This is a genomic window from Streptomyces sp. NPDC037273 (assembly GCF_055603625.1).
The window spans coordinates 1-57,671 of record NZ_JBVJVO010000018.1 but is presented as its reverse complement, the minus strand read 5'-3'; the positions used below and the strand labels follow the sequence as shown (position 1 = coordinate 57,671).

The window sequence follows — 57,671 nt, the reverse complement described above, 5'->3', positions numbered from 1 at the left end:
TCCGGGGGCGCACACCCCTGACCCACGCGCTCCCGGGAGCCCCGCTCCCGAGCAGCGGGCCGCTGGGGGGCGCGCTGCCGAGCCGCGTGCGGCTGGGGGCAGTGCTGCCGAGCCGCGCGCTGCCGGGGCTCGCGCTCCTGAGCCGCGGGCTACTGGGGCTCGCGCTCCTGAGCCGCGGCCTGCTGGGGCTCGCGCCCCTGAGCAGCGGGCTGCCGGGGGCCGTGCTCCCGGGCCCCGGGCCTCGGGAGGCCGTACCGCGGGACCGCGTGTCTCGGTCCCCGAGGCGAGGGGGCCGTCGGGCGGGGCGGCCGGGGCCCGGGGCCAGGCCGGGGCCGGGGCCGGGGGAGGGGACGGGGCCGGGCGGCCCGCCGCCCGGCCCGCCGTCACCGAGCTGAGGCTCTCGGCGTTCGCGGGTCACCGCCGGGCCGTCCACGCGCTCGGTCCCGTCACCCTCTTCGCGGGGCCCAGCGGCAGTGGGAAGTCCACCCTCCTGCGGGCGTACGAGGCACTGGCCAGGCTCGGGGCGGGCGACACCCTCGACGAGGTGTTCCCGGACGCCGCCGACTGCGTGCCCGAGCGGGCCAGGCCCGACGCCCAGGGCAGGAGGGGCTTCCGGATCGGGTGCACGGTCGACGGACCGGCCGGGCCCGTCCACCTGGACCTCGCCGTCCAGGCCGAACCCCGGCTGCGGATCGTCGGCGAACGCCTCACCGGCCAGGGCCGCACCCTCCTCGCCACCGCCCTGCGCGACCCGGGCCGCAGCACCGTCCACGCCGAATGGCACACGGCGGGCGCCACCCCCGTCACCCGCGCCCCGCTGCCCGACGACCTCCTCGGCACGGCCCTGCTGCCGCTGCGCGTGGCGGGCAAGACCGCCGGGCAGCTGGACGTCCTGGCCGCCGCCGAGCAGGTCGTCATCGGTCTGAGGTCCGCCTTCGCCTGCGACCCACGGCCCGAGCGGATGCGGGCACCCGTGCCCCCGGGCGAGGGCCGGCTCCGGCGCGGCTGCGGCAACCTCGCCGAGGTCCTGCACCGCACCCACACCGACTGCCCGCGCCGCCACCTCCGCCTCGCCGCCGTCGCGGGAGCGGGCTGCTCGGGGCCCGTCACCGGCCTCGGCGTCCAGGAGCTCCCGGAGGGCACGGTACGGGCGTTCCTCGAACGCGGCGGCCGGCCCCCGACCCCGCTCGGCCGGCTCGGCGAGGGCGAACTGCGCTATCTGGCCCTCGCCCTCACCCTGCTCACCGGGCCGGGAGTGCTCGCCATGGACCGGCTCGCCGAGGTACCGGAGGCCATGCAGAGCCTCACCCTGCTCGCCGACGGCATCGACCGCGGCCTCGACGCCCGCCAGCTGGACGAGCTGCTCCGGCTCGCCGTCGGCATCGCCGCCGACGGACACATCCGCGTCGCCGGCTCGGTCGGGGAGCGGGCCGCGGGGGAGGCCCGGCGGACGCCCGGGGTGACAGTGGTAGACCTGACCGGATGACGAACGATCCTGACGTGGCGGCACTCCAGCACCGGCTCGCCGCATTCGCGGCCGCCCGCGACTGGCAGCCGTACCACACGCCCAAGAACCTGGCGGCCGCCCTCAGCGTGGAGGCGGCCGAACTCCTGGAGATCTTCCAGTGGTTGACGCCCGAGCAGGCCGAGCGGGTGATGGACGAGCCCGATTCCGCGCACCGCGTCGCCGACGAGGTCGCGGACGTGCTCGCCTACCTCCTCCAGTTCTGCGAGGTGCTCGGCGTCGACCCCCTCGCCGCCCTCGCCGCCAAGATCGACCGCAACGAGGTGCGCTTCCCGATCCGGCGCCGCGGCGGCGCCAAGGACGGGGATACGGAGGGTGATACGGACACGGATCGTCACTCTTCGGAGTGATCGAGTTTTCCCCGTCGAGCTTCCTGTCCACAGATTTCCGAATTCCTCTGGTGCGGGGGCTCAGGCGGCCTCACTCTGGGTAGTGGAATGAGTGGGCAGTAAGTCGTACGAACGGGGGCTGCGTTGATGGACGCGGAGCGACTGATCACACTCGGCCGGCGCGCGCTGGCGGAGAGCGGGACGGCACAGCACATCGTGGCGGAGGCCTGGCAGGCCCAGGCCCTCGCCCAGGCCATAGGGAGTCATCTGGCGCTCTGCGGCCCACAGGAACTGCGCGGCGACGCGCGGGGACTGAGCGAGATCGGGGAGTACCCGGTATGGGGCGCCGGCGGGCCGCGGGCGGCCCAGCTGACCGAAGTCGGCGATCCGCGCGGGGCGTTGACCGCGCTGGGGGCGCTGCTCGGCGAAGTGGGCATCGCGCTCGTCGGCGTCGCCTGCGCCACCGACGAGGAGGGGCTCTACTGGCAGTGCATCGAGGCCATCGACGCCGCCGACGAGTCGAGCGACCGGGTGCGCGGGATGCTCCGGCGCCTCGCCGTACGGGACGGGGAGCGGGCCCGCCCGCCCGACCCCGCCCGCGGTCGCGCGGGCCCCGGGCGGGGCCCGACATGAACGGCACCCGGCGCACGTCCGGGAGCGCGGCGGGCGGTCAGAGCTGAGCTACAGCTACAGCAAGAGCGGGGCCCAGAGCTGGAGCTGGAGGCAGGGCCAAAGCCAGAGCCAGAGCCACAGCCAGGGCCAGGTCCAGGTCCAGGTCCAGGGCCAGAGCCAGGGCTAGAGCTCAGGCTCGGCTTCGTGCCGGTCGGCCGAGGACTGGAGGTCCGCGTCCAGCTGGGAGAGATCGGCGGAGAGGGCCGCCATCAGCTCCTCCATCTGCTGGAGCAGGCCCTTCGGGGCGCCGGCGGTCTGCTGCTCGGGCACGGACTGCGATACCGGCTGCTCGGGTACGGCCCGCTCCGGCGCGGCTTCCTGGGACATGGCGGCCTCCTCGACCGGGACCCCACCGCCGAGGACGGGGCCACGAGAGAGAGCGACGCACCGGCAGCGGCCGCCGGCACGAGGGCCGGGCGGTCCGGCTCCGCCCGAGCCAACGACGAGCGCCCGGCCACGGTCACTGGGCAGGGCCGACGGCGCCCGCCTGGGGGCCGGATATTCACCCGACCGTGCCGGTGCGTACGGCGGGCTGACGGACAGGTTGACACGCACCGGACGGTGCAGGATGGAGGTATGGATCTTCGCATCTTCACGGAACCCCAGCAGGGCGCCGACTACGACACGCTCCTCCGGGTGGCCCGGGCCACCGAGGACCTCGGCTTCGACGCCTTCTTCCGCTCCGACCACTACCTCAGCATGGGGTCGGGCGACGGCCTGCCCGGTCCTACGGACGCCTGGATCACCCTGGTCGGCCTGGCCCGGGAGACGAAGCGGATCCGGCTCGGCACCCTGATGACGGCCGGCACCTTCCGGCTCCCCGGCGTCCTCGCCATCCAGGTCGCCCAGGTCGACCGGATGTCCGGCGGAAGGATCGAACTGGGCCTCGGCGCGGGCTGGTTCGAGGAGGAGCACACGGCGTACGGGATCCCGTTCCCGAAGGAGAAGTTCGGCCGTCTCGAAGAGCAGCTGGCGATCGTCACCGGGCTGTGGGCGACCGAGGTCGGGAAGACCTTCAGCCACGAGGGGGAGTTCTACCGGCTCGTCGACTCTCCGGCGCTGCCCAAGCCTGCGCAGCACCGGATTCCGGTGCTGATCGGCGGGCACGGGGCCAGCCGCACGCCGCGGCTCGCCGCGCGGTACGCGGACGAGTTCAACATCCCGTTCGCCTCGCTTGAGGAGAGCGAGTTGCAGTTCGGCCGGGTCAGGGCCGCCGCGGAGGCGGCCGGGCGGGCGGCGGACGACCTGGTGTACTCCAACGCGCTGGTCGTCTGCGTCGGCAAGGACGATGCCGAGGTGGCCCGGCGCGCCGCGGCCATCGGGCGGGACGTCGACGAGCTCAGGGCGAACGGCCTCGCGGGCTCGCCCGCCGAGGTCGTCGACAAGCTCGGGCGGTACGCGGCGATCGGCTCCTCCCGGGTCTACCTCCAGGTCCTCGACCTGGACGACCTGGACCACCTGGAGCTGATCTCCGCGCAGGTCCAGACCCAGCTGGCCTGAGGAGGCGGGCGATCCCATGAAGCCGGTCCGCACGCTCGCCGAGGCACTCGGCACGGGAGTGGTCGTCCTCGACGGCGGCCTCTCCAACCAACTGGAGGCGCAGGGCTGCGACCTCTCGGACGCGCTCTGGTCCGCGCGGCTCCTCGCCGACGGGCCCGAGCAGATCGAGGCGGCCCACGCGGCCTACGTACGGGCGGGCGCCCGGGTGCTCATCACCTCCAGCTACCAGGCCACCTTCGAGGGCTTCGCCCGTCGGGGCGTGGACCGCGGCGCGGCGGCCGGCCTGATGGCCCGCAGCGTCGAGCTCGCCCGGGCGGCGGCGGAGCGGGTCGGGGACGAGGTCTGGGTCGCCGCGTCCGTCGGGCCCTACGGCGCGATGCTCGCGGACGGAAGCGAGTACCGGGGACGGTACGGGCTGTCCGTGCGGGAGCTGGAGGCCTTCCACCGGCCGCGGATCGAGGCGCTCGCCGCGGCCGGCCCGGACGTCCTCGCTTTGGAGACCGTCCCCGACACGGACGAAGCCGAGGCGCTGCTCCGGGCGGCCGAGGGGAGCGGGCTGCCCGTGTGGCTCTCGTACACGGTCGAGCGCGGCCGGACCCGGGCCGGGCAGGACCTGGCGGAGGCCTTCGCGGTCGCCGCGGGCAGCGACCGGGTCGTCGCCGTCGGGGTCAACTGCTGCGACCCGGCCGATGTGGCGGACGCCGTGGAGCTCGCCGTGGCCGTGACCGGGAAGCCCGCCGTGGTCTACCCGAACAGCGGCGAGCTCTGGGACGCCCACGCGCGCGGCTGGCGCGGCGACCTCGCCTTCGACCCGGCCGCCGCACGGCCCTGGGCCGAGGCCGGCGCCCGGCTGCTCGGCGGCTGCTGCCGGGTCGGCCCGGCCACGATCGCGGCGCTCGCGGCGCACCTGTCCGGGGACGACGGGGGCGGGACGGGCTGAAGGGGGGTGCGGAAAATGCCTGGTCGGCGCGGGGGCGGGCGAACATACTCGGAAGTGTGTTCCTGACGATCAGTACGACCGGCAACCCGGAGCGACCCGCGACCGATCTCGGCTTTCTGCTGCACAAGCATCCCGAGCGGGCGCAGGCGTTCTCGACCTCGCACGGCACCGCGCACGTCCTCTACCCCGAGGCGAGCCCCGAGCGGTGCACGGCAGCACTCCTCCTGGAGGTGGACCCCGTGGCGCTGGTGCGCCGCGGCAAGGGCAAGGGCCGGGGCGGCGCCCCGGACGCCGCGCTCGCCCAGTACGTGAACGACCGGCCCTACGCGGCGTCCTCCCTGCTGGCCGTCGCGCTCGCCAAGGTCTTCAAGACGGCGCTGCACGGCGTCTGCACGGCGATGCCCGAGCGGGCCGCCGAGCCGCTGCCGCTGCGCATCGAGGTGCCCGCGCTCCCCGCGCGGGGCGGTGCCGGTCTCGTCCGGGCGCTGTTCGAGCCGCTGGGCTGGACGACGGTGGAGGCCGAGCCGGTCGCCCTGGACACGGAGTTCCCCGAGTGGGGCGACTCCCGGTACGTGCGGCTCGTCCTGGAGGGCGAGCTGCGGCTCGCGGACGCCCTCAACCACCTGTACGTGCTGCTGCCCGTCCTGGACGACGCCAAGCACTACTGGGTCGCGCCCGACGAGGTCGACAAGCTGCTGCGCGCCGGTGACGGCTGGCTGGCCGGACACCCCGAGCGCCGGCTGATCACCGCCCGCTACCTCTCCCGCCGCTGGGGCCTGGCCCGCGAGGCGACGGAGCGGCTCGAACTGGTCCGGCTCGCCGAGGCCGAGGGCATCGACGTCGAGGACGTCGACAACGCCGTCGACGAGACCACCGACACGGAGGAGCGGCCCGTGCCGCTCGCCGAGCGGCGCCGCGAGGCGATCCTCGCCGCGCTCGACGCCGCCGGAGCGGCCCGCGTGCTCGATCTCGGCTGCGGACAGGGCCAGTTGGTGCAGGCCCTGCTCAAGGACGTCCGCTACACCGAGATCGTCGGTGTCGACGTGTCCGTCCGGGCGCTGACCGTCGCCGCGCGCCGGCTGCGGCTCGACCGGATGGGGGAGCGGCAGGCCGCCCGGGTCACGCTGCTCCAGGGCTCGCTCGCGTACACCGACAAGCGGCTGACCGGCTACGACGCGGCCGTGCTCAGCGAGGTGATCGAGCACCTCGATCTGCCGAGGCTGCCGGCCCTTGAGTACGCGGTGTTCGGCTCGGCACGGCCGCGCACGGTCCTGGTGACCACGCCGAACGTCGAGTACAACGTCCGCTGGGAATCCCTCCCGGCCGGGCACGTCCGGCACGGCGACCACCGCTTCGAATGGACCCGCGCGGAGTTCCGCGCCTGGGCGGCCACGGTCGCCGGACGGTACGGGTACGAGGTGACCTTCACCCCCGTCGGCCCCGACGACCCCGAGGTCGGCCCGCCCACCCAGATGGCCGTCTTCACCCGCACCGACGAACCCGCGCCCGACCGCACCCCGCCCGGCCGCACCCGGGCCCACGACACCACGGCCGACGAGACCTTGAAGGAGGTCACCGCATGACGCGCGCGCTGCCCGTCACCGATCTGTCCCTCGTCGTGCTGGTCGGCGCGACGGGGTCCGGCAAGTCCACCTTCGCCCGGCGGCACTTCAAGGCGACCGAGGTCGTGTCCTCTGACTTCTGCCGGGGGCTCGTCGCCGACGACGAGAACGACCAGTCGGCGAGCAAGGACGCCTTCGACGTCCTCCACTACATCGTGGGCAAGCGGCTGGCCGCCGGGCGGCTCGCCGTCGTCGACGCGACCAACGTGCAGCAGGAGGCCCGGCGTCAGCTGGTCCAGCTGGCCAGGTCCCACGACGTGCTGCCGATCGCGATCGTCCTCGACCTGCCCGAGGAGGTGTGCCGGGAGCGGAACGCCGCACGGCCCGACCGCGCCGACATGCCCGCGCACGTCATCCAGCGGCACCGCCGCGAACTGCGCCGCTCGCTGCGCGGTCTGGAGCGCGAGGGCTTCCGCAAGGTGCACGTCCTGCGGTCCGTCGAGGAGGTCGAGACGGCCGAGGTCGTCCTGGAGCGCCGGTTCAACGACCTGCGCCACCTCACCGGACCCTTCGACATCATCGGGGACATCCACGGCTGCCGCTCCGAGCTGGACACCCTGCTCGCGAAGCTCGGCTACGCCGACGGCCGGCACCCCGAGGGACGCACGGCGGTCTTCGTCGGCGACCTCGTCGACCGGGGACCCGACTCGCCGGGCGTCCTGCGCCGGGTCATGGGCATGGTCGCCGCCGGGGACGCCCTGTGCGTGCCCGGGAACCACGAGAACAAGCTGGGCCGCTGGCTCAAGGGCCGGAAGGTCCAGGAGACGCACGGCCTCGCCGAGACGATCGAGCAGCTGGGGCGGGAGAGCGAGGAGTTCCGGGCCGAGGTCGCCGAGTTCATCGACGGACTCGTCAGCCACTACGTCCTGGACGGCGGGAACCTCGTCGTCTGCCACGCCGGCCTGCCGGAGAAGTACCACGGCCGCACCTCGGGCCGGGTCCGTTCGCACGCGCTGTACGGCGACACCACCGGCGAGACCGACGAGTTCGGGCTGCCGGTGCGCTACCCGTGGGCCGAGGAGTACCGGGGCCGCGCCGCCGTCGTGTACGGACACACGCCCGTGCCGAACACCTCCTGGGTCAACAACACCATCTGCCTCGACACCGGAGCCGTCTTCGGCGGGAAGATGACCGCGCTGCGCTGGCCGGAGCGCGAGCTCGTCGACGTACCGGCCGAGCGGGTCTGGTACGAGCCGGCCCGGCCGCTCGCCACCGACGCGCCCGGCGGCCACCAGGGACGCCCCCTGGACCTGGCCGACGTGCACGGACGCCGCATCGTGGAGACGCGCCACCTCGGCAACGTCGCCGTGCGGGAGGAGAACGCGGCGGCGGCCCTGGAGGTCATGAGCCGCTTCGCGGTCGACCCCCGGCTGCTCGCCTACCTGCCGCCGACGATGGCGCCCACCGCCACCTCGCGCACCGAGGGATACCTGGAGCACCCGGCCGAGGCCTTCGCCCAGTACCGGGCGGACGGCGTCGAGCGGGTCGTGTGCGAGGAGAAGCACATGGGCTCCCGCGCCGTGGCCCTGGTCTGCCGCGACGAGGAGACGGCCGGCGAGCGCTTCGGCGTCACCGGGGTCACCGGCGCGCTGCACACCCGCACCGGACGGCCCTTCTTCGACGACGAGAGCGTCACCGAGGAGGTGCTCGGCCGGCTGCGGACCGCGATCGGCGCCGCCGGGCTCTGGGAGGAGCTCGACACGGACTGGCTGCTGCTCGACGGCGAACTGATGCCGTGGTCGCTGAAGTCGGCCGGCCTGCTGCGCGCGCAGTACGCGGCGGTCGGCGCGGCCTCCGGCGCCGTCCTCCCCGGGGCCGTCGGAGCCCTGGAGCGGGCGGTGGGGCGCGGCGTCGAGGGGCTCGACGGGCTGCTCGCCCGGCAGCGGGAACGGGTCGTGGACGCCGAGGCGTTCACGGAGGCGTACCGCAGGTACTGCTGGCCGACCGAGGGGCTCGAAGGCGTACGGTTCGCGCCCTTCCAGCTGCTCGCGGCGCGCGGTCGCTCGCTCGCGGCCGTGCCGCACGACGAGCAGCTGGCCTGGCTCGACCGGCTCGTCGAGCACGATCCGACCGGGCTGCTCCAGGTGACCCGCCGGCTCGTCGTCGACACCGGCGACGAGGCCTCGGTCAGGGCCGGCACCGACTGGTGGCTGGACATGACCGCCGCCGGCGGCGAGGGCATGGTCGTGAAGCCGCTCGCGGCGCTCGTCCGCGACGCCAAGGGCCGGCTCGGCCAGCCCGGCGTCAAGGTCCGCGGCCGCGAGTACCTGCGGATCATCTACGGCCCCGAGTACACCCGGCCGGAGAACCTGGAGCGGCTGCGGCAGCGGTTCCTCGGCCACAAGCGGTCGCTGGCGCTGCGCGAGTACGCCCTCGGTCTCGAGGCGCTCGACCGCCTCGCCGACGGCGAGCCGCTCTGGCGGGTCCACGAGGCCGTCTTCGCGGTCCTCGCCCTGGAATCGGAGCCGGTCGACCCGAGGCTCTGACCCGGTCGGCCCCGGACGGGGCGCAGGGGTGCCGGTCACGGCGCTCCCCTGCGCCCCTCGTGCTCGTTGCCGCGTCTCCGCCGCAGCCTCTAGCGTTCTTCACCCCGTGGCGTGACAGAGCGTCAACTCCGGGTCTGGGGAGGTCGTGTGGGGCGAGGGGTGAGCGGGGTCGTGGGCGGTGTCCACCGGTTCGTCGTCTTCGGCGACATCGTGGGCGCCGGGTCCATGAGCGCGGCGGAGAAGGGGCTGCACCGCGCCGCGCTGTACGCCGCCTTCGACGAGGCGTACAGCTCCGTCGGCGTCGAGCCCGGCACCTTCCACCAGGAGGACCGGGACGACGGCGTCCTCGCCGCCCCGCGCCCCGACGTGCCGCCGGTCCTCATGGTCGGGCGGTGGATCGACACCCTCTACGAGAGCCTGCGCGCGCTCAACACGGGCCGGAGCCGGCGCCTGCGGCTGCGGATCGGCATGAACGCGGGGCCCGTGGTCCAGGACCGGCACCGGCTCGCCGGCCGTGCGGTGGACCTCGCCACCCGGCTCTGCGCCGACCCGCAGGCCACGCGGCTCATGGCCGAGGCCCCCGACGTCGACCTCCTCGTCGTCGCCTCCGACTGGCTGTACGAGAACGTCGTCGCCTTCGGCGGCCGCTACGTCGAGCCGCACCACTACCGGCGGGTCCGCGTCCGCGCCCAGGAACCCGACGTCACCGGCCCGGCCGACGTCACCGGCCCGGCCGACGGCACCGGCCCCGCCGACGGCACCGGCCCGGCGGACAGCACCGGCCCGGCCGGCCGGGCGTCCGCGGCCGACGAGGCCGCCTGGTTCCACGTACCGCGCAGGACCGCACCGCCGCTGGTCGATGCGTGGGGCGGGCGCGCCGGGGGTTCACCGACCGGCGTTGGGCCGTCGCGGGGGGACGGCCCAACGCCCGCCTGATCCGAAAGGCAGGCCGTGACCGCCCGGCTCCGTCAGGATGGGCGCATGGGATTCCATGTCGACTCCGAGACCGGGCGGCTGCGCCGCGTCATCCTCCACCGGCCCGATCTGGAACTGAAGCGGCTGACCCCGTCGAACAAGGACGCCCTCCTCTTCGACGACGTGCTCTGGGTGCGGCGGGCGCGGCAGGAGCACGACGGTTTCGCGGACGTGCTGCGCGACCGGGGCGTGGTCGTGCACCTCTTCGGGGAGCTCCTGAGCGAGGCCCTGGAGGTGCCGGAGGCCCGCGCGCTGGTGCTCGACCGGGTCTTCGACGAGAAGGAGTACGGGCCGCTGGCCGCCGATCACCTGAGGGCGGCCTTCGACTCGCTGGACGCCGTCGCGCTCGGCGAGGCCCTCGTCGGGGGGATGACGAAGCGGGAGTTCCTGGCGGCGCACCGGGAGCCGACCTCGGTCCGCTTCCATGCCCTCGACCTGGACGACTTCGTCCTCGGCCCGCTGCCGAACCACCTCTTCACCCGGGACACCTCGGCCTGGATCTACGACGGCGTGTCCATCAACGCGATGCGGTGGCCGGCCCGGCAGCGCGAGACGGTGCACTTCGAGGCGATCTACAAGCACCATCCGCTGTTCACGGGCGAGGAGGCGGGGTCGTTCCACCACTGGTCGGAGGGTCAGTCCGACTATCCGTCGACGATCGAGGGCGGCGACGTCCTCGTCATCGGCAACGGTGCCGTCCTCATCGGGATGAGCGAGCGGACCACGCCGCAGGCGGTGGAGATGCTGGCCAGGGGCATGTTCGCGGCCGGTTCGGCACGGACGATCGTCGCGCTCGACATGCCGAAGCGGCGGGCGTTCATGCATCTGGACACGGTGATGACGATGGTCGACCAGGACACGTTCACCCAGTACGCGGGGCTCGGCATGCTGCGCTCGTACACGATCGAGCCCGGCGACGCGGGGCAGTCCCTGCGGGTGACGGACCATCCGCCGGAGCAGATGCACAGCGCCATCGCGGCGGCCCTGGGCCTCCAGGACATCCGGGTCCTCACCGCGACCCAGGACGTGCACGCGGCGGAGCGCGAGCAGTGGGACGACGGGTGCAACGTGCTCGCGGTCGAGCCGGGAGTGGTCGTGGCGTACGAGCGGAACGTCACGACCAACACGCATCTGCGCAAGCAGGGCATCGAGGTGATCGAGATCCCCGGCAGCGAGCTGGGCCGCGGGCGCGGCGGCCCGCGCTGTATGAGCTGCCCGGTGGAGAGGGACGCGGCCTGAGGCGTTCGGAGCGGGGGCCGTGGGGGCCCGCGGGGGGCCAAGGGAGGGGCCTGTATATAAATGCCTAAGGTCGTATAGACTTCCAAGTCTCCGACCGTCGTCCCCCGTCGTCCCCGACCCGTACCCCCAGGAGCGCGTCCCATGGCCACAGACCTCATCGGCCGCCACTTCCTTAAGGAGCTGGACTTCACCGCCGAGGAGTTCCGCGCCCTGATCGCGCTCTCCGCCGAGCTCAAGGCCGCCAAGAAGGCCGGCACCGAGGTGCAGCGGCTGCGCGGCAGGAACATCGCGCTGATCTTCGAGAAGACCTCCACCCGCACCCGCTGCGCCTTCGAGGTGGCCGCCGCCGACCAGGGCGCCTCCACCACGTACCTGGACCCCTCCGGCTCCCAGATCGGCCACAAGGAGTCGGTCAGGGACACGGCCCGGGTGCTCGGCCGGATGTTCGACGGCATCGAGTACCGGGGCGACAGCCAGGCAGCGGTCGAGGAGCTCGCGGCCTACGCGGGCGTCCCCGTCTTCAACGGGCTCACCGACGACTGGCACCCCACCCAGATGCTCGCCGACGTGCTCACCATGACCGAGCACACGGACAAGCCGCTGGACGGGATCGCCTTCGCCTACCTCGGCGACGCCCGCTTCAACATGGGCAATTCCTACCTGGTCACCGGCGCCCTGCTCGGCATGGACGTACGGATCGTGGCCCCGAAGGCCTACTGGCCGGCCGAGGAGATCGTCACCGCCGCCCGCGAGCTCGCCGAGGCCAGTGGCGCCACGATCACCCTGACCGAGGACGTGACGGAGGGCGTGCGCGGCGCGGACTTCATCGCCACCGACGTCTGGGTCTCCATGGGTGAGCCCAAGGAGGTCTGGGACGAGCGGATCGCCGCCCTCTCCCCGTACGCCGTGACCATGGACGTGCTGCGCGCCACCGGGAACCCGGACGTCAAGTTCCTGCACTGCCTGCCGGCCTTCCACGACCTGGGCACGGCCGTCGGCCGGGACATCCACGCCCGGCACGGCCTGACCGAGCTCGAGGTCTCCGACGAGGTCTTCGAGTCGGCGCACTCGGTCGTCTTCGACGAGGCCGAGAACCGGATGCACACGATCAAGGCCGTCCTCGTCGCGACGATGGCGGGACCGGCGGGAACGGTGGGCCAGGCCGGCTCGGCGGTCTCGGCGGGAGAATAGCTTTACGCCCGATTGGGTGAATATGCGTTGTGCGGTTTACGATCGCACGATTCAGGGGGGTCCGGGCGCACATGCTCGGACCCCCCTCACGCATGCACGACCAGAGACGAGAACACCGCATGACCTCGCGGATCAAACCGCCGCAGCAGCTCATCGCCGAGTCCGGAGCCGACCTCGAAGGCCACGGACTCAAGCGCACCATGGGCCTCTTCCAGCTCGTCTGCTTCGGCGTCGGCGCGATCGTCGGGACCGGCATCTTCGTCGGGCTCTCCGACAGCGTGGCGAAGGCCGGCCCCGCGGTCGTGATCTCCTTCGTCCTCGCGGCGATCACCTGCATCTTCACCGCCTTCTCCTTCGCGGAGCTGGGCGGCGCCATCCCGGTCTCGGGCTCCTCGTACTCCTTCGCGTACGCGAGTCTCGGCGAGCGGACGGCCTTCCTGGTCGGCTGGTGCCTGCTCCTGGAGTACGGCGTCTCCGTCTCGGCGGTCGCGGTCGGCTGGAGCCAGTACCTCAACGAGCTCCTCGACAGCCTCACCGGCCGGCAGCTGCCCGCCGCGCTCTCGGCCGGACCGGGCGACGGCGGGGTGGTCAACCTGCCCGCCGTCGTCGTCATCCTGCTCGCCGCGACCCTCCTGGTGCGCGGGGTCCGCGAGAGCGCCCGCGCCACGGCCGCCATGGCCGTCCTGAAGATCGGGATCCTGATCGTCTTCTGCGCGATCGGCTTCTCCGCCTTCCAGGACGGGCACCTCTCGCCGTTCGCCGACAGCGGCCTCGGCGGCATCACCGCGGGCGCCTCGGTGGCCTTCTTCTCGTACATCGGCTTCGACGCCATCACCACGGCCGGCGAAGAGGTGAAGAACCCGCGCCGGAACATCCCGATCGCCATCCTCGTCTGCATCGGGATCGTCACCCTGCTCTACTGCGCCGTCGCGCTCTCCGCGATCGGTGCGCTCGGCGCCGAGGCGGTCGCGGACCAGCCGGCCGCGCTCTCGCTCGTCGTCGACCAGGTCACCGGATCCTCGGTGGGCGGCGGGATCATCGCCTTCGGCGCGGTCGTCGCCATCGCGTCCGTCGTCCTCGCGGTGATGTACGGGCAGACCCGCATCCTGCTGTCGATGTCCCGGGACGGCCTGGTGCCCCGCGTCTTCGAGCGGGTCTCGCCGAAGTCCGCGACCCCGGTGGCCAACACCTGGATCGTCGCCGCCGTCTTCGCCGTGCCGGCCGCCTTCGCCTCGCTCGACGTGGTCGTCAACCTGACCACCATCGGCACGCTCGCCATCATGGCGGTCGTCAACCTCGCGGTGATGGTGCTGCGCCGCCGCGACCCCGAGCTGCCCCGCTCGTTCCGGGTGCCGCTCTTCCCGCTGAGCCCGCTGCTCGGCATCGGCTTCTGCGCGTACCTGATCTGGGGCACGGGCTGGCGGACGTGGCTGCAGTTCGCGGGCTTCCTGGTCGTCGGCGCGCTGGTGTACGCCTTCTACGGGCGCCGCCACTCGCGGCTCGTCACGGCTCCCGATGCCGGCCCTGCGCCGGTATCCCGGGGAGCGTGAACCACACCGCCTTGCCCTCCGCGGTGGGGCGGTGGCCGCAGTCGCTGCTGAGCGCCCGGATCAGGAGGAGGCCCCGGCCGTGCTCCTGCCAGGGGTCGACCTCGCCCGGCTCCGGGCAGACGAGCCGGCCGGGCCGCGCGGGCTCGGAGTCGTGGACCTCGATCTGACAGCCGCCGGGCGTCGTGAGCAGCTCGACGACCAGCTCGATCGGCCCCTGCCCGGCGGTGTGCTCGACGGCGTTCGCCACCAGCTCCGCCGTCAGCAGTTCGGCCGTGTCACTGTCCGGCAGATCGGCCGCGTCCGGGTCCAGGTCATTGAGCGCGGTACGGATCAGGGCGCGGGCGATCGGCACGGCGGCGGTCGTGTGCGGCAGCCGTATCCGCCAGGAGGAGGCGGGCGCGGGTACGGCTCCGGGGTGCGCGGCTTCGAGGGGCGCGGGTACGGCTCCGGCGGTCGCGGGCGCGGCTCCGGGGGGCGCGGGCAGGGGGGTGGCGGGGTCGGCGGGTCCGGTGGCTTCGGGCATGGGCAGGCTCCCTTCACCGAGAAGGCGGGGTGGGCGAGTGGGGTGGAGGTGTCCCGAGACGTCCTGGTTTCAACCTTACGAGGCACAAGATCGGCCTCCCAGGGCACCCCTCCCTTGCCGCCAGGGACTTCGGTCACGACTGCGGGGGGACCTTGTCGGGGCCGGGCTCACACCTCCTTTATCGCGCACTCGTGACGATAGTCACAGTAGGGTGATACCCTCCGGACGGAGGAAGGAGGCCGTTCCGTATGAGCCCCTTTACCGGCTCCGCGCCCCGCACGTCCCACTGGCAGCACCTGCGCCTGGAGGTCGACCGGGGCGTCGCCACCGTGACCCTCGCCCGCCCGGCGAAACTCAACGCCCTCACCTTCGGCGCCTACGCCGACCTGCGCGACCTGCTCTCCGAGCTCTCCCGCGAGCGGACCGTCCGCGCCCTCGTCCTCGGCGGCGAGGGGCGGGGCTTCTGCTCGGGCGGCGACGTCGACGAGATCATCGGCGCCACCCTCGCCCTCGACACCGCCGCGCTCCTCGACTTCAACCGGATGACCGGCCAGGTCGTACGGGCCCTGCGCGAATGCCCCTTCCCGGTCGTCGCCGCCCTGCACGGCGTCGCCGCCGGCGCCGGCGCGGTCCTCGCCCTCGCCGCCGACTTCCGCATCGCCGACCCCACCACCCGCTTCGCGTTCCTCTTCACCCGCGTCGGACTCTCCGGCGGCGACATGGGCGCGGCCTATCTGCTGCCCCGGGTCGTCGGCCTCGGCCACGCCACCCGGCTCCTCATGCTCGGCGAACCCGTCCACGCCGCCGAGGCCGAGCGCATCGGACTGCTCAGCGAACTGACCGAGGAGGGCGCCGCCGACACCCGCGCCGCCGAGCTCGCCCGCCGTCTCGCCGACGGCCCCGCGCTCGCCCTCGCCCAGACCAAGGCCCTGCTCACCGCCGAACTCGACATGCCCCTCGCCGCATCCGTCGAACTCGACGCGGCCACCCAGGCCCTCCTCATGCACGGCGAGGACTACGCCGAGTTCCACGCCGCCTTCACCGCCAAGCGGCCCCCGAAATGGCAGGGCCGCTAGCCATGGCCGGGCCCCGGCCCGCCGGCCGGCCGCACCGGATCGCCGTCATAGGCGGCGGGCCCGGCGGGCTGTACGCCGCCGCCCTCCTCAAACGGCTCGACCCCGGCCGCGAGGTCACGGTCTGGGAGCGGAACGCGCCCTCCGACACCTTCGGCTTCGGCGTCGTCCTCTCCGACGAGACCCTCGGCGGCATCAGGGACGCCGACCCCGCCGTGTACGAGGCCCTGCGCCGCGAGCTGGTCCGCTGGGACGACATCGACGTCGTCCACCGGGGCCACCGCACCACCTCCACCGGCCACGGCTTCGCCGCCCTCGGCCGCCGCCGCCTCCTCGAACTCCTGCACGCCCGCTGCGCCGAGCTCGGCGTACGGCTCCGCTTCCACACCGAGGCCCCGCCCGCCGCCGAGCTCGCGAGCACCCACGACCTGGTCATCGCCGCCGACGGCGTCCACAGCCGGACCCGCGAGACGCACGCCGCCCACTTCAGGCCGGCGATCACCACCCACCGCTGCCGCTACATCTGGCTCGCCGCCGACTTCCCCTTCGAGGCCTTCCGCTTCGAGATCGCCGAGACCGAGCACGGCGTGATGCAGCTCCACGCCTACCCCTTCTCCGACGACAGCTCGACGGTCATCGTCGAGATGCGCGAAGAGGTGTGGCGGGCCGCCGGATTCCACGAGCTCGACGAGGCCGAATCCACCGCCCGCTGCGCCAAGATCTTCGCCGAGGCGCTCGGCGGCCGGGAACTCCGCTCCAACAACTCCGCCTGGACCGCCTTCCGCACCGTCGTCAACGCACGCTGGTCGCACGGCAACACCGTCCTCATCGGCGACGCCGCCCACACCGCGCACTTCTCCATCGGCTCCGGCACCAAACTGGCCGTCGAGGACGCCCTCGCCCTCGCCGCCGCCCTGGAAGGCGAACACCCCACTCTCGCCGACGCGTTGGCGGCCTACGAGACCGAGCGCCGGCCCGTCGTCGAGTCCACCCAGCGCGCGGCCGCCGCAAGCCTCCGCTGGTTCGAGGAGCTCGCCGAGCACGTCGACCGGCCGCCCCGCCGCTTCGCCTTCGACCTCCTCACCCGAAGCCGCCGCGTCACCCACGCCAACCTGCGGCTGCGCGACCCGGCCTTCACCGACACGGTCGAACGCGACTTCGGCTGCCCGCCCGGCACCCCGCCCATGTTCACCCCCTTCCGGCTGCGCGGACTCACCCTCCGCAACCGCGTCGTCGTCTCACCCATGGACCTGTACGTCTCCGAGGACGGCGTCCCCGGCGACTTCCACCTCGTCCACCTGGGCGCGAGGGCCCTCGGCGGCGCCGGACTCGTCATGACCGAGATGGTCTGCGTGAGCCCCGAAGGCCGCATCACCCCCGGCTGCGCCGGCCTCTGGACCGACGAACAGGCCGACGCCTGGGCCCGTATCACCGGCTTCGTCCACGCCCAGGCGCCCGGCACCGCGCTCGGCGTCCAGCTCGGCCACTCCGGCCGCAAGGGCTCGACCCGCCGCATGTGGGAGGGCATCGACCAGCCGCTCCCCGAAGGCAACTGGCCGCTCGTCGCCGCCTCCCCGATCCCGTACCGGACCGGCGTCAACCCCACCCCGCGCGCCCTCGACCGCGCCGGACTCGCCGCCGTCCGCGAGGAGTTCGCCGCAGCCGCCCGCCGGGCCGCCCGCTGCGACTTCGACCTCCTCGAACTCCACTGCGCGCACGGCTACCTGCTCTCCGGCTTCCTCTCCCCGCTCACCAACCACCGCACCGACGCCTACGGCGGAACCCTCGAAGCCCGGCTGCGCTTCCCGCTCGAAGTCTTCGACGCGGTAAGGGAGATGTGGCCCGACGACCGCCCGATGACCGTCCGCGTCTCGGCCACCGACTGGGCGGACGGCGGCACCACCGACGCGGACTCCGTCGCCATCGCCCGCGCCTTCGCCGCCCACGGCGCCGACGCCATCGACGTCTCCACCGGCCAGGTCGTCCCCGACGAAGCACCCGCCTACGGCCGCTCCTACCAGACCCCGTACGCCGACCGCATCCGCGCCGCGACCGGCGTCCCCGTCATCGCGGTCGGCGCCATCTCCTCCTGGGACGACGTCAATTCACTCCTCCTGGCGGGCCGAGCCGACCTCTGCGCCCTCGCCCGCCCCCACCTCTACGACCCGCACTGGACCCTGCACGCCGCCGCCGAACAGGGCTACGAGGGACCCGCCGCACCCTGGCCCGCCCCCTACCGCGCCGGCAGCCGCAGGCCGCCCACCGGTCGCCGCGACTGAGGCGCGGTGGACGACCGCGTATGCCCGTGCGACGCGAGAGCATGGTGCGGGCGCCGCCGGACCTCTTGAATGAGGGCATGACAGAAAACAGGGGCGGGAAGGGTGCCGGAGCGGTCCTCGGCACGGCGACGGCGGCGAACGGAATCCTCGCGGGGGTGTGGTTCGCGTACGTCTGCTCGGTCATGCCGGCGCTGGCCCGCAGCGACGACCGGGTCTACGTCCAGGTGATGCGCGACATCAACGACGTCATCCAGAACCCGCTGTTCTTCGCGGTGTTCTTCGGCGCCCCGCTCCTCGCGGCCGTCGCCGCCTGGCAGCACCGCGCCACCCGCGCCCGCGTGTGGACGCTCGCCGGACTCCTCCTCGCCGTCGCCGTCTTCCTCGTCACCTCCGCCGTCAACGTCCCCCTCAACGACGCCCTCGCCTCCGCCACCGACCCCGTCGCCGCCCGCGCCGACTTCGAAGGCCCCTGGGTCACCTGGAACACCGTCCGCGCGGTCCTCACCACCGCCGCCTTCGCCTGCCTCCTGCGCTCCCTGACCGCACGGAACCGGGGCTAGGGGGTGTCGCCGGACAGGAGCGACCGCACGAAGTCCGCGCCCCGGTCGCGCAGCAGCTCGTGCAGGGCCGCGAAGACCTCCGCCGAGCGGCGGCCGGGCCAGTCGTCGGGCAGCAGCTCCGCCGGCAGGACGGGGTCGGCGTACGGCAGACGGCGCCAGGAGTCCAGGGCGAGCAGATAGGCCCGGTAGGCGTCCTCGGCGCCGCCGGGCTCCGTCCGCCAGGCCCGCAGCACCGGCTCGTGGGCGGCCAGGAACTCCTCGTGGAGAGCGGCGATGGCCGGCAGGTCCCACCAGCGGGCCACCGCGTCGGCCGTCGCCGCGTACCCCAGGTGGTCGCCGCGGAAGAGGTCCACGTACGGCGAGAGCCCGAGCCGCTCCAGGGTGTTGCGGGTCTCGTCGTACAGCCGCGCCGGCGCGATCCAGACACCCGGCGCCGCCGTCCCGAACCCGAGCCGGGCGAGCCGGGAGCGCAACAGGTGCCGCTTGTGCCGCTCGGCCTCGGGCACCGAGAAGACCGCCAGGACCCAGCCCTCGGACAGCTTCGGTTCGGTACGGGCGTAGATCCGGCGGTCCCCGTCGTCCAAGAGCCGCCGGGCGTCCTCCGACAGGGCGTAACCCGCCGCCCCCTCCGCCGTCCGGGCCGGCAGCAGCAGCTCCCGACGCTTCAGCCGCGACACCGACGACCGTACCGACGGCGCGTCCACCCCCACCGCCGCGAGCAGCCGGATGAGCCCGGCCACCGGCACCGGCGCACCGTCGGGCGCACGGCCGTAGGCGCCGTAGAGGGAGACGATCAGGGAACGGGGAGTGTGCTGCTCGGCCACGTGATCACTCTAGGGGGTGTCCCGCCGGCCGGCCCCGACCCCGCCCGCTTCACACCCCCTCCCACACCCCCTCTCGCACCTGCTCTCGCACCTGCTCTCACGCCTCCTCGCGCAGCCGGAACCGCTGGAGCTTGCCCGTCGCCGTGCGGGGGAGCGCGTCCAGGAAGACGATCTCCCGGGGCGATTTGTACGGGGCGAGCCGGGCGCGCACGAAGGCCCGCAGCGCGGCCGCGGTGCCCGCGTCGCGCGGCACCCCGTCCCGTACCACCGTGTACGCGACCACGACCTGGCCGCGCAGCTCGTCGGGGCGGCCCACCACCGCCGTCTCCACCACGTCAGGGTGGTCGAGGAGCACCTCCTCGATCTGCGGCCCCGCGATGTTGTACCCGGCCGAGATGATCATGTCGTCGGCGCGCGAGACGTAGCGGAAGTAGCCGTCGGGCTCGCGGACGTACGTGTCGCCCGTGACGTTCCAGCCGTCCCGTACGTACTCGGCCTGGCGCGGGTCGGCCAGATAGCGGCAGCCGACCGGGCCGCGCACCGCGAGCAGCCCCTCCGTGCCGTCCGGGACGCCCCGGCCGTCCCGGTCCACGACCCTGGCCTGCCAGCCGGGGACCGGGCGGCCGGTGGTGCCGGGGCGGATGTCGCCGTCGGCGGCGGCGATGAAGATGTGCAGCAGCTCGGTCGCGCCGATCCCGTTGATCAGGCGCAGGCCCGTGCGGGCGTACCAGGCCTTCCAGGTCGCCTCCGGCAGGTTCTCGCCGGCCGAGACGCAGCGGCGCAGCGAGCTCACGTCGCGCGCGGTGCCGTCGGCCAGCTCGCCGAGCATCACACGGTAGGCCGTCGGGGCCGTGAAGAGCACCGAGACCCGGTGCCTCTCGATCGCCGCGAGCAGCTGCTTCGGTCCCGCCTGGGGCAGCAGGACCGCGCTCGCGCCGGCGCGCAGCGGGAAGACCACGAGCCCGCCGAGCCCGAAGGTGAAGGCGAGCGGCGGCGAACCGGCGAAGACGTCGTCGGGCAGCGGGCGCAGGACGTGCGCGGAGAAGGTGTCGGCGACGGCGAGGACGTCCCGGTGGAAGTGGACGCAGCCCTTGGGGCGTCCGGTGGTGCCGGAGGTGAAGGCGATGAGGGCGACGTCGTCGGCGGCCGTCGCCACCGCCTCGTACGGGCCCGGGCGGCGGTCCGCGAGGGCCAGCAGGTCGTCCGGTCCGTCGCCGCCGAAGGGCGTGACGCGGAGCCCGGGGATCCGGGCCTGGAGGAGTTCGTCGAGGACGTGCGCGTCGCAGAGGGCGTGGGTGCAGCGGGCCGTGTCCGCCATGACCGCCAGTTCGGGCGCCCGCTGCTGGGCCAGGACGGTGACGGCCACCGCGCCCGCCTTCATCACGGCCAGCCAGCAGGCGGCCAGCCACGGGGTGGTGGGGCCGCGCAGCAGGACCCGGTTGCCGGGTCTGACCCGCAGGTCAGAGGTGAGCACATGGGCGATCCGGTCGACCCGGTCCTTCAGCTCCCCGTAGCTCCAGATCCCGCCCTCGCCGTCGTGGAAGGCGGGCCGGTCCGGGCCGAATCGTTCCACCGTACGGTCGAGCAGCTCCGTCCCGCAGTTGAGCCGCTCGGGGTAGGCGAGCTCCGGCAGGTCGAAGAGGAGTCGCGGCCACCGGTCCGGCGGCGGCAGCCGGTCCCGGGCGAAGGTGTCGAGGTGGGCCGAGGGTGTCAGCTCCATGAGTCCGTCCCCCTGTCGTGGTGGGGTCGCTCAGCGCCACACGAGCGTATCGTGTTGGTGACGGCAGTCAACGGTTCGCGACAAGGCCGCCGGAAGGCGCGGGACCGCACCCGCCGGACGGCACAGGGACGAAGACGCCCCAGGGCGTCAGAGAGGGCCCACATGCCCGCATTCTCGCTCGATCCGGAACAGATCACCCGCTGTGCGGAGCTCCGCACCCTCGCCGCCGAACGCCTGGTGCCCCTCGCCGAGAAGGGCGAACCCGGCCGGGTCAACCGCCCCCTCGTCGCCGCCCTCGGCGAGCTGGGCCTCCTCGCCCGCCTCTTCGACGCCGGCGCCCTCGAACTCTGCCTCCTGCGCGAATCCCTCGCCCACACCTGCACCGAGGCCGAGACCGCCCTCGCCCTCCAGGGCCTCGGCGGCCACCCCGTCGCCGCCTTCGGCACCCCCGCCCAGCGCGCCCGCTGGCTCCCCGAGGTCACCGCCGGACGGGCCGTCGCCGCCTTCGCCCTCTCCGAACCGGGCGCCGGCTCCGACGCCGCCGCCCTCGCCCTCGACGCTGTCCCCGACGGCCACGGCGGCTGGCACCTGCACGGCGAGAAACGCTGGATCTCCAACGCCCCCGAAGCCGACTTCGCCACCGTCTTCGCCCGCACCACCCCCGGCGCCGGCGCCCGCGGCGTCACCGCCTTCCTCGTCCCCGCCGACCGCCCCGGACTCGGCGGCGAACCCCTCGACATGCTCGCCCCGCACGCTCTCGGCACCCTCACCTTCGACGGCGTCCCCGTCACCCCCGACGACCTCCTCGGCGCACCCGACCAGGGCTTCCGGGTCGCCATGAACACCCTCAACCTCTTCCGCCCCAGCGTCGGCGCCTTCGCCGTCGGCATGGCCCAGGCCGCCCTCGACGCCGCCCTCGCCCACACCGCCGCCCGCCCCGCCTTCGGCGGCGTCCTCGCCGACCTCCAGGCCGTCTCCCACCGCATCGCCGACATGGCCACCCGCACCGAGGCCGCCCGCCTCCTCGTCTACGCCGCCGCCACCGCCTACGACACCGGCGCCCCCGACGTCCCCCGCCGCGCCGCCATGGCCAAACTCCTCGCCACCGAGACCGCCCAATACGTCGTCGACGCCGCCGTCCAGCTCCACGGCGCCACCGCCCTCCAACGCGGCCACCTCCTCGAACACCTCTACCGCGAAGTCCGCGCCCCCCGCATCTACGAAGGCGCCACCGAAGTCCAACGCACGATCATCGCCAAGGAGCTCTACGCAGAACTGCGACGGGACACGGAGGAGCCGCCGGGCGCGGCGGCCGCGCAAGGCCCGAAGGCCGCACACCGCCCGCCGGAGCCTTACCGCCCGAAGGAGCCGACCGCATGAGCCTGCACCGGCACAACCCCGCCGAACTCGCCCCGCCCACCGGCTTCACGCACGCCGTCACCGCCACCGGCACCCGCCTCGTCTTCCTCGCCGGGCAGACCGCCCTCGACACGGCCGGCAAGGTCGTCGGCGACACCCTCCCCGAGCAGTTCACCACCGCCCTCGGCAACCTCCTCACCGCCCTGCGCCACGCCGGCGGCACCCCGGCCGACCTCGCCCGCGTCACCGTCTACACCACCGACGTGGACGACTACCGCGCCCACGCGGGCGAACTGGGCAGGATCTGGCGCCGGTTGGCGGGACGTGACTATCCCGCGATGGCGGTCATCGGAGTCGTACGCCTCTGGGACGAGCAGGCGCGCGTGGAGCTGGACGGCTTCGCGGTCCTCGACGAGCCGGCGCCCGCTTGATCAACTGGTCACCCGTACGGGGACGGCTTAGGGTCGAAAGGTGGACTGACCGGCCCACGGCACACTCACCAGGCGAGTACCCGAGGCGCCCCAATGAGTACACCCAAGCCGACGACCCCGGCACCTGCCGCCACCACGGACAAGGGCGGTGACGGCAAGGGCATCGCCCTGTTCGTGATCGCGTCCTGCCAGTTGATGGTCGTCCTCGACATCACGATCGTGAACATCGCGCTCCCGCACATCCAGAGCGCCCTGGACTTCTCCACGACCAGCCTGTCCTGGGTCGTCAACGCCTACACCCTCACCTTCGGCGGCCTGCTGCTCCTCGGCGGGCGCGCGGGCGACATCCTCGGACGCCGCCGCGTCTTCATCTTCGGCGTGCTGCTCTTCGGCCTCGCCTCCCTCTTCTGCGGCCTCGCCCAGAGCGAGTGGCAACTCCTCGCCGCCCGTTCCCTCCAGGGCGTCGGCGGCGCGATAGCCTCACCGACCTCGCTCTCCCTGATCACCACCACGTTCGACGAAGGCCCGGAACGCAACCGGGCCTTCGGCGTCTTCGCGGGCGTCTCGGCCGGCGGCGGCGCGATCGGCCTGGTCGCCGGCGGCATGCTCGTCCAATGGCTCGACTGGCGCTGGATCTTCTTCGTGAACGTCCCGATCGCCCTCGTCATCGCGCTCCTCACACCCCGCCACGTCAAGGAGTCCGAGCGGCACCCCGGCCACTTCGACCTCGCCGGCGCCCTCACCTCCACGCTCGGCATGGTGGCCCTCGTGTACGGCTTCATCCGGGCCGCACAGGAAGGCTGGACCGACCCCTACACGATCGGCTCGTTCGGCGCCGCGGTCGTCCTCCTGGCCGCGTTCATCTTCATCGAACGCCGCTCCCAGCAGCCCATCACACCGCTCCACATGTTCGCCGACCGCAACCGCTCCGGCACCTACATCATCATGCTGCTGCTCGCGGCCGCGATCTTCGGCATGTTCTTCTTCCTCACCCTGTTCGTCCAACAGGTCCTGGGCTTCAGCCCGCTGGCGACCGGCGTCGCCTTCCTCCCGGTCAGCGCCATCATCGGCGTCGGCGCCGGCCTCACCTCCAACCTCCTGCCGAGATACGGTCCCAAGCCCTTCATGGTGACGGGCTCGGTCCTCGCCGCCGCCGGCCTCTCCTGGCTGACCCTCACCGACGTCCACTCCACCTACGCCGGCAGCATCCTCGGCCCGATCCTCGTCTTCGGCCTCGGCATGGGCCTGATGTTCGTCTCCCTCACCATCATGGCCCTCTCCAACGTCGAGCCCCAGGAATCCGGCGCCGCCTCCGGCCTCCTCAACGCCATGCAACAAGTCGGCGGTTCACTCGGCCTCTCCATCCTCGTCACCGTCTTCGGCACCGCCAGCCGCAACGAAGCCGACAAACAAGTCCCCGCCTTCCTCTCCCAAGCCGGCCCCCTCGAAAAAGCCCGCTTCTCCGAAACCGGCCAACTCCCCCCTCCCTACGCCGACCAAGTCCTCACCTCCGGCGTCACCGCCGGCTTCATCACCGCCGCCGCCTTCGCCATCATCGCCGCCCTCTTCGCCCTCTTCGTCATCCAAGTCCGCCCCTCCGACCTCGAACGCCTCAAGGGCGGCACCCCCATGCTCCCAGGCTGACCCCACCAAGCACGCGACGCGGCCCCCGGCAGGAAACCAATCCCGCCGGGGGCCGCGCCTTCAACGCTGTCGTCAACTGAGGTCCTGGAAGGCGCTCCAGCCGCCACTACCCCGTTTGTCGGTGCGGGCTCGCTAGATATCCCGGAAGATCTCGATCTGCGCGCCGATCGAGTTCAGGCGCTCCGCGAGGTCTTCGTAACCCCGGTTGATGACGTACACGTTGCGGAGGACCGACGTGCCTTCGGCCGCCATCATGGCGAGGAGGACGACGACGGCGGGGCGGAGGGCCGGGGGGCACATCATTTCGGCGGCGCGCCAGCGGGTGGGGCCTTCGACGAGGACGCGGTGGGGGTCGAGGAGTTGGAGGCGGCCGCCGAGCCGGTTGAGGTCGGTGAGGTAGATGGCGCGGTTGTCGTAGACCCAGTCGTGGATGAGGGTCTTGCCCTGGGCGGTCGCGGCGATGGCGGCGAAGAAGGGGACGTTGTCGATGTTGAGGCCCGGGAAGGGCATCGGGTGGATCTTGTCGATCGGCGCCTCCAGTTTGGAGGGGCGGACCGTGAGGTCGACGAGGCGGGTGCGGCCGTTGTCGGCCGGGTACTCGGGGGAGCGGTCGTGGTCGAGGCCCATTTCCTCGAGGACGGCGAGTTCGATCTCCATGAACTCGATGGGGACGCGGCGGATGGTCAGTTCCGATTCCGTGACGACCGCCGCGGCCAGCAGGCTCATCGCCTCGACCGGGTCCTCGGAGGGGGAGTAGTCGACGTCGACGTCGATCTGGGGGACGCCGTGCACGGTCAGGGTGGTGGTGCCGATGCCGTCGACCCGGACGCCGAGGGCCTCCAGGAAGAAGCAGAGGTCCTGGACCATGTAGTTGGAGGAGGCGTTGCGGATGACGGTGACGCCGTCGTGGCGGGCGGCGGCGAGGAGCGCGTTCTCGGTGACGGTGTCGCCGCGTTCGGTCAGGACGATCGGGCGGTCGGGGGAGACGGAGCGCTCGACCTGGGCGTGGTAGAGGTTGTCGGTCGCGGTGACTTCCAGGCCGAAGCGGCGCAGGGCGATCATGTGCGGCTCGATCGTGCGCGTACCGAGGTCGCAGCCGCCGGCGTACGGCAGCTTGAAGCGGTCCATGCGGTGCAGCAGCGGGCCGAGGAACATGATGATCGAGCGGGTGCGGATCGCGGCCTCGGCGTCGATGGACTCCATGTCCAGCTCGGCGGGCGGCACGATCTCGAGGTCGACGCCGTCGTTGATCCAGCGGGTGCGGACGCCGATGGAGTTGAGGACTTCGAGGAGCCGGAAGACCTCCTCGATGCGGGCGACGCGGCGCAGGACGGTGCGGCCCTTGTTGAGGAGCGAGGCGCAGAGCAGCGCGACGCAGGCGTTCTTGCTGGTCTTGACGTCGATCGAGCCGGAGAGGCGGCGGCGGCCGACCACTCGCAGGTGCATGGGGCCCGCGTAGCCCAGGGACACGATCTCGCTGTCGAGGGCCTCGCCGATCCGGGCGATCATCTCAAGGCTGATGTTCTGGTTGCCGCGCTCGATCCGGTTGACGGCGCTCTGGCTTGTGGCCAGCGCGTCGGCGAGCTGCGTCTGCGTCCAGCCGCGGTGCTGCCGGGCGTCACGGATGAGCTTGCCGATGCGTACGAGGTAGTCGTCTGCCATGGCGTCACGTTATCTCAGATATGAGATGGACCCCGTCATTGGGGTAGGCCGTCAGGGTGAGGCGTCCTTGGCCGTCGGGTGCCGCGGTTCGTACAGGGGGAGTTCGGTGCCGCTCGGCAGCCGTACCGCCGCGACCAGGCCCCAGCGTCGCGGGGTGATGGTCTGTGAGATGTGCGCGCCCCGGCTCTCCAGCGTCATGAGCGTGTGCGTGAGGTCGTCGCACATGAGGTACATCTCGGTCGTCGGTTCGTCCGCTTCGGTGGGGTGTACGGCGATTTCGGCCGGTGGCAATTTGAAGATGAGCCAGCCGCCCCCCGCGTCCACGTGCTCGAAGCCGACGACGTCCTTGAGGAAGGCGCGGTCCGCCTCCGCGTCCCGGGTGTAGAGAATCACATGCGCGCCGCTGAACATGGCTCGATCGTCGGCCGGGGGGCGGGCCGGGGCAATCGGGGCGCGTCCGGACGTGGTGTGCGCCGTATGCGTACGGGATGGGCCCGGATCTCGCATGGATCCGCCGCATGCCAGGCATGACCGTGCGGCGGTGATGTACTAGAGTTATCTCGACATCGAGATATCTGCCGAGGCGCACCGCCGCCACCATGCTGGTAAGGGTTACCTAACTTAGCCTTACCTTAGCGGATCGACGACGTGTACGTGGCGGCAGGATGTGGTGGAACGCGCACATATATGAAGGAGACTGTCGTGTCGGCGAACAGCTTCGACGCCCGCAGCACGCTGCGCGTGGGCGACGAGTCGTACGAGATCTTCAAGCTGGACAAGGTCGAGGGCTCCGCGCGCCTCCCTTACAGCCTGAAGGTCCTCCTGGAGAACCTGCTCCGCACCGAGGACGGCGCGAACATCACCGCCGACCACATCCGGGCCCTCGGCAACTGGGACTCGCAGGCGCAGCCCAGCCAGGAGATCCAGTTCACGCCGGCGCGCGTGATCATGCAGGACTTCACCGGTGTGCCCTGTGTCGTCGACCTCGCCACCATGCGTGAGGCCGTCGCGGCGCTCGGCGGCGACCCGGCGAAGATCAACCCGCTCTCCCCGGCCGAGATGGTCATCGACCACTCCGTCATCGCCGACAAGTTCGGCACGAACTCCGCCTTCGCGGAGAACGTGGAGCTGGAGTACGGCCGCAACAAGGAGCGCTACCAGTTCCTGCGCTGGGGCCAGACCGCCTTCGACGACTTCAAGGTCGTCCCGCCGGGCACCGGCATCGTCCACCAGGTGAACATCGAGCACCTGGCCCGTACGGTCATGGTCCGCAACGGCCAGGCGTACCCCGACACCCTCGTCGGCACCGACTCCCACACCACCATGGTCAACGGCCTCGGTGTGCTCGGCTGGGGCGTCGGCGGCATCGAGGCCGAGGCCGCGATGCTCGGCCAGCCGGTCTCCATGCTCATCCCGCGCGTCGTCGGCTTCAAGCTGACCGGCGAGCTGCCGGCCGGCACCACCGCCACCGACCTGGTCCTCACGATCACCGAGATGCTGCGCAAGCACGGCGTCGTCGGCAAGTTCGTCGAGTTCTACGGTGAGGGCGTCGCCGCCACCTCCCTCGCGAACCGCGCCACCATCGGCAACATGTCGCCGGAGTTCGGCTCCACCGCCGCGGTCTTCCCGATCGACGGCGAGACCCTGAACTACCTCAAGCTCACCGGCCGCTCCGAGCAGCAGGTCGCGCTCGTCGAGGCGTACGCCAAGGAGCAGGGCCTCTGGCTCGACCCGGCCGCCGAGCCCGACTTCTCCGAGAAGCTGGAGCTCGACCTCTCCACGGTCGTCCCCTCCATCGCCGGCCCGAAGCGCCCGCAGGACCGCATCGTCCTCGCGAACGCCGCCGCGCAGTTCGCCCAGGACGTCCGCAACTACGTCGCCACCGCCGACGAGGCCGGCGAGGAGTCCTTCCCGGCCTCCGACGCCCCGGCCGTCTCCAACGGCGTCCCGTCGAACCCGGTCGAGGTGACCGCCCCCGACGGCACGACCTACACGATCGACCACGGCGCCGTCACCGTCGCCGCGATCACCTCCTGCACCAACACGTCGAACCCGTACGTGATGGTCGCCGCCGCCCTCGTCGCCAAGAAGGCCACCGAGAAGGGCCTGACCCGCAAGCCGTGGGTCAAGACCACCCTCGCCCCGGGCTCGAAGGTCGTCACCGACTACTTCGACAAGGCGGGCCTCACCCCGTACCTCGACAAGGTCGGCTTCAACCTCGTCGGCTACGGCTGCACCACCTGCATCGGCAACTCCGGCCCGCTGCCGGAGGAGGTCTCCAAGGCGGTCAACGAGCACGACCTCGCCGTGACCTCGGTCCTCTCGGGCAACCGCAACTTCGAGGGCCGCATCAACCCCGACGTCAAGATGAACTACCTGGCCTCCCCGCCGCTGGTCGTCGCGTACGCCATCGCGGGCTCCATGAAGGTGGACATCACCAAGGACGCGCTCGGCGTCGACCAGGACGGCAAGCCCGTCTACCTGGCCGACATCTGGCCCTCCGAGGCCGAGGTCAACGACGTCGTCGCGAACGCGATCGGCGAGGACATGTTCAACAAGTCCTACCAGGACGTCTTCGCGGGCGACGCCCAGTGGCAGGCCCTGTCGATCCCGACCGGCTCCACCTTCGAGTGGGACGCCGAGTCCACCTACGTCCGCAAGCCCCCTTACTTCGAGGGCATGACGATGGAGACCACCCCGGTCACCGACATCGTCGGCGCGCGCGTCCTGGCCAAGCTGGGCGACTCGGTCACCACCGACCACATCTCCCCGGCCGGTGCCATCAAGGCCGACACCCCGGCCGGCAAGTACCTCACCGAGCACGGTGTGGAGCGTCGTGACTTCAACTCCTACGGCTCGCGCCGTGGTAACCACGAGGTCATGATCCGCGGCACCTTCGCCAACATCCGCCTGCGCAACCAGATCGCGCCGGGCACCGAGGGCGGCTACACCCGCGACTTCACCGTCGAGGGTGCCCCGGTCTCCTTCATCTACGACGCCTCGCAGAACTACCAGGCCGCCGGCACCCCGCTGGTCATCCTGGGCGGCAAGGAGTACGGCTCCGGTTCGTCCCGCGACTGGGCCGCCAAGGGCACCGCGCTCCTCGGCGTCAAGGCCGTCATCACCGAGTCGTACGAGCGCATCCACCGCTCGAACCTCATCGGCATGGGCGTCCTCCCGCTCCAGTTCCCGGCCGGCCAGACGGCCGACTCCCTCGGCCTGACGGGCGAGGAGACCTTCTCGATCGAGGGCGTCACGGAGCTGAACGACGGCACCACCCCGTCGACGGTCAAGGTCACCACCGACACCGGTGTCGAGTTCGACGCGGTCGTCCGCATCGACACCCCCGGCGAGGCGGACTACTACCGCAACGGCGGCATCATGCAGTACGTGCTCCGCAACCTGATCCGCGGCTGACGCCACAGGATCCGGTAGCACGAAGCGGGCCCCGCTCCTCGGAAGAGGAGCGGGGCCCGTTCGGTTTTTCACTGACCGCGCCGCCTGGGCGCGTCGCGTCAGGTGAAGAGCAGGCGGTACGCGCCGAAGCCGGTGCCGATCTGCTTGCGCGGCTTGAACGCGGGGTACGCGACACCCGAGCCCGGGTACAGGTACAGCTTGCCGGACGAGTCGCGGGCGACCACGTCGGGGATGCCGTCGAAGTCGACGTCACCGGGGGAGACGAAGGTCAGGCCGTTCCAGCCGTTGCCCGCCTTGACGCGGGGGCCGAGCGGCTTGAGGTAGTTGCCCGTGCCCGGGTACAGCCAGAGGTAGCCGTCCTTGTCGCGGGCGATGACGTCGTCCTTGCCGTCGCCGTTCTGGTCGCCCTTGCCGGTGATCTGGTTGAAGATGTTCCAACCGGTACCGATCTGGGTGCGCGGGGCGAGCTTGCCGTTGCCGTACCCGAGGTACAGGTACAGCTTGCCCGAGGAGTCGCGCGCCAGCAGGTCCGGAGCGGCGGCGCCGCCCAGGTTGCCGGTCGAGACGACCTTGTTGAAGACACCCCAGCCGGAGCCGAGCTTGACCTCGGACGAGTCCCAGGGCAGCCACCCCAGGTTGCCGCCGGTGACGTTCCAGATGCCGTCGCTGTGACCGTCGCCGTTCTGGTCGGCCATGGTGAGCTGGTTGGTGTACTTCCAACCGCTGCCGCCGTACTGGCGGGCCTCGAAGCCGCCCGTGCCGTTCGGCACGTACGCCCACTGCCAGCCGTTGCTGTCCACGCCACGCAGCTCGCCATCGGCGACGGCGGAGGCGGCGGACGCGGAGAAGGTGCTCGCCTTCGGCGCCGCCTTCTGGACGGCCGAGGCCGAACGGGCGGGCTGGGGAGCGTCGGCCGCGACCGCGGCCGTGGTGGTGCCCACGAGGGCCGCGGTTATCGCGGCGACCGTGATACGGGAGAGGACGCCCGTGCGGTTCAGGCCAGAAGACTTGGCCACGTAGTACTCCAGTTCCGAGTGGAATAAGGCAGGTGCCGCCACGCGTGCCCGAAGGGGGCAGGGGCGGCGGAACCTCTATGATCCAGGATCCTTCTTACGGGATCTTCACCGGGCAACTGGTTTGTGACACAACTGTTTCGATCCAAGACCGTATGTCCATTTTGTCGGTTCGCGTCCGACCGGTCCGCCTTGGGGGTGCCTCGGGAGGGCCCCGTACGGGTAACTCGGGTTGCGTGTCAAGGGTGTTGTCCGACGAATGGTTGGACGAAACGCCGCAGATCCAGCGTGCTTATCCGGCAGGTCTCAACTCGGGAAAGATGGCCGTGAAAACCTGCTTTCGATCTTGCTCCGGCGAAGGGAAGTGGACTATACCTGTCGGCGTCCAGCCAGTCGTTTCCATCGGACGACGGCCCGACGCCTGCACGACCCGGCTGCAAATGACCGCGGTGGCGGGGCCCTTCGCCTGTGGCGAGCGAGTAGTACGGGCGACCGGTACACCGCCTGAGTCCTGAATGAAGGCGAGGACTTGAGCATGGGATCCACCTCCGCACAGACCAATGAGGGCGGCCTCGGCCGTCGCGATCTGATCAAGCGTTCCGCCGCTATCGGTCTGATCTCGGTGCCGACGATGAGCTTCCTGTCCGCCTGTGCGAGCAGCGACAGCGGTGGCAACGGGAAGGTCGAGAAGGGCACGAAGTCCGAAAAGAACCCGCTCGCGGTGAACGAGGGGGCCCCGCTCGATTTCGTCCTCTTCGACGGTGGATTCGGACAGGAGTACGCCAAGGACGCGGTCAAGGTCTACGAGAAGAATTTCCCCAAGGCCAAGGTCAAGTTCACCCCCACCCAGAAGATCACCACCACGCTCCAGCCGCGCTTCAACGGCGGAAACCCGCCGGACCTCATCGACAACTCCGGCGCCGAGCAGATGGACATGGGCGTCCTCGTCGGGCAGAAGCAGCTGGCGGACCTCACCCCGCTGCTCGACGCGCCCTCCATCGACGACCCGAAGAAGACGGTCCGCGACACCCTGCGGCCGGGCATCGTCGAGATGGGCCAGTTCGACGGCAAGCCGTGCTGGATCCTCAACTACGCCTACACGGTCTACGGCGTCTGGTACTCGCAGAAGCTCCTCGACTCGCTCGACGCGAAGTACCCCGAGACCTGGGACGAGATGCTGGCCGTCTGCGAGAAGGCCAAGAAGAAGGGCATCGCGGGCTGGACGTACGCCGGCAAGCACCCGTACTACATCCCCTTCTCGCTGTACCCGATGATCGCCAAGGTCGGTGGCCGCGAGGTCCTGGACGCGATCGACAACCTGGAGCCGAAGGCCTGGGAGCACCCCGCGGTCAAGGCGTGTTTCGAGGCCTACTACGAGCTCTTCAAGAAGGGCTACATCCTCCAGGGCACCCCGGGCCTCGACCACATCCAGTCGCAGACCGCCTGGACCGAGGGCAAGGCGCTGTTCATCCCGAACGGCTCCTGGGTCGAGAACGAGGCCGCGAAGACCATGCCGGCCGACTTCAACCTGGCCGTCTCCGCCCCGACCGGCATCGACTCCTCCGACAAGATGCCGTTCGGCACCATCTGGGCCGCCGGCGGCGAGCCCTTCATCGTCCCGGCCAAGGCGGCGAACCCCGAGGGCGGCATGGAGCAGCTGCGCATCATGCTCAGCGAGGCCTCCTCCAAGAACTTCACCCAGTCGGTGAAGTCGCTGACCGCCCTCAACGGCGGCACCGACGGCATCGAGCTCTCCCCGGGCCTCAAGTCCGGTGTCGCCGCCCTGGAGAAGGCCGGCCAGAACGTGGTCAACCCGCGCCTCCAGGACTGGTACGTCGCCCTCCAGAAGGAGAAGATCGGCGTCGCCGGCATCGGCGAGATGATGGCCGGCCGCGCGACCCCGGCCGAGACGATCAAGAAGATCCAGAAGTACGCCGACGAGGCGGCCAAGGACCAGTCGATCAAGCACTACAAGCACCAGTGAGCAGTGCCGGGGCCCCTTCCCGCCGACCGGGAGCGGGCCCCGGGCCCTTCGCGCGCAGCACCGGCGGCGCGCCTCCGCGGGAAGATCGGGGTCGGTAGTAATGCAACACGGCAAGTACCGTTTCATCGTGGGGTTCCTGGCGGCCCCCCTCGCGCTCTACACGCTGTTCGTCATCTGGCCGTTCATCCAGTCCATCTACTACTCGTTCACGGACTGGACCGGGCTGAGTCCCGAATTCGGGATGGTCGGATTCGACAACTACAGCAGAATGCTGGACGACGAGATCTTCTGGAAATCTCTCCAGCACAGTCTGACCTTCGCGGTGGTGCTGCCGCTGGTGACCGTCGGTCTCGCGCTGTTCTTCGCCTTCATGCTCAATGTCGGCGGTCGGCGCCGCAGGGGGGCGGCGATCGCGGGTGTGCGGGGTTCTTCGTTCTACAAAATCGTGTACTTCTTCCCGCAGGTGCTGTCGATCGCGATCGTGGCGCTGCTCTTCCAGTTCGCGTACAACCCCAATAGCGGAGCCATCAATTCCGTACTGAAGGGGGTCGGTCTCGGCAGCATCCAGCCGGACTGGCTCGGCGATCCGGATCTCGCCCTGATCTGCGTGATGGTGGTCCTCGTCTGGTCCACGGTCGGATTCTTCGTGGTCCTCTTCTCGGCCGGCATGGCGTCCATTCCGAGGGATTTCTACGAGGCGGCCCTGCTCGACGGCGCGAACCGCTTCACCACGTTCTTCAAGATCACCCTGCCGCTGCTCTGGGACACCGTGCAGTCCGGCTGGATCTACATGGGCATCCTCGCGCTCGGCGCGGAGTCCTTCGCGGTCGTCCAGATCATGACCGTCGGCCCCAACGGCGGCGGGCCCGACTACTCCACCATCGTCATGCCGCTGTACGTGTACCAGAAGGCATTCCGGGACGGTCAGGCCGCCTACGCAACGACCATCGGTGTCGCGCTCCTCCTCGTCACGCTCGCCTTCGCGGCCGTCGTGATGAAGCTGGGCCGGCGCGAGCGGCTGGAGTTCTGATGAAGACGACCGACACTGCCTCCACCGGCGTCGAGGACACCCCCGGCTCCCCGGCGGGCCCGGGTCCGGCGCTCGGCAAGACCGCGGGCTCCGCCCCGGCGAAGGGCGCCAAGAGCTCCAAGGGTGACGGCGCGACCCTGAACGTCTTCTCGCACGGCATGCTGATCCTCTGGGCGATCATGGTCGTCATGCCGCTGCTCTGGGCGGTCATGACCTCGTTCAAGACCGACCGGGCGATCTTCACCTCGCCGTGGTCGCTGCCGGACAAGCTGCACTTCGAGAACTGGTCGCGCGCCTGGACCGAGGCGCACATGGGCGACTACTTCCTGAACACCGTCCTGGTGGTCGCCGGATCGCTCATCGGCACGCTCCTGTTCGGCTCGATGGCGGCCTACGTCCTGGCCCGCTTCGACTTTCCGGGCAACCGCTTCATCTACTTCCTCTTCATCGGAGGGATGAGCTTCCCGATCATCCTGGCGCTCGTGCCGCTGTTCTACGTGATGCAGAACATGGCCCTGCTCAACACGCTGCACGGCCTGATCCTCGTCTACATCGCGTACTCGCTGCCCTTCACCGTCTTCTTCCTGACGGCCTTCTTCCGCACGCTGCCGACCTCGGTGGCGGAGGCGGCCTTCGTGGACGGCGCCTCGCACACCCGGACGTTCTTCCAGGTGATGCTGCCGATGGCCAAGCCCGGCCTCATCAGCGTCGGCATCTTCAACTTCCTCGGCCAGTGGAACCAGTACCTGCTGCCGACGGTGCTCAACACCGAGCCGGAGAAGAAGGTGCTCTCCCAGGGCCTCGTCCAGCTCGCCGTCAGCCAGGGCTACAAGGGCGACTGGTCCGGCCTCTTCGCCGGCCTGGTGATGGCCATGCTGCCGGTCCTCGCGGCGTACGTCATCTTCCAGCGGCAGGTGGTGGCCGGCCTGACCGCCGGTGCCGTGAAGTAACCCCCACCGCGGTCCGAAGGGCCCCCGGCGCAGTGCGCGCCGGGGGCCCTTCGCGTCGTGTGACCCGTACCGCCGACCACTCAAGGTCTTGACGGGGAGCAAGCCGAAAGAGTCCCCTTAGAGTTCACATGTTGGAGAAAACGGTGGGAGTGAGTGAGTCGATGGAGACTCCGGGGTCGCAGACGTCTCTGCACAGGGCCAATCTCGAACGGGTCGTCCGGGCGGTACGGATGGCCGGATCGCTCACCCAGGCGGAGATCGCCAGGGCGACGGGCCTCTCGGCCGCCACGGTCTCCAACATCGTGCGGGAGCTGAAGGACGGCGGGACCGTCGAGGTCACGCCCACCTCCGCGGGCGGCCGCCGGGCCCGGAGCGTCTCGCTCTCCGGCGACGCCGGCATCGTGATCGGCGTCGACTTCGGGCACACCCACCTGCGGGTCGCGGTGGGCAACCTCGCCCACCAGGTCCTCGCCGAGGAGGCCGAGCCGCTGGACGTCGACGCCTCCGCCGCCGAGGGCTTCGACCGGGCGGAACAGCTGGTCAACCGGCTGATCCTGGCCACCGGCATCGGCCGGGACAAGGTCATCGGCGTCGGGCTCGGCGTGCCGGGCCCCATCGACGTCTCCTCCGGGACCCTCGGCTCGACGTCGATCCTGCCGGGCTGGAGCGGCATCAACCCGGCCGAGGAGCTGAGCGGCCGGCTCGGCGTCCCGGTGCACGTCGACAACGACGCCAACCTCGGCGCGCTGGGCGAGCTGGTCTGGGGGAGCGGGCGGGGCGTCAAGGACCTGGCGTACATCAAGGTGGCCAGCGGCGTCGGCGCCGGCCTGGTCATCGACGGCCGGGTCTACCGCGGCCCGGGCGGAACCGCGGGCGAGATCGGGCACATCACCCTGGACGAGTCCGGTCCGGTCTGCCGCTGCGGCAACCGGGGCTGCCTGGAGACCTTCACGGCCGCCCGTTACGTGCTGCCGCTGCTCCAGCCCGGCCACGGCCCCGATCTGACCATGGAGCGGGTGGTCCAGCTGGCCAGGGAGGGCGACCCCGGCTGCCGTCGGGTGATCGCGGACGTCGGCCGGCACATCGGCAGCGGCATCGCCAACCTCTGCAATCTCCTGAACCCGAGCCGGGTGGTGCTCGGCGGCGATCTGGCGGAGGCCGGAGAGCTGGTCCTGGCGCCCATCAGGGACTCCGTCTCGCGGTACGCGATCCCCAGTGCCGCCCGTCAGCTCTCGCTGGTCCAGGGGGCCTTGGGGGGCCGCGCCGAGGTGCTCGGCGCGCTCGCCCTCGTCCTCAGCGAGATGGGCGATTCGACACTTTTGCAGAGTTCTGCGAGCGCGCCGCCGGCCGCCGCGCCGGTCTCCCGGCTTGCCTTCACTTAGATAACGAACACCACCGTTGTCATCTCGTTAAGAATTTACTTCTTGACGGCAACGTTGCGGCCGAGTTGACTTCGGGACACCTCGGCCGCAACGTCGCGGCCTCGTCAGGGAGGCAACCCCACATGAACGCAGTGACGCGTCGTGCCGTCATAGCCACGGCCGCGGTCTCGATGGCCCTCTCGCTCGCCGCCTGCGGAAAGGCCGGCGGCGGAGACAGCGAGGACAAGGGCAGCTCGACCAAGATCGGTCTGCTCCTGCCCGAGAACAAGACCTCGCGCTACGAGGCGCTGGACAAGCCCCAGTTCGAGAAGGCCGTCAAGGCCGCCTGCTCCGACTGCGAGGTCGTGTACAACAACGCGGTCTCCGACGTCGTGAAGCAGAAGCAGCAGTTCGACCAGCTGATCGCCGACGGCGTCAAGGTCATCGCCCTCGACCCGGTGGACGCCGAGAAGGCCGCGGGCTGGGTCAAGGACGCGAAGGCCAAGGGCGTGAAGGTCGTCGCGTACGACCGTGCCGTCGCCGGCGCCGACGCCTACGTCAGCCACGACAACAACAAGGTCGGCGAGCTCCAGGGCCAGGCCCTGCTGACCGCCCTCGGCGCCAAGGCCGCCACCGCCAAGGTCGTCATGATCAACGGCGACGAGAAGGACCCGAACGCCGGTCTCTTCAAGAAGGGCGCCCACACCGCGCTCGACGGCAAGGTCGGCGAGATCGCCTACGAGGCGTCCGGCGAGTGGGACCCGAAGGTCGCCGGCGAGAAGATGGCCGCCGCGATCTCCTCGCTCGGCAAGGACAAGATCGGCGCGGTCTACTCCGCCAACGACGGCATGGCCGGCGGCATCATCACCTCCCTGGAGAACGCCGGCATCAAGGGCATCCCGGTGGGTGGCCAGGACGCCGAGGTCGCGGGCGTCCAGCGGATCATCGCCGGCACGCAGACCTTCACCATCTACAAGTCGCCGCTCCAGCTGGCCCCCGAGGCCGCCAAGTTCGCGGTGAACCTGCTCCAGGGCAAGGACCTCGGCGCCCAGGGCGCCACCGACGGCGTGCCGTCGACGCTCTTCGCCCCGGTCGTGGTCGACAAGACCAACATCCAGTCCACGGTCGTCCAGGACGGCATCTACAAGGCCGCCGACCTCTGCACCGCGGACCTCGCCGCCAAGTGCACCGAGCTGGGCATCAAGTAAGCCCCTGCCCCACCCGCCGGGCCCCCGAAGCCCGGCACCCCGCCGGGCCCCGAAGCCCGGCACCCCGCCGGGCCCCGAAGCCCGGCACCCCGGATCCCGTCCACGGGTGCGCGGAGAGCGCTCTCGAAGGCGAGTCGCCCCCGCCCGGCCGCGTACACAGGGTGAACACCCCGTGATCACCCCGTACGCGACCGGCCGGCGCACGGCGACCGGATCCGCCCCCAAGCCCGTCCGGCCCCCGGCCGACCCAGACCCCGCTGTCGGTCCGGGGGCCGGACGAGCCCAGCCCCCCTCGAAACTTCGGCGCTGCACCGGCGGCGCGACATGCCGCCGCCCCCGCGCGGGCGGCGAAGGAGTTGGTTCACGTGTCCCAGACGCCCGTGCTGGCGTTGCGCGGGATCTTCAAGCGGTTCGGAGCGGTTCAGGTCCTCTCCGGTGTCGATCTCGAAGTCCACGCAGGAGAGGTCGTCGCGCTCGTCGGCGACAACGGAGCGGGTAAGTCCACGCTGGTCAAGACGATCGCCGGCGTGCACCCCATCGACGAGGGCGTCATCGAGTGGGAGGGCGAGCGGGTCGAGATCAACCGCCCGCAGGACTCCCAGCACCTCGGTGTCGCGACCGTCTACCAGGACCTCGCGCTCTGCGACAACCTCGACGTCGTCGCCAACCTGTTCCTCGGCCGCGAGATCAAGAAGGGCGGCGTCCTCGACGAGGTCGCCATGGAGAAGCGGGCCAAGGACCTGCTCTCCACCCTCTCCATCCGCATCCCCAGCGTCCGCATCCCCGTCGCCGCCCTCTCCGGCGGCCAGCGGCAGGTCGTCGCCATCGCCCGCGCCCTGGTCGGCGACCCCAAGATCGTGATCCTGGACGAGCCGACCGCCGCCCTCGGCGTCGAGCAGACCGCCCAGGTCCTCGACCTGGTCGAGCGGCTGCGCGAGCAGGGCCTCGGCGTCATCCTCATCAGCCACAACATGGCCGATGTGAAGGCCGTCGCCGACACCGTCGCGGTGCTGCGCCTGGGCCGCAACAACGGCACCTTCCCCGTCGCCACCACCACGCACGAAGAGATCATCGCCGCGATCACCGGTGCCACGGACAACGCCGTGACCCGCCGCCAGGCCCGCAACGCGGAGGTAGCCAAGTGAGCACCACCCCCAGCACCTCCGAGGACACCGTGCCCGAGCCGCGCACCGAGCAGCCCGCCGCCGCCGCGATCCCCGCCGTCGACCCCCGCCTCCTCGTCCGCGAGCAGGGCTTCAAGGGGTACGTCGACGAGTTCAAGCGCAAGATCCGCTCCGGCGAGATCGGCTCGCTGCCCGTCGTCATCGGCCTCATCGTCATCGGCGTCGTCTTCCAGGCGCTGACCGGCAACTTCATCACCTCGTACAACCTCGACCAGATCACGCTGTACGCGGTCGGCCCCGGCATCATGGCGGTCGGCATCGTCTTCGTCCTGCTGCTCGGCGAGATCGACCTCGCCGTCGGCTCGGTGGCGGGCCTGGCCGGCTCCGTCTGGGGCGTCCTCGGCACCGACATGCCGGACGGCCTCGCGATCCTCCTCGGCATCCTCTCCGGCACCCTGCTCGGCGCCTTCCACGGCCTGGTCTTCGCCAAGATCGGCGTGCCCGCCTTCGTGGTCACCCTGGCCGGCTTCCTCGGCTGGGCCGGTCTGCAGACCTGGGTGATGGGCGACAAGTCGACCATCCCCACCCCGATCGGCAGCTTCGTCGGCGACCTCACGAAGTACTACTTCTCCGACGTCGCCGCCGCCTACGGCCTCGCCGTCGCCGTCGTCGCCGCCTTCTACCTGGCCCAGCTGCGCGACTCCCGCCGCCGCAAGAACGCCGAGCTGCCGCACCGCCCGCAGAGCGAGATCATCCTGCGCACCGCGGTCCTCGCGGTCCTGGTCCTCGTCGCCGCCTACGGCTTCAACCAGGAGCAGGGCCTCCCGCTCTCCCTGGTGATCTTCCTGGTGATCCTGCTCGTCACCGACTTCGTGCTCCGCCGCACCACCTACGGCCGGCAGGTCTTCGCCGTCGGCGGCGGCATCGAGGCCGCCCGCCGCGCCGGCATCAACGTGTCGTGGATCCGGATCTCGGTCTTCATGATCTCCGGCACCATGGGCGCCATCGGCGGCCTGTTCCTCGCCTCCGCGACCGGCGGCGCCGACCGCTCCCTCGGCGGCGGCAACCAGCTCATGATGTGCATCGCCGCCGCGGTCATCGGCGGTACGTCCCTGTTCGGCGGACGCGGCAAGGTCTGGTCGGCGCTCCTCGGCATCCTGGTCATCCAGTCGATCGTCCAGGGCCTCAACCAGATGAACCTGTCCTCGAACGCGATCCAGTACATGATCACCGGCGCGGTCCTGCTCATCGCCGTCATCATCGACTCGGTCTCCCGCAAGACGCAGAAGACCGCGGGCCGCGCCTAGCGGTCCACGCGCGCGCGTAACGCTCGCCACACCCGCCCGGCACCGGGAAACCGGTGCCGGGCCGCCGCGCGTCCGGAGCAGTGCACGCGCGTGTACAGAGCCGTACAGATCAGCGGCATGTCGGCCGTGAGGGTGATGCCACACCCCCCGGCCCGATGCCCGCGATCCAGGACGGAACATTAGACTCGACAAATCGGCAAGCTCGACCAGCTCAAACGCAAGGAGGCACGGGTGGCTCTGCTGACCCGTATCAGGGGACCGCGAGATCTGGACCGGCTCTCCCCGGAACAGCTGGACCAGCTGGCCGACGAGATCAGGACGTTCCTCGTGGACGCCGTCTCCAAGACCGGCGGGCACCTCGGCCCCAACCTCGGTGTGGTCGAGCTGACCATCGCCCTGCACCGGGTGTTCGACTCCCCGAAGGACCGGGTCCTCTGGGACACCGGCCACCAGAGCTACGTCCACAAGCTCCTCACCGGACGCCAGGACTTCTCGAAGCTGAAGATGAAGGGCGGCCTCTCCGGCTACCCCTCGCAGGCCGAGTCCGAGCACGACGTCATCGAGAACTCGCACGCCTCCACCGTCCTGGGCTGGGCCGACGGCCTCGCCAAGGCCAACGAGGTCCTGAAGAAGGACGACCACGTCGTCGCCGTCATCGGCGACGGCGCCCTGACCGGCGGCATGGCCTGGGAGGCGCTGAACAACATCGCCGCCGCCAAGGACCGCCCGCTCGTCATCGTCGTCAACGACAACGAGCGCTCCTACGCGCCCACCATCGGCGGCCTCGCCAACCACCTGGCCACCCTGCGCACCACCGACGGCTACGAGCGCTTCCTCGCCCGCGGCAAGGACATCCTGGAGCGCACCCCGGTCGTCGGGAAGCCGCTCTACGAGACCCTGCACGGCGCCAAGAAGGGCCTCAAGGACTTCATCGCCCCGCAGGGCATGTTCGAGGACCTCGGCCTCAAGTACGTCGGCCCCATCGACGGCCACGACATCGAGGCCCTGGAGTCCGCGCTGACCCGCGCCAAGCGCTTCGGCGGCCCGGTCATCGTGCACTGCCTCACCGAGAAGGGCCGCGGCTACCAGCCTGCCCTCCAGGACGAGGCCGACCGCTTCCACGCCGTCGGCAAGATCCACCCCGACACCGGCCTGCCCATCGCGTCCTCCGGCGCCGACTGGACCGGCGTCTTCGCCGAGGAGATGGTCGCGCTCGGCAAGGAGCGCGCGGACATCGTCGCCATCACCGCGGCCATGCTCCAGCCCGTCGGCCTCGACAAGTTCGCCAAGGCCTACCCCGACCGCGTCTTCGACGTCGGCATCGCCGAGCAGCACGCCGCCGTCTCCGCGGCCGGCCTCGCCACCGGCGGCCTCCACCCGGTCTTCGCGGTCTACGCGACCTTCCTCAACCGCGCCTTCGACCAGGTCCTGATGGACGTGGCCCTGCACAAGTGCGGCGTCACCTTCGTCCTGGACCGGGCCGGCGTCACCGGCACCGACGGCGCCTCCCACAACGGCATGTGGGACATGTCGATCCTCCAGGTCGTGCCCGGCCTGCGGCTCGCCGCCCCGCGCGACGCCGACCAGGTCCGCGCCCAGCTCCGCGAGGCCGTCGAGGTCACCGACGCCCCGACCGTCGTCCGCTTCTCCAAGGGCGCCGTCGGCCCCGCCGTACCGGCCCTGCGCCGGGTCGGCGGCATGGACGTGCTCCGCGAGCCGGGCAGCGACAAGCCGGACGTCCTCCTGGTCTCGGTCGGCGCCCTGGCCCCCATGTGCCTGGAGATCGCCGACCTGCTCGACAAGCAGGGGATCTCCACCACGGTCGTCGACCCCCGCTGGGTCAAGCCCGTCGACGAGGCCCTCGCCCCGCTGGCCGAGCGCCACCGGGTCGTCGTCACCGTCGAGGACAACAGCCGCGTCGGCGGCGTCGGCTCGGCCGTCGCCCAGGCGCTGCGCGACGCCGGCGTCGACGTGCCGCTGCGTGACTTCGGCATCCCGCCGCGCTTCCTCGACCACGCCTCGCGCGGCGAGGTCATGGCCGAGATCGGGCTGACCGCCCCGGACATCGCGCGTCAGGTCACCGGTCTGGTCTCCCGGCTCGACGGCAGGTTCGAGACCAGCGCGCAGGCCGTGGAGCCCGCCCGCGACTGACGCCCGCCGTCACCCCGCGTCACCTTTGGGCCGGTCGGATCACTCTTCGGAGTGCCGACCGGCCCATTCGCGTGCATTCTGACCACAGGGCGGGCAGCCCCATGGCAGGAGGTACGACCGTGAGTACGGACCAGCAGCCACGCGCGAACTCCGGCATGTTCCGGACCAAGTCGGTCGAGCAGTCGATCCGCGACACCGAGGAACCGGAGCACGCGCTCCGGAAATCCCTCTCCGCCTGGGACCTGACCGTCTTCGGCGTCGGCGTCATCATCGGCACCGGCATCTTCGTCCTGACGGGCAAGGTCGCCAAGGAGAACGCGGGACCGGCCACGGCGCTCGCCTTCGTCGCCGCCGGCATCGTCTGCGCCCTCGCCGCCCTCTGCTACGCCGAGTTCGCCTCGACGGTGCCGGTGGCGGGATCGGCGTACACCTTCGCGTACGCCTCGATCGGCGAGCTGCCGGCCTGGATCATCGGCTGGGACCTCGTCCTGGAGTTCGCCCTCGGCACGGCGGTGGTCGCCGTCGGCTGGTCCGGCTACGTCCGCTCGCTGATGGACAACATCGACTGGCACCTACCCGCCTCGCTCGAAGGCCCCGACGTGGCGGGCGGCACCTTCGACATCCTCGCCTTCCTGCTCGTCCTCGTGCTGACCGTGGTTCTCGTCCTGGGCATGAAGCTCTCCGCCCGGATCACCGCGGTCGTCGTGGCGATCAAGGTCACCGTCGTCATGATCGTGATCATCGCCGGTCTGTTCTTCATCGTCGGCGACAACTACAAGCCGTTCATCCCGCCGGCCGTCACCCCGGAGGGCGGCGGCTCGAACTGGGACTCCCCGCTGGTCCAGCTGATCTTCGGGTACGAGCCGACGAACTTCGGCGTCATGGGCATCTTCACCGCCGCCTCGGTCGTCTTCTTCGCCTTCATCGGCTTCGACGTCGTCGCCACCGCCGCCGAGGAGACCAAGCTGCCGCAGCGCGACATGCCCCGCGGCATCCTCGGCTCCCTCCTCATCTGCACCGTGCTCTACGTCGCCGTGGCCCTCGTCGTCACCGGCATGCAGCACTACACCGAGCTCTCCGTCAGCGCCCCGCTCGCCGACGCCTTCAAGGCCGCCGGACACCCCTTCTACGCGGGCGTGATCAGCTTCGGCGCCGCTGTCGGCCTCACCACCGTCTGTCTGATCCTGCTCCTCGGCCAGACCCGCGTCTTCTTCGCGATGAGCCGTGACGGCCTGCTGCCCCGCTTCTTCTCCGTCACCCACCCGCGCTTCAAGACCCCTTACCGGCCCACCATCCTGCTCGGTGTGGTCATCGCCGTCGTCGCCGGCTTCACCAGCATCAACGAGCTCGCGACCCTGGTGAACATCGGCACCCTCTTCGCCTTCGTCGTCGTCGCCGTCGGCGTCATGGTGCTCCGCCGCACCCGCCCCGACCTGCCCCGCGCCTTCCGCACCCCCTGGGTGCCGGTGCTGCCGATCCTCTCCATCGCCGCCTCGGTCTGGCTGATGCTCAACCTGCCCGGCGAGACCTGGTTCCGCTTCGCCGTCTGGATGGTCATCGGCTTCGTCGTGTACTTCCTGTACGGGCGCGGTCACAGCCGGCTCGGGCGCGAGGGCCAGGACGCCAAGTACTGAGGGGGCGATACCGAAGGCGCGGAAGGGAGCGTTCGGGAGGGCGACTACAGTCGGCTCGTACCCGAACTCCTTCCGACGACCGGAGTGCTGGATCCCCCCATGGCGAATCGATCCCAGGCCCCCGCCGCCCCCGCCCACGGCTCCTCCGCCGCCCCCCTGCTCCAGGGTGCGTGGCTGACCAGAGGGGAGGAGGGCCGGTTCAGCGCCTACCTGCCCAGGGACGGGGAAGTGGTGCGCTGGACCGAGGAGCCCGGCGGCCGCTGGAGCGGCCCCGTCTCCCTCGGCGGCGACGGTCTCACGCCCTTCCTCGCCGTCGGGCAGGGCAAGGACCGCTACGTCCACCTGATCGGCCTGCGGCCCACCACCGGCGGTGAGGGGCACGTCGAGCTGATGCACTGCGTCCAGTTCCAGACGGGCCGCCCCGCCGCCCCCTGGCGCCCCATCGGGCACTCCAACGGCAAGGGGCCGTGGACGGGCAACCCGGCCGTCGCGGTGGACGCCGAGGGCCGCGCGTACGCCTTCGTCCGCAACGGCGGCGGCGGACTCAGCGTGCGGGCGCAGAAGGACGCCGGCGGCTGGCACCCCTGGTGGGACCTGCACGGCTGGGGCACCGACCCCTCCCCGGTCGCGGTCTGCAACGGCGACGGGCGCGTCGAGCTCCTCACCGCCACCGACAAGGGCCTGCTCCGCTACGTCCAGGAGGAGCCGGGCGGCCGCCCGGTCCGCAAGGACGTCCTGCCCGCCGAGGTCACCTTCGGCACCCTCGCGGCCACCACGGGCCCCTCCGGGCACGCGACCCTGTTCTACGTCGACAAGGCCGGGCAGGTCCGCGCCTGGTCCGCCGGGCGCGACCTGGAGCCGACCGTCCTCGGCGAGGCCACCGGCACCGGCCGGCTCGCCGCCGCCACCTGTCTCGTCGACGGCGTCGAGACGACCGTCCTCGCCCGCCAGGACGACCACGGCCGTCTCCTCCTCGCCGCCTACCCGAGCGAGTCCGAGTCCGGGCGCGAGTCCGGGGCCGAGGGCCTCACCTGGTCCGGGCACGGGGAGCCCAAGGGGCAGCTCGACATCGTCCTCGCGCGCGGCCTCGACGGCCGTCTGACCGTCATGGCGCTGGCCGGCGGCTCCCTCCTCACGACCCGCCAGAAGCCGGGCGCGGGGCTGCACCTGGAGGGCTGGCGCTCCATAGGGTGACGCCCGCGTACGAGAACGGCCCCGGCACCTGGAGAAGGTGCCGGGGCCGTACGCGTACGCCCTGAGGTGTTACGCCGGGACGCTCGCCACGCCCTGCGCCAGGAAACGCTTGCCGTTGACGCGCTCGGAGACGCCCTCACGGTCCAGGTACGGCGTGATGCCGCCCAGGTGGAAGGGCCAGCCCGCACCGGTGATCAGGCAGAGGTCGATGTCCTGCGCCTCGGCGACGACACCCTCCTCCAGCATCAGGCCGATCTCCTGCGCCACCGCGTCCAGGACGCGGTCGCGGACCTGCTCCTCGGTCAGGACGGAGTCGCCCTGGACGAGCAGCGCGGCGACCTCGGGGTCGAGCTCCGGCTTGAAGCCGTTCTCCGGCTTGTAGACGTAGAAGCCGCGCTTGCCGGCCTCGACGACGCGCTTGAGGTTCGGCGAGACGGTGAAGCGCTCCGGGAAGGAACGGTTCAGGGTCTCGGAGACGTGCAGACCGATGGCCGGGCCCACGAGCTCCAGGAGCACCAGCGGGGACATCGGCAGACCGAGCGGCTCGATGGCCTTCTCGGCCGTCTCGACCGAGGTGCCCTCGTCGATGACGTTCTGGATCTCGCCCATGAAGCGGGTCAGGATGCGGTTCACGACGAACGCCGGGGCGTCCTTGGTGAGGACCGCGGTCTTCTTCAGCTTCTTGGCGACGCCGAAGGCGGTGGCCAGCGAGGCGTCGTCGGTCTTCTCGCCGCGGACGATCTCCAGGAGCGGGAGGATCGCGACCGGGTTGAAGAAGTGGAAGCCGACCACGCGCTCCGGGTGCTGGAGCTTCGACGCCATCTCGGAGACCGAAAGCGAGGAGGTGTTGGTGGCGAGGATCGCGTGCGCCGGGGCGACCGCCTCGACCTCCGCGAACACCTTCTGCTTGACGGACATCTCCTCGAACACGGCCTCGATGATGAAGTCCGCGTCCGCGAAGCCCTCGGCCTTGTCCAGGACACCGGAGACCAGGCCCTTGAGACGGTTGGCCTTGTCCTGGTTGATCCGGCCCTTGCCGAGCAGCTTCTCGATCTCGGCGTGGACGTAGCCCACACCCTTGTCGACGCGCTCCTGGTCGATGTCGGTCAGGACGACCGGCACCTCGAGGCGGCGCAGGAAGAGCAGGGCGAGCTGGGAGGCCATCAGACCGGCGCCGACGACGCCGACCTTGGTGACCGGGCGGGCCAGCGACTTGTCCGGGGCACCGGCGGGGCGCTTGCCGCGCTTCTGCACCAGGTTGAAGGCGTAGATGCCGGAACGCAGCTCGCCGCCCATGATCAGGTCCGCGAGGGCCTGGTCCTCGGCGTCGAAGCCCTTCTGCAGGTCCCCGTCCTTGGCGGCCTCGATGATGTCGAGGGCGCGGTAGGCGGCCGGGGCGGCGCCGTGCACCTTGGAGTCGGCGATCGTACGGCCCTTGGCGACGGCCTGGTCCCAGGCCTCGCCGCGGTCGACCTCGGGACGCTCCACGGTCACGGAGCCGTTGAGGACGCCGGCGGTCCAGACGAGCGACTGCTCCAGGAAGTCCGCGCCCTCGAACAGCGCGTCGGCGATGCCGAGCTCGAAGACCTGCTTGCCCTTGAGCTGACGGTTCTGGTTCAGCGAGTTCTCGATGATGACCGAGACGGCCTTCTCGGCGCCGATCAGGTTCGGCAGGATCGCGCAGCCGCCCCAGCCGGGCACCAGGCCGAGGAAGACCTCGGGCAGCGAGAAGGCCGGCAGGGCCTTCGACACGGTGCGGTAGGTGCAGTGCAGACCGACCTCGACGCCGCCGCCCATGGCCGCGCCGTTGTAGTACGCGAAGGTCGGCACGGCGAGCGCGGACAGACGCTTGAAGACGTCGTGGCCGCCCTTGCCGATGGCGAGCGCCTCGTCGTGCTTCTTCAGGAGCTCGACGCCCTTGAGGTCGGCGCCGACGGCGAAGATGAACGGCTTGCCGGTGAGGCCGACGGCGACGATCTCACCGTTGGCGGCCTCGGCCTCGACCTGGTCGATCGCCGCGTTCAGGTTGGCGAGGGACTGCGGGCCGAAGGTGGTCGGCTTGGTGTGGTCGAAGCCGTTGTCCAGCGTGATCAGCGCGAACCGGCCCGCGCCCGCGGGCAGTTCGAAGTGCCGTACGTGGGCGCTGGTGACGACCTCGTCCGGGAAGAGCTCGGCGGCGCCCTTCAGAAGCTCGGCGGTGGTGCTCACTTGCCCTCCCAGTGGGGGTTCTCCCAGATGACCGTCGCGCCCATGCCGAAGCCGACGCACATGGTGTTGAGGCCGTAGCGGACCTGCGGGTTCTCCTCGAACTGGCGGGCCAGCTGCGTCATCAGACGGACGCCGGAGGAGGCCAGCGGGTGACCGTAGGCGATGGCGCCGCCGTACTGGTTGACGCGGGCGTCGTCGTCGGCGATGCCGTAGTGCTCCAGGAAGGCGAGGACCTGGACGGCGAAGGCCTCGTTGATCTCGAAGAGGCCGATGTCCTCGATCGAGAGGCCGGCCTTGGCGAGGGCCTTCTCGGTCGCCGGGATCGGGCCGTAGCCCATGACCTCGGGCTCGACGCCGGCGAAGGCGTACGAGACGAGACGCATCTTGACGGGGAGGTCGTGCTCCCGCGCGAAGTCCTCGGAGGCGATGATCGAGGCGGTGGCGCCGTCGTTGAGGCCGGCCGCGTTGCCCGCGGTGACGTTGCCGTGGACGCGGAACGGCGTCTTCAGGTTGGCCAGCGACTCCAGGGTGGTGCCCGGGCGCATCGGCTCGTCGGCGGTGACCAGGCCCCAGCCGGTCTCACCGGTGGAGGCGTCGGTGCGGCGGACCGAGATCGGCACCAGGTCCTGCTGGATCTTGCCGTCGGCGTACGCCTTGGCGGCCTTCTCCTGCGAGCGCACGGCGTACTCGTCGGCGCGCTGCTTGGTGATGCTCGGGTAGCGGTCGTGCAGGTTCTCGGCGGTCATGCCCATGAACAGGGCGGACTCGTCGACGAGCTTCTCCGACACGAAACGCGGGTTCGGGTCGACGCCCTCGCCCATGGGGTGACGGCCCATGTGCTCGACACCACCGGCGATGACGGCGTCGTACGCGCCGAAGGCGATCGAACCGGCGACCGAGGTGACGGCGGTCAGCGCGCCGGCGCACATGCGGTCGATGGAGTAGCCCGGCACCGACTGCGGCAGCCCGGCGAGGATGCCCGCCGTGCGGCCCAGGGTCAGGCCCTGGTCGCCGATCTGCGTGGTCGCGGCGATGGCGACCTCGTCGATCTTCGCGGGGTCGAGGCCGGGGTTGCGGCGCAGCAGCTCCCGGATGGCCTTGACGACGAGGTCGTCGGCGCGGGTCTCGTGGTAGATGCCCTTCGGGCCCGCCTTGCCGAACGGGGTGCGGACGCCGTCGACGAAGACGACGTCCCTGACGGTACGAGGCACGATGGCTCTCCTCCAGGGTGCGGGATGGCACTGCTGCGGCACACGCCTAAGCGTGCGCTTGCTCCACCCATGCTACTTGTGGGTAACCAAGCTGCCCAGTCCCTGGGGCGGGAGCGGCGAAGGTCACACTCCCCGGAGACGCGCGAAGCCCCCGGCGCGGGGCCGGGGGCTTCGCCGCGCGGACGCGGTCAGGCCGTCGCCGTGAGGGCCTGGACCAGGAGGGGGGTGACGAGTTCGACCTGCCAGGGGCGGGCGCCGTGGCCGGTGAGGGCGGTGGAGATCGCCTCGGGGGTGGCGGGGGTCGGGGGTTCCCAGCAGACGCGGCGGACCGTGTCGGGGGTGATGAGGTTCTCCTGGGGGAGGTTGAGTTCCTCGGCGAGGGCGGAGACCGCGGTGCGGGCGGCGGAGAGGCGGGCAGCGGCGGCCGGGTCCTTGTCGGCCCAGGCGCGCGGGGGCGGCGGGCCGGCGATCTGCTGGCCGGGCTGGGGGAGCTCGTTCTCCGGGAGGGCGCGGGCGCGGTCGACGGCGGCCTGCCACTGCTCCAGCTGGCGGCGGCCCATGCGGTTGCCGAAGCCGGGCAGGGCGGTGAGCGCGCCGATGTTCACCGGGACGGCGAGGGCGGCCTCGACGATGGCGGCGTCGCTGAGCACCTTGCCGGGGGAGACGTCACGGCGCTGGGCGACCTTGTCACGGGCCGTCCACAGCTCCCGTACGACCGCCATCTGGCGGCGCCGGCGCACCTTGTGCATGCCGGAGGTCCGCCGCCAGGGGTCCTTGCGCGGCGGGGCGGGCGGGGCGGAGGCGATGGCGTCGAACTCCTGGAGGGCCCATTCCAGCTTGCCCTGCCGGTCGAGCTCCTTCTCCAGCGCGTCGCGCAGGTCGACGAGGAGCTCGACGTCGAGCGCCGCGTACCGCAGCCAGGGCTCGGGCAGCGGGCGGGTGGACCAGTCCACGGCGGAGTGGCCCTTCTCCAGGGCGTAGCCGAGGACGGACTCGACCATGGCGCCGAGGCCGACGCGCGGGAAGCCCGCGAGCCGTCCGGCCAGCTCGGTGTCGAAGAGCGAGGTGGGGAGCATGCCTATGTCACGCAGGCACGGGAGGTCCTGGGTGGCGGCGTGCAGGATCCACTCGGTGCCGGAGAGCGCCTCGCCGAGCCCCGAGAGGTCGGGGCAGCCGACGGGGTCGATGAGCGCGGTGCCCGCGCCCTCGCGGCGGAGCTGGACGAGATAGGCGCGCTGCCCGTAGCGGTAGCCGGAGGCGCGCTCGGCGTCCACCGCCACGGGGCCGGTTCCGGCGGCGAAGGCGGCGATCACCTCGGCGAGGGCTTCCTCCGTCTCGACGACGGGCGGAATCCCCTCGCGGGGCTCCAGCAACGGGATCGGAAGCCCATTCGCAGGGACATCGTCGTCCGGGGGGCCGCCCCCGGTGGTGCGCAGTGCTGTGTCTGCTGCGGTCTCTTGGGCGTCGGTCACCTGTCAAGGGTATCGGTGAACGGCAAGCGCCTGTCGACGGAACGTTCCGTCGACAGGCGCCGGCTTCTCGTCGACCGTGTCAGTGGATGATCCCGGTCCGCAGGGCCACCGCGACCATGCCGGCCCGGTCGCCGGTGCCCAGCTTGCGGGCGATGCGGGCGAGGTGGCTCTTCACGGTGAGGGCCGAGAGGCCCATGGAGACGCCGATCGCCTTGTTCGACTGGCCCTCCGCGACGAGCCTGAGCACCTCGACCTCACGGCCGGAGAGCTCGCGGTAGCCGCCCGGGTGGCTCGGGGCACCCGGGGGGCGGCGGTGGCCGAGCCGCGCGGCGTTGGCACCGATGGGAGCGGCGCCGGGCCGGGTCGGGTGGCCGATGTTGGTCCGGGTGCCGGTGACGACATAGCCCTTCACGCCGCCCGCGAGGGCGTTGCGTACGGCTCCGATGTCGTCGGCGGCCGAGAGGGCGAGGCCGTTGGGCCAGCCCGCGGCACGGGTCTCGGACAGCAGCGTGAGGCCGCTGCCGTCGGGCAGATGGACGTCGGCAACGCAGATGTCGCGTGGGTTGCCGACGCGGGGACGCGCCTCCGCGATGGACGAAGCCTCGATCACGTCACGTACTCCGAGGGCCCACAGGTGGCGGGTCACGGTGGAGCGGACGCGCGGGTCGGCCACGACGACCATGGCCGTCGGCTTGTTCGGGCGGTAGGCGACCAGGCTTGCGGGCTGCTCGAGGAGAACGGACACCAGGCCTCCTGGGGGGAAGGGTGCGGGACGGAGCCGGCTCGGGGAAGAAGCCGGGGGCGAACCCGTGCTGTGAAGGGGTCACTGACTCCTTCGGCAGGATGGGCGCCCGCCTTTAGGGAAAGATCACGATTTGGTGAGTAACAATTAGGGCAATTCGGACGCGTGATCGATCATCCTACGAGCGGCCCCCACCCCGTCACCCCCAAGGGGGAGCGCCGACGCCCTCGCGAGGAGGGCGCCGGGTGCTCCGTGGAGGCCTCTCAGGCCTGCTGTGGCCCGCGCCGCTGGGGCAGCGAGACGACCCCCGCGCCCGTCACCGTCCCCGCCCCCGGATCGGCCGGAGCCGGTGGCAGTCCCGCGATCTGGCAGAGCAGATCGCACCAGGCCGCCAGGTGGGAGGCCGTGTCCGGCACCCCGGCGAGACCCTCGCGGGGCGTCCAGGACGCCCTGATCTCGATCTGGGTCGCCGGCCTGCGGTCGGCGAGACCCCCGAAATAGTGCGAGCCCGCCATGGTCACGGTCCCGCTCGCCTCTCCGTACGCGAGCCCCCGCGCCTCCAGGGCCCCGGTCAGCCAGGACCAGCACACCTCGGGCAGCAGCGGGTCCGCCGCCATCTCCGGCTCCAGCTCCGCCCGTACCAGCGTCACCAGCCGGAAGGTGCCCTTCCAGGCCTCGTGGCCGTCCGGATCGTGCAGCAGCACCAGCCGCCCGTCCGCCAGGTCGTCCTCGCCGTCCACGACGGCCGCCTCGAGTGCGTACGCGTAAGGGGCCAGGCGCTGCGGCGGCCTGGTCGGGTCGATCTCGATCTCGGACCGCAGTCGCGCCGTTCGCAGCGCCTCGACCGCCCGCCGGAAGGCGGGTGGCACCGGGTTCGTCTCCGTACTGTCCCCCGTTTCGTCCGTCCCTCTTTTGCCGTCGGAATGATCGGAAAAATGTCCCTGAGCCGCAGCCATGCGGGGAAGAGTAGGCGGAACGGGGGCTCTGTGCGGGGAGGGACACCCGGCCCGGGCGAGCGGCTTCCCGTCACATGCGAAGATTCTGGGCGTGAGTGCCATGGACAGCCCGCAGGGCCAGCAGACGAAGCAGCAGTCGCGGACGTACGACTCCGCGTTCCTCAAGGCATGCCGGCGCGAGCCCGTGCCGCACACGCCCGTCTGGTTCATGCGGCAGGCCGGGCGTTCCCTCCCCGAGTACCTGAAGGTCCGCGAGGGCATCCCGATGCTCGAGTCGTGCATGCGGCCCGAGCTGGTCACCGAGATCACGCTCCAGCCGGTGCGCCGCCACAAGGTCGACGCCGCGATCTACTTCAGCGACATCGTCGTCCCGCTCAAGGCCATCGGGATCGACCTCGACATCAAGCCCGGCGTCGGCCCCGTCGTCGCCGACCCGATCCGCACCCGAGCCGACCTCGACCGGCTGCGCGACCTCACGCCCGAGGACGTCCACTACGTCACCGAGGCCATCGGGATGCTCACCGGCGAGCTGGGCGACACCCCGCTCATCGGCTTCGCCGGCGCGCCTTTCACCCTCGCGAGCTACCTCGTCGAGGGCGGCCCGTCGCGCAGCCACGAGCGCACCAAGGCGATGATGTACGGCGACCCGCAGCTCTGGGCCGACCTGCTGGACCGGCTCGCCGAGATCACCGGGACCTTCCTCAAGGTCCAGATCGAGGCCGGCGCCTCCGCCGTGCAGCTCTTCGACTCCTGGGTCGGCGCCCTCGCCCCCGCCGACTACCGCCGCTCGGTGATGCCGGCCTCCGTGAAGGTCTTCGACGCGGTCGCCGGGTACGGCGTCCCGCGCATCCACTTCGGCGTGGGTACGGGCGAGCTGCTCGGCCTCATGGGCGAGGCGGGCGCGGACGTCGTCGGCGTCGACTGGCGGGTCCCGCTCGACGAGGCCGCCCGCCGCGTCGGCCCCGGCAAGGCGCTCCAGGGCAACCTCGACCCGGCCGTGCTCTTCGCCTCGACCGAGGTCGTGGAGGCCAAGACGGACGAGGTCCTCGCCGCCGCGAAGGACCTGGAGGGCCACGTCTTCAACCTGGGCCACGGCGTCATGCCGTCGATGGACCCGGACGCCCTGACCCGCCTCGTCGAGTACGTCCACACGCGGACGGCCGTCTGACCCGGGTCCGGCACGCACACGACGGCGACGGCCGCCCGGGAAGCTCCCCGGGCGGCCGTCGCCGTGTGCGTGCCGACGATGTAGTCGGCACCGCCCTGGCCGTTCACCGTGTCACCGCTCGCGACCGAACCACAGGTGGCACGAGGTCACCGCGTGCGCGGGCGTCGCCGTCAGGGCGACCGGGGCTATGACGAGAGTCGCGGCGCAGAGCGCGCGCATCGTGTGTCTGATCATGCGATCAGTGACCCATGGTCACGACATGGTCGCAAATCGTCACGGCCGGTCACCGGTCGCTCGGGTCATTCCGCCGCCCGAACAGCCGCCGTCGCCTTGCGGGCCGCGATCAGGACCGGGTCCCAGACGGGCGAGAACGGCGGCGCGTACCCCAGGTCGAGCGCCGTCATCTCCTCCACGGTCATCCGCGCCGTGAGCGCCACCGCCGCGATGTCCACCCGCTTCGCCGCGCCCTCCCGGCCGACGATCTGGACCCCGAGCAGCCGGCCCGAGCGCCGCTCGGCCAGCATCTTCACTGTCATCGGGGCGGCCCCCGGGTAGTAGCCGGCGCGGCTGGTCGACTCGATCGTCACCGTCACGTACCGCAGCCCCACCTCGCGGGCGTCCTTCTCGCGCAGGCCGGTGCGGGCGATCTCCAGGTCGCAGACCTTCGAGACGGCGGTGCCGACGACGCCGGGGAAGGTCGCGTAGTCGCCGCCGACGTTCGCCCCGATGACCTGGCCGTGCTTGTTCGCGTGGGTACCCAGGGGGACGTACCGCTCCCGGCCCGAGACGAGGTCGAGGACCTCCACGCAGTCGCCGCCCGCCCAGATGTTGTCGTGACCGCGCACGCGCATGGCGAGGTCGGTGAGCAGCCCGCCGGAGGTGCCGAGCGGCAGGCCGGCCGCCCGTGCCAGGGAGGTCTCGGGCACCACGCCCATGCCCAGGACGACGACGTCGGCCGGGTACTCGCCGGCGTCCGTCGCCACCGCCCGCACCCGTCCGTCGTCGCCGGTGAGGATCTTCGTGACGGGGGCGGAGGTGACCGTCGTGATGCCGAGCCCGTCCATCGCCCGGTGCACGAGCCGGCCCATGTCGGGGTCGAGGGTCGCCATCGGCTGCTCGCCCCGGGTCAGCACCGTCACCTCGTAGCCGCGGGCGAGGAGCGCCTCGGCCATCTCGACCCCGATGTACCCGGCGCCGACGACGACCGCGCGCCGCCCGGGCGTCCGCCGGAGCGAGTCGAGCAGGGCGCGGCCGTCGTCGAGGGTCTGCACCCCGTGCACCCCGGGGGCGTCGATCCCGGGCAGCGGCGGGCGCAGCGGGCGGGCGCCGGTCGCGATCACCAGCTTGTCGAAGCCCGTCCAGGCCTCGGTGCCGGTCTCCAGGTCCCGGTGGCGGACCCGCTGCCCGGGCACGTCGACGGCCGTCACCTCGGTCCGCATCCGCAGGTCGATGTCCCGGTCCCGGTGCTCATCGGGGGAGCGGGCGATCAGCTCCTCCGAGGTGTCGACGTCACCGCCGACCCAGTACGGGATGCCACAGGCCGAGTACGAGGAGAAGTGACCGCGCTCGAAGGCGACGATCTCCATCTCCCCGGCGGGCCTGAGCCTGCGCGCCTGCGACGCGGCGGACATGCCCGCCGCGTCGCCACCGATGACCACCAGTCGTTCGCTCATGGAACAGACGCTACTTCTCGGGAGCCTCCGGATGCCCCGCCTCCGCCACGACCGGCGCCTCCGACACGACCGGGGCCTCCGCCACGACCCCGGCCGCGTTGCGCCCGGCACCGGCCTGCCCCGTGCGGGGCTCCGGGACCGGCGCGGGCGCGGGCCGGGCGGCGCGGCGGGGGCGGACGAGACGGCGCCAGACGACGAAGGCGATCAGGGCCACCGCGAGCCAGGGGGCGAGCGCGGCCAGGATGATGCCGATCCAGGTCACCGCGCCGACCAGGGCGTTCCAGCCGCCGCTGAGGGCGTCCCCGAAGCCGGGGCGGCCCTCATCGGACCCGTCGGAGGGCTCGGCCTTCTCCATGAGTTCGAGGGTGATCGTCGCGAGCGTCGTGCGGTCCTTCAGAGAGGCCTGCTGGGCGAGGAGCGATTCGAGGTCGGCCTGGCGGCGGCTGAGCTCGCCCTCCAGGGTCACGACGTCGGCCAGCTTCTCGGCCCGCTGCATCAGCGCCCGCACCCGCGCCACGCTCGCCCGCTGGGTGGCGATCCGGCTCTCCACGTCCACCACCTGCTCGGTGACGTCCTTGGCGTCGGCCTTGCGGGACAGCAGCTTGCCGGTGCCCGCCAGCTCGCCGAGCACGGAGTCGTACCGCTCCTGCGGCACCCGCAGCACCACCCGCGAGGTGGTGTACGTGTCGTCGACCCGTTCCGTCGACTCGTTCTCGATCCGGCCGCCCGCGCCCGCCGTCACCCGCCGGACCGTGGCGAGCGCCTTCGTCGCGTCGGGCACCTCCACGGCGAGCACGGCGGTACGGATGACGTGCTGCGGCCGCGCGGGCGTTCCCGCGGCGGGCTTCCCCCCGGTCTCCTCCGCTCCCGGCGAGCCGTCGACGGCCCCCTTGCCCGCTTCCTTGCCATCGGCCGCCGCCGCGTCGGCGGGCCGCTCCACGCCTACGTCCGACTTCGCGTCCCCACCCGAGTCCAGGCTCGACCCGGCGCCGCAGCCGGTGAGGACGAGCGAGGCCGTGAGGAGCGCCGCCGCCACCCTCCCCGCCCGTGCCGCCGTCCGCGCTCTCGCCGTCGTTCCCGCCGTCGTCCGTACGCTCCGCATGGCCCCCCCTGGGGTGATCGGTGAGTGTCGGCGCTTGGACGTACGCGCCCGAGGTACGGGTCCCCTCCGGCGGTAGCGATGCGGTCACGGTCCGGCCTCGGAACGGGCGCGGCCGCCGACGGGCGGACGGCGGTCCGCCGGAGACGGGCGATTTGAGAGAGTGGTCCCATGAACGCGGACAGCACGGGACACCACGCCGAAGCCCACGTCGTCGTCGCCGGAGGCGGTATCGCCGGACTCGCGGCCGCCCACCGGCTGGCCCTCGCCGGCCACCGGGTGACGCTCCTGGAAGCGGACGACCGGCTCGGCGGCAAGCTCCTCGCGGGGGAGATCGCGGGCGCGCCCGTCGACCTCGGCGCCGAGTCGCTGCTCGCCCGCCGCCCCGAGGCGGTCGCCCTGGCCCGCGCCGTCGGCCTCGGCGACCGGCTCCAGGCACCCGGCACCACCACCGCGTCCGTCTGGTCCCGCGGCGAGCTGATCCCCATGCCGAAGGGCCACGTGATGGGCGTCCCCGGCGACGCCCGCGCGGTCGAGGGGCTGGTGTCCCAGGAGGGCCTGCGCCTGATCGGCCGTGACCTGGAGCTGCCGCCGACCGAGATCGGCGAGGACATCGCCATCGGCGCGTACGTCGCCGAGCGCATGGGCCCCGAGGTCGTCGACCGGCTCGTCGAACCCCTCCTCGGCGGGGTGTACGCCGGTGACGCCCACCTCATCTCGATGAAGGCCGCCGTGCCCGCCCTCTTCGAGGCCGCCCGCGTCCACCCGACCCTCACCGCCGCCGTCCAGGCCGTCCAGCGGGCCGGCGCGGCCGTCCCCGCCGACGTGGCGGGCGCCGCCACCGGCCTCGGCGGATCCGTGTTCCTCGGGCTCGACGGAGGCATCGGCACCCTCCCCGGCGCCGTCGCGGACGCGATCCGCGCCGCCGGCGGCGAGATCCTCACCGGCGCGCCCGTGACCGCGCTGCACCGCGCCGGCGCCACCGGCTGGCGGGTCGCGACCAGGGACCGGAGCTTCGACGCCGACGCCGTGGTCCTCGCCACCCCCGCCGGCGTCGCGGCCGGCCTGCTCGGCGGGCACGCCCCCGAGGCCGCCGCCGAGCTCGGCGGGATCGAGTACGCCTCCATGGCCCTGGTCACCCTCGCGTTCCGCCGCTCCGAGATGCCCGCCCTGACGGGCTCCGGCTTCCTCGTGCCGCCCGTCGACGGCCACACGATCAAGGCCTCGACCTTCTCCAGCCGGAAGTGGACCTGGGTCTCGGACTCGGCGCCCGACCTGTTCGTGCTGCGCACCTCCGTCGGCCGTCACGGCGAGGAGCAGCAGGTGCACCGCGAGGACGGCGATCTCGTGGCCGCCTCGCTGAAGGACCTCGCCGCCGCCACCGGGCTCGCCGCCCGGCCCGTCGCCGGCACGGTCACCCGCTGGATCGGCGGCCTCCCCCAGTACCCCGTCGGCCATCTCGACCGGGTCGCCCGGGTCCGCGAGGCCGTGGCGGCGCTGCCCGGGCTGCGGCTCGCGGGCGCCGCGTACGACGGCGTCGGCATCCCGGCCACGATCGCCTCGGCCCACCGGGCGGCGGACGAGATCGGGGAGGAGATCATCGCCACGTCGAAAAGGACCGACCCCGGTGCGGGGCACTCCCTGTGACGGGCGAGAATAGGCGTATGAGTGCGCCCGAAAAGATCCCGAACGCCGGTAAGAAGGCGAAGGACCTCAACGAGGTCATCCGCTACACCCTGTGGTCTGTCTTCAAGCTGCGCGACGTTCTGCCCGAGGACCGCGCCGGCTACGCCGACGAGGTCCAGGAGCTGTTCGACCAGCTCGCCGCCAAGGACATCACGGTCCGCGGCACGTACGACCTGTCCGGTCTGCGCGCCGACGCCGACGTCATGATCTGGTGGCACGCGGAGACGAGCGACGAGCTCCAGGAGGCGTACAACCTCTTCCGCCGCACCAGGCTGGGCCGCGCTCTGGAGCCGGTCTGGTCGAACATGGCGCTGCACCGCCCCGCCGAGTTCAACAAGTCGCACATCCCGGCCTTCCTGGCCGACGAGAACCCGCGCGACTACGTCTCGGTGTACCCGTTCGTGCGCTCCTACGACTGGTACCTGCTGCCGGACGAGGACCGCCGCCGCATGCTCGCCGACCACGGCAAGATGGCCCGCGGCTTCCCGGACGTCCGCGCGAACACGGTCGCCTCCTTCTCGCTCGGCGACTACGAGTGGCTCCTCGCCTTCGAGGCCGACGAGCTGCACCGCATCGTCGACCTCATGCGCCACCTGCGCGCCTCCGAGGCCCGGATGCACGTCCGCGAAGAGGTCCCCTTCTACACCGGTCGCCGCAAGAGCGTCGCCGACCTGGTGGCGGGCCTGGCCTGACGGCCGTACGAAACCTGGTGGCGGCCCGGCTCCCGGCCGGGCGCGCCACCCCTCGACCCGGAAGATCAGACGGCAGGCGGTCTCCACATGCCTGCCGCTCCAGCGACACCGGGTCCGGCTCCGGGTGGGGGGGGGGGGGGGGGGGGGGGGGGGGGGGGGGGGGGGGGGGGGGGTTGTTGGGGGGGGGGGGGGGGGGGGGGGTTGGGGGGGGGGGGGGGGGGGGGGGGAGGGGTTGCCGGGCACGGGGGGGGTTCTTTCCTCATTCCAAACGCCCCCCTTTTTTCTCT

46 protein-coding genes are annotated in these 57,671 nt (G+C 71.8%); 31 read left to right on the top strand and 15 right to left on the bottom strand.

Going from position 1 to position 57,671, the window contains the following annotated elements; genetic code table 11:
• Positions 1-391: 391 nt before the first annotated feature.
• From ACZ7G1_RS33745 to ACZ7G1_RS33735, 3 genes are all read left to right on the top strand, one after another.
• Positions 392-1,486, top strand: a complete 1,095-nt coding sequence (locus tag ACZ7G1_RS33745; RefSeq protein WP_470878695.1) for an AAA family ATPase — start codon at positions 392-394, stop codon at positions 1,484-1,486.
• Entirely contained in the window at positions 1,483-1,875 is a 393-nt protein-coding gene (locus ACZ7G1_RS33740) for a nucleotide pyrophosphohydrolase (RefSeq protein ID WP_470878468.1), read from the top strand. Before ACZ7G1_RS33745 ends, ACZ7G1_RS33740 begins: the two co-directional genes overlap by 4 nt.
• Positions 1,876-2,001: 126 nt before the next feature.
• Positions 2,002-2,487: a DUF6099 family protein gene (locus ACZ7G1_RS33735; protein ID WP_470878470.1), complete on the top strand. Its 486-nt coding sequence runs from the start codon at positions 2,002-2,004 to the stop codon at positions 2,485-2,487.
• 162 nt (positions 2,488-2,649) lie between these two features.
• Here ACZ7G1_RS33735 and ACZ7G1_RS33730 read toward each other — a convergent pair whose 3' ends face one another.
• Positions 2,650-2,853: a hypothetical protein gene (locus tag ACZ7G1_RS33730; protein ID WP_470878472.1), complete on the bottom strand. Its 204-nt coding sequence runs from the start codon at positions 2,851-2,853 to the stop codon at positions 2,650-2,652.
• Positions 2,854-3,102: 249 nt separating this feature from the next.
• Here ACZ7G1_RS33730 and ACZ7G1_RS33725 point away from each other — a divergent pair, with 249 nt between their 5' ends.
• The 8 genes from ACZ7G1_RS33725 (at position 3,103) to ACZ7G1_RS33690 (ending at position 14,029) form a co-directional block, all read left to right on the top strand.
• On the top strand, positions 3,103-4,026 hold the full coding sequence (locus ACZ7G1_RS33725) for an LLM class F420-dependent oxidoreductase (RefSeq protein WP_470878474.1): 924 nt from the start codon (positions 3,103-3,105) through the stop codon (positions 4,024-4,026).
• Between the two features lie 16 nt (positions 4,027-4,042).
• Positions 4,043-4,966 carry a homocysteine S-methyltransferase gene (gene mmuM, locus ACZ7G1_RS33720; RefSeq protein ID WP_470878476.1) on the top strand — a complete coding sequence of 308 codons (924 nt, stop codon included), beginning with the start codon at positions 4,043-4,045 and terminating at the stop codon, positions 4,964-4,966.
• 56 nt (positions 4,967-5,022) lie between these two features.
• Positions 5,023-6,549 (top strand): 3' terminal RNA ribose 2'-O-methyltransferase Hen1, encoded by a 1,527-nt coding sequence (locus tag ACZ7G1_RS33715; RefSeq protein ID WP_470878478.1) that lies wholly within the window; start codon positions 5,023-5,025, stop codon positions 6,547-6,549.
• Complete coding sequence (locus tag ACZ7G1_RS33710; protein ID WP_470878480.1) at positions 6,546-9,074, top strand: polynucleotide kinase-phosphatase; 2,529 nt, start codon at positions 6,546-6,548, stop codon at positions 9,072-9,074. Before ACZ7G1_RS33715 ends, ACZ7G1_RS33710 begins: the two co-directional genes overlap by 4 nt.
• Positions 9,075-9,233: 159 nt before the next feature.
• The gene (locus ACZ7G1_RS33705; protein WP_470878482.1) at positions 9,234-10,010 is read left to right on the top strand and encodes a nucleotidyl cyclase domain-containing protein; all 777 of its coding nucleotides are present in this window, start codon (positions 9,234-9,236) and stop codon (positions 10,008-10,010) included.
• Between the two features lie 45 nt (positions 10,011-10,055).
• Positions 10,056-11,288 (top strand): arginine deiminase, encoded by a 1,233-nt coding sequence (locus tag ACZ7G1_RS33700; RefSeq protein WP_470878484.1) that lies wholly within the window; start codon positions 10,056-10,058, stop codon positions 11,286-11,288.
• A 141-nt stretch (positions 11,289-11,429) separates the two neighbouring features.
• The gene (gene argF / locus ACZ7G1_RS33695) at positions 11,430-12,479 is read left to right on the top strand and encodes an ornithine carbamoyltransferase (protein WP_470878486.1); all 1,050 of its coding nucleotides are present in this window, start codon (positions 11,430-11,432) and stop codon (positions 12,477-12,479) included.
• Positions 12,480-12,598: 119 nt separating this feature from the next.
• Positions 12,599-14,029 carry an amino acid permease gene (locus ACZ7G1_RS33690; protein WP_470878488.1) on the top strand — a complete coding sequence of 477 codons (1,431 nt, stop codon included), beginning with the start codon at positions 12,599-12,601 and terminating at the stop codon, positions 14,027-14,029.
• Here the strand turns inward: ACZ7G1_RS33690 and ACZ7G1_RS33685 are convergent.
• Positions 13,983-14,552 carry an ATP-binding protein gene (locus tag ACZ7G1_RS33685; protein ID WP_470878490.1) on the bottom strand — a complete coding sequence of 190 codons (570 nt, stop codon included), beginning with the start codon at positions 14,550-14,552 and terminating at the stop codon, positions 13,983-13,985. The two genes, ACZ7G1_RS33690 and ACZ7G1_RS33685, sit on opposite strands and share 47 nt — an antisense overlap.
• 248 nt (positions 14,553-14,800) lie before the next feature.
• Here ACZ7G1_RS33685 and ACZ7G1_RS33680 point away from each other — a divergent pair, with 248 nt between their 5' ends.
• The 3 genes from ACZ7G1_RS33680 to ACZ7G1_RS33670 all read left to right on the top strand — a co-directional run bounded on the left by ACZ7G1_RS33680 (position 14,801) and on the right by ACZ7G1_RS33670 (position 18,464).
• Positions 14,801-15,628, top strand: a complete 828-nt coding sequence (locus tag ACZ7G1_RS33680) for an enoyl-CoA hydratase family protein (RefSeq protein WP_470878492.1) — start codon at positions 14,801-14,803, stop codon at positions 15,626-15,628.
• A gap of 2 nt (positions 15,629-15,630) precedes the next feature.
• A complete protein-coding gene (locus ACZ7G1_RS33675; protein ID WP_470878494.1) occupies positions 15,631-17,904 on the top strand; it encodes a bifunctional salicylyl-CoA 5-hydroxylase/oxidoreductase in 2,274 nt (757 codons plus the stop codon).
• A 77-nt stretch (positions 17,905-17,981) separates the two neighbouring features.
• A complete protein-coding gene (locus tag ACZ7G1_RS33670) occupies positions 17,982-18,464 on the top strand; it encodes an anthrone oxygenase family protein (RefSeq protein WP_470878496.1) in 483 nt (160 codons plus the stop codon).
• Here ACZ7G1_RS33670 and ACZ7G1_RS33665 read toward each other — a convergent pair.
• Both ACZ7G1_RS33665 and ACZ7G1_RS33660 read right to left on the bottom strand, forming a co-directional pair.
• Positions 18,461-19,288 carry a PaaX family transcriptional regulator gene (locus ACZ7G1_RS33665; RefSeq protein ID WP_470878500.1) on the bottom strand — a complete coding sequence of 276 codons (828 nt, stop codon included), beginning with the start codon at positions 19,286-19,288 and terminating at the stop codon, positions 18,461-18,463. The genes ACZ7G1_RS33670 and ACZ7G1_RS33665 overlap by 4 nt on opposite strands.
• A gap of 97 nt (positions 19,289-19,385) precedes the next feature.
• Positions 19,386-21,008, bottom strand: a complete 1,623-nt coding sequence (locus tag ACZ7G1_RS33660) for an AMP-binding protein (protein ID WP_470878503.1) — start codon at positions 21,006-21,008, stop codon at positions 19,386-19,388.
• A gap of 162 nt (positions 21,009-21,170) precedes the next feature.
• On the opposite strand from ACZ7G1_RS33660, the gene ACZ7G1_RS33655 reads away from it, so the two are divergent.
• From ACZ7G1_RS33655 to ACZ7G1_RS33645, 3 genes are all read left to right on the top strand, one after another.
• A complete protein-coding gene (locus tag ACZ7G1_RS33655; protein ID WP_470878505.1) occupies positions 21,171-22,388 on the top strand; it encodes an acyl-CoA dehydrogenase family protein in 1,218 nt (405 codons plus the stop codon).
• A complete protein-coding gene (locus ACZ7G1_RS33650) occupies positions 22,385-22,798 on the top strand; it encodes a RidA family protein (protein WP_470878507.1) in 414 nt (137 codons plus the stop codon). The genes ACZ7G1_RS33655 and ACZ7G1_RS33650 overlap by 4 nt, the downstream gene beginning before the upstream one ends.
• 93 nt (positions 22,799-22,891) lie before the next feature.
• Positions 22,892-24,442: an MFS transporter gene (locus tag ACZ7G1_RS33645; protein ID WP_470878509.1), complete on the top strand. Its 1,551-nt coding sequence runs from the start codon at positions 22,892-22,894 to the stop codon at positions 24,440-24,442.
• A gap of 132 nt (positions 24,443-24,574) precedes the next feature.
• Here the strand turns inward: ACZ7G1_RS33645 and ACZ7G1_RS33640 are convergent, their stop codons facing one another.
• Both ACZ7G1_RS33640 and ACZ7G1_RS33635 read right to left on the bottom strand, forming a co-directional pair.
• Positions 24,575-26,104: a helix-turn-helix domain-containing protein gene (locus ACZ7G1_RS33640; RefSeq protein WP_470878511.1), complete on the bottom strand. Its 1,530-nt coding sequence runs from the start codon at positions 26,102-26,104 to the stop codon at positions 24,575-24,577.
• 51 nt (positions 26,105-26,155) lie between these two features.
• Positions 26,156-26,515, bottom strand: a complete 360-nt coding sequence (locus tag ACZ7G1_RS33635) for a VOC family protein (RefSeq protein WP_470878513.1) — start codon at positions 26,513-26,515, stop codon at positions 26,156-26,158.
• A 291-nt stretch (positions 26,516-26,806) separates the two neighbouring features.
• Between ACZ7G1_RS33635 and acnA the strand changes: the two genes are divergently transcribed.
• The gene (gene acnA, locus ACZ7G1_RS33630) at positions 26,807-29,521 is read left to right on the top strand and encodes an aconitate hydratase AcnA (protein ID WP_470878515.1); all 2,715 of its coding nucleotides are present in this window, start codon (positions 26,807-26,809) and stop codon (positions 29,519-29,521) included.
• A 98-nt stretch (positions 29,522-29,619) separates the two neighbouring features.
• Here the strand turns inward: acnA and ACZ7G1_RS33625 are convergent, their stop codons facing one another.
• Positions 29,620-30,537: an FG-GAP repeat domain-containing protein gene (locus ACZ7G1_RS33625; protein WP_470878517.1), complete on the bottom strand. Its 918-nt coding sequence runs from the start codon at positions 30,535-30,537 to the stop codon at positions 29,620-29,622.
• Positions 30,538-31,069: 532 nt separating this feature from the next.
• Between ACZ7G1_RS33625 and ngcE the strand changes: the two genes are divergently transcribed.
• From ngcE to ACZ7G1_RS33575, 10 genes are all read left to right on the top strand, one after another.
• Positions 31,070-32,518 carry an N-acetylglucosamine/diacetylchitobiose ABC transporter substrate-binding protein gene (ngcE, locus tag ACZ7G1_RS33620; RefSeq protein ID WP_470878519.1) on the top strand — a complete coding sequence of 483 codons (1,449 nt, stop codon included), beginning with the start codon at positions 31,070-31,072 and terminating at the stop codon, positions 32,516-32,518.
• Between the two features lie 100 nt (positions 32,519-32,618).
• Complete coding sequence (locus ACZ7G1_RS33615) at positions 32,619-33,548, top strand: carbohydrate ABC transporter permease (protein WP_470878521.1); 930 nt, start codon at positions 32,619-32,621, stop codon at positions 33,546-33,548.
• Positions 33,548-34,498 carry a carbohydrate ABC transporter permease gene (locus ACZ7G1_RS33610; RefSeq protein WP_470878523.1) on the top strand — a complete coding sequence of 317 codons (951 nt, stop codon included), beginning with the start codon at positions 33,548-33,550 and terminating at the stop codon, positions 34,496-34,498. Before ACZ7G1_RS33615 ends, ACZ7G1_RS33610 begins: the two co-directional genes overlap by 1 nt.
• 161 nt (positions 34,499-34,659) lie before the next feature.
• Positions 34,660-35,880, top strand: a complete 1,221-nt coding sequence (locus tag ACZ7G1_RS33605; RefSeq protein ID WP_470878525.1) for an ROK family transcriptional regulator — start codon at positions 34,660-34,662, stop codon at positions 35,878-35,880.
• A 122-nt stretch (positions 35,881-36,002) separates the two neighbouring features.
• Positions 36,003-37,067 (top strand): sugar ABC transporter substrate-binding protein, encoded by a 1,065-nt coding sequence (locus ACZ7G1_RS33600; protein ID WP_470878527.1) that lies wholly within the window; start codon positions 36,003-36,005, stop codon positions 37,065-37,067.
• 365 nt (positions 37,068-37,432) lie between these two features.
• Entirely contained in the window at positions 37,433-38,212 is a 780-nt protein-coding gene (locus ACZ7G1_RS33595; RefSeq protein ID WP_470878529.1) for an ATP-binding cassette domain-containing protein, read from the top strand.
• Positions 38,209-39,498: a sugar ABC transporter permease gene (locus tag ACZ7G1_RS33590; protein WP_470878531.1), complete on the top strand. Its 1,290-nt coding sequence runs from the start codon at positions 38,209-38,211 to the stop codon at positions 39,496-39,498. The genes ACZ7G1_RS33595 and ACZ7G1_RS33590 overlap by 4 nt, the downstream gene beginning before the upstream one ends.
• Before the next feature lie 231 nt (positions 39,499-39,729).
• Positions 39,730-41,649, top strand: a complete 1,920-nt coding sequence (dxs, locus tag ACZ7G1_RS33585) for a 1-deoxy-D-xylulose-5-phosphate synthase (RefSeq protein WP_470878533.1) — start codon at positions 39,730-39,732, stop codon at positions 41,647-41,649.
• A 155-nt stretch (positions 41,650-41,804) separates the two neighbouring features.
• On the top strand, positions 41,805-43,283 hold the full coding sequence (locus ACZ7G1_RS33580; protein WP_470878696.1) for an amino acid permease: 1,479 nt from the start codon (positions 41,805-41,807) through the stop codon (positions 43,281-43,283).
• Positions 43,284-43,382: 99 nt separating this feature from the next.
• Positions 43,383-44,477: a PLL family lectin gene (locus ACZ7G1_RS33575; protein ID WP_470878535.1), complete on the top strand. Its 1,095-nt coding sequence runs from the start codon at positions 43,383-43,385 to the stop codon at positions 44,475-44,477.
• A gap of 69 nt (positions 44,478-44,546) precedes the next feature.
• On the opposite strand, the gene ACZ7G1_RS33570 is transcribed toward ACZ7G1_RS33575, so the two are convergent.
• From ACZ7G1_RS33570 to ACZ7G1_RS33550, 5 genes are all read right to left on the bottom strand, one after another.
• The gene (locus ACZ7G1_RS33570) at positions 44,547-46,685 is read right to left on the bottom strand and encodes a 3-hydroxyacyl-CoA dehydrogenase NAD-binding domain-containing protein (RefSeq protein WP_470878537.1); all 2,139 of its coding nucleotides are present in this window, start codon (positions 46,683-46,685) and stop codon (positions 44,547-44,549) included.
• Positions 46,682-47,896 carry a thiolase family protein gene (locus ACZ7G1_RS33565; RefSeq protein WP_470878539.1) on the bottom strand — a complete coding sequence of 405 codons (1,215 nt, stop codon included), beginning with the start codon at positions 47,894-47,896 and terminating at the stop codon, positions 46,682-46,684. The genes ACZ7G1_RS33570 and ACZ7G1_RS33565 overlap by 4 nt, the downstream gene beginning before the upstream one ends.
• Before the next feature lie 188 nt (positions 47,897-48,084).
• The gene (locus ACZ7G1_RS33560; protein WP_470878541.1) at positions 48,085-49,368 is read right to left on the bottom strand and encodes a ribonuclease D; all 1,284 of its coding nucleotides are present in this window, start codon (positions 49,366-49,368) and stop codon (positions 48,085-48,087) included.
• A gap of 79 nt (positions 49,369-49,447) precedes the next feature.
• On the bottom strand, positions 49,448-50,113 hold the full coding sequence (locus tag ACZ7G1_RS33555) for a LuxR C-terminal-related transcriptional regulator (protein ID WP_470878543.1): 666 nt from the start codon (positions 50,111-50,113) through the stop codon (positions 49,448-49,450).
• Positions 50,114-50,373: 260 nt separating this feature from the next.
• Positions 50,374-51,066 carry a DUF3000 domain-containing protein gene (locus ACZ7G1_RS33550; RefSeq protein WP_470878545.1) on the bottom strand — a complete coding sequence of 231 codons (693 nt, stop codon included), beginning with the start codon at positions 51,064-51,066 and terminating at the stop codon, positions 50,374-50,376.
• A gap of 91 nt (positions 51,067-51,157) precedes the next feature.
• On the opposite strand from ACZ7G1_RS33550, the gene hemE reads away from it, so the two are divergent.
• A complete protein-coding gene (hemE, locus tag ACZ7G1_RS33545) occupies positions 51,158-52,234 on the top strand; it encodes a uroporphyrinogen decarboxylase (RefSeq protein ID WP_470878547.1) in 1,077 nt (358 codons plus the stop codon).
• 111 nt (positions 52,235-52,345) lie between these two features.
• On the opposite strand, the gene ACZ7G1_RS33540 is transcribed toward hemE, so the two are convergent.
• From ACZ7G1_RS33540 to ACZ7G1_RS33530, 3 genes are all read right to left on the bottom strand, one after another.
• Positions 52,346-52,468: a hypothetical protein gene (locus tag ACZ7G1_RS33540; protein ID WP_470878549.1), complete on the bottom strand. Its 123-nt coding sequence runs from the start codon at positions 52,466-52,468 to the stop codon at positions 52,346-52,348.
• Between the two features lie 65 nt (positions 52,469-52,533).
• Positions 52,534-53,907: an FAD-dependent oxidoreductase gene (locus ACZ7G1_RS33535; RefSeq protein ID WP_470878551.1), complete on the bottom strand. Its 1,374-nt coding sequence runs from the start codon at positions 53,905-53,907 to the stop codon at positions 52,534-52,536.
• A 10-nt stretch (positions 53,908-53,917) separates the two neighbouring features.
• On the bottom strand, positions 53,918-55,009 hold the full coding sequence (locus tag ACZ7G1_RS33530) for a DUF4349 domain-containing protein (protein ID WP_470878553.1): 1,092 nt from the start codon (positions 55,007-55,009) through the stop codon (positions 53,918-53,920).
• 168 nt (positions 55,010-55,177) lie between these two features.
• Between ACZ7G1_RS33530 and hemG the strand changes: the two genes are divergently transcribed.
• The gene (hemG, locus tag ACZ7G1_RS33525; RefSeq protein ID WP_470878555.1) at positions 55,178-56,653 is read left to right on the top strand and encodes a protoporphyrinogen oxidase; all 1,476 of its coding nucleotides are present in this window, start codon (positions 55,178-55,180) and stop codon (positions 56,651-56,653) included.
• Between the two features lie 17 nt (positions 56,654-56,670).
• Positions 56,671-57,384, top strand: coding sequence for a hydrogen peroxide-dependent heme synthase (hemQ, locus tag ACZ7G1_RS33520; protein ID WP_470878557.1), 714 nt, complete (start codon positions 56,671-56,673; stop codon positions 57,382-57,384).
• Positions 57,385-57,671: the final 287 nt, after the last annotated feature.

Coding starts and splice junctions, on each gene's coding strand:
- ACZ7G1_RS33615 (WP_470878521.1), top strand. CDS start 32,619: ATGCAACACGGCAAGTACCGTTTCATCGTGGGGTTCCTGGCGGCCCCC.
- ACZ7G1_RS33645 (WP_470878509.1), top strand. CDS start 22,892: ATGAGTACACCCAAGCCGACGACCCCGGCACCTGCCGCCACCACGGAC.
- ACZ7G1_RS33575 (WP_470878535.1), top strand. CDS start 43,383: ATGGCGAATCGATCCCAGGCCCCCGCCGCCCCCGCCCACGGCTCCTCC.
- ACZ7G1_RS33680 (WP_470878492.1), top strand. CDS start 14,801: ATGAGCCCCTTTACCGGCTCCGCGCCCCGCACGTCCCACTGGCAGCAC.
- ACZ7G1_RS33725 (WP_470878474.1), top strand. CDS start 3,103: ATGGATCTTCGCATCTTCACGGAACCCCAGCAGGGCGCCGACTACGAC.
- ACZ7G1_RS33580 (WP_470878696.1), top strand. CDS start 41,805: ATGTTCCGGACCAAGTCGGTCGAGCAGTCGATCCGCGACACCGAGGAA.
- ACZ7G1_RS33660 (WP_470878503.1), bottom strand. CDS start 21,008: ATGGAGCTGACACCCTCGGCCCACCTCGACACCTTCGCCCGGGACCGG.
- ACZ7G1_RS33700 (WP_470878484.1), top strand. CDS start 10,056: ATGGGATTCCATGTCGACTCCGAGACCGGGCGGCTGCGCCGCGTCATC.
- ACZ7G1_RS33610 (WP_470878523.1), top strand. CDS start 33,548: ATGAAGACGACCGACACTGCCTCCACCGGCGTCGAGGACACCCCCGGC.
- ACZ7G1_RS33730 (WP_470878472.1), bottom strand. CDS start 2,853: ATGTCCCAGGAAGCCGCGCCGGAGCGGGCCGTACCCGAGCAGCCGGTA.
- ACZ7G1_RS33740 (WP_470878468.1), top strand. CDS start 1,483: ATGACGAACGATCCTGACGTGGCGGCACTCCAGCACCGGCTCGCCGCA.
- ACZ7G1_RS33685 (WP_470878490.1), bottom strand. CDS start 14,552: ATGCCCGAAGCCACCGGACCCGCCGACCCCGCCACCCCCCTGCCCGCG.
- ACZ7G1_RS33600 (WP_470878527.1), top strand. CDS start 36,003: ATGAACGCAGTGACGCGTCGTGCCGTCATAGCCACGGCCGCGGTCTCG.
- ACZ7G1_RS33670 (WP_470878496.1), top strand. CDS start 17,982: ATGACAGAAAACAGGGGCGGGAAGGGTGCCGGAGCGGTCCTCGGCACG.
- ACZ7G1_RS33650 (WP_470878507.1), top strand. CDS start 22,385: ATGAGCCTGCACCGGCACAACCCCGCCGAACTCGCCCCGCCCACCGGC.
- ACZ7G1_RS33640 (WP_470878511.1), bottom strand. CDS start 26,104: ATGGCAGACGACTACCTCGTACGCATCGGCAAGCTCATCCGTGACGCC.
- ACZ7G1_RS33690 (WP_470878488.1), top strand. CDS start 12,599: ATGACCTCGCGGATCAAACCGCCGCAGCAGCTCATCGCCGAGTCCGGA.
- ACZ7G1_RS33635 (WP_470878513.1), bottom strand. CDS start 26,515: ATGTTCAGCGGCGCGCATGTGATTCTCTACACCCGGGACGCGGAGGCG.
- argF (WP_470878486.1), top strand. CDS start 11,430: ATGGCCACAGACCTCATCGGCCGCCACTTCCTTAAGGAGCTGGACTTC.
- ACZ7G1_RS33655 (WP_470878505.1), top strand. CDS start 21,171: ATGCCCGCATTCTCGCTCGATCCGGAACAGATCACCCGCTGTGCGGAG.
- ACZ7G1_RS33540 (WP_470878549.1), bottom strand. CDS start 52,468: ATGATCAGACACACGATGCGCGCGCTCTGCGCCGCGACTCTCGTCATA.
- ACZ7G1_RS33710 (WP_470878480.1), top strand. CDS start 6,546: ATGACGCGCGCGCTGCCCGTCACCGATCTGTCCCTCGTCGTGCTGGTC.
- mmuM (WP_470878476.1), top strand. CDS start 4,043: ATGAAGCCGGTCCGCACGCTCGCCGAGGCACTCGGCACGGGAGTGGTC.
- ACZ7G1_RS33530 (WP_470878553.1), bottom strand. CDS start 55,009: ATGCGGAGCGTACGGACGACGGCGGGAACGACGGCGAGAGCGCGGACG.
- ACZ7G1_RS33550 (WP_470878545.1), bottom strand. CDS start 51,066: ATGGCTGCGGCTCAGGGACATTTTTCCGATCATTCCGACGGCAAAAGA.
- ACZ7G1_RS33535 (WP_470878551.1), bottom strand. CDS start 53,907: ATGAGCGAACGACTGGTGGTCATCGGTGGCGACGCGGCGGGCATGTCC.
- ACZ7G1_RS33605 (WP_470878525.1), top strand. CDS start 34,660: ATGGAGACTCCGGGGTCGCAGACGTCTCTGCACAGGGCCAATCTCGAA.
- ngcE (WP_470878519.1), top strand. CDS start 31,070: ATGGGATCCACCTCCGCACAGACCAATGAGGGCGGCCTCGGCCGTCGC.
- hemG (WP_470878555.1), top strand. CDS start 55,178: ATGAACGCGGACAGCACGGGACACCACGCCGAAGCCCACGTCGTCGTC.
- ACZ7G1_RS33675 (WP_470878494.1), top strand. CDS start 15,631: ATGGCCGGGCCCCGGCCCGCCGGCCGGCCGCACCGGATCGCCGTCATA.
- hemQ (WP_470878557.1), top strand. CDS start 56,671: ATGAGTGCGCCCGAAAAGATCCCGAACGCCGGTAAGAAGGCGAAGGAC.
- ACZ7G1_RS33735 (WP_470878470.1), top strand. CDS start 2,002: ATGGACGCGGAGCGACTGATCACACTCGGCCGGCGCGCGCTGGCGGAG.